Below are 57671 nucleotides of genomic sequence, written 5' to 3'. Positions count from 1 at the left end.
CGCGCCACCAGGGAGTCGATCACCACGACCGGGTTGCCCCGCTCGTCGACGCAGGCGATCCGGACCGCCTCGGCACCGGCCGGGCTGATGGTGACCCGCAGCCGGTCGGCCCCGACCCCGGACGACGACACGCCCCGCAGGGCGAACGGCATCCGGACCTGCCCGTCCTCGGGGAAGAACGCGCCGAGGCTCATCGCCTGGAACGCCGCGTCGAGCAGCGCCGGGTGGACGCCGAAGCGCGGGCTCCCGGGCTGCGGGACGGGCAGGGCCACCTCGGCGTACACCGTGTCGCCGGCCCGCCAGGCGGCCCGGACCCCCCGGAACGACGGCCCGTACTGGTAGCCCCGGTCGGCGAACCGGTCGTACAGGCCCGCCACCTCGACGGGCTCGGCCCCGGCCGGCGGCCAGGGCGCGCCCGGTTCCCCGCTCCAGGCGGCGTCGGCGTCGGCCGGCACGAGGGTGCCCTGCGCGTGCCGGGTCCACGCGGTGTCCGCGTCCGCGCCGTCGGCGCGCGAGTGGACGGTGAGCTGCCGGCGCCCCTCCGCGTCCGCCGGGCCCACCACGAGCCGCAGTTGCGCCGCCGACTCGTCGGCCACCACCAGCGGCGCGTCGAGGGTCAGCTCCTCGATCCGGCCGGCCCCGTCACGCCGCCCGGCCCACAGGGCGAGTTCGGCGTACGCGGCCCCGGGCAGGATCGCCGCGCCCAGCAGGGCGTGCTCGCCGAGCCACGGGTGGTGTCGGACGCCGAGCCGGGCCGGATACACGTGGCCGCCCCGGTCAGGCAGCTCGACCGCCCCGCCCAGCAGCGGATGGTCGGCGCCGCTGAGCCCGGCGGAGGCCACGTCCCCGCGCGCGGCCGGCGGGTGGTACCAGAAGCGCTCGCGCTGGAACGGGTACGTCGGCAGGTCGACCCGGCGCGAGTCGGTTCCGAAGAGCACACCCGCGTCGATCTCGATCCCGTGGGCGTGGGCGAGCCCGAGCGCCATGCCGAACCAGCGGGCCCCGCCCTTGCCGCGCCGCAGTGTCCCCAGCACCGTCGCGGCGACCCCGGCGTCGGCCGCGGTGCCCTGCAACGACACCGACAGCATCGGGTGCGGGCTGGGCTCCAGGAACCCCTCGTGCCCGTCCGCGAGCATCGCCCGGGTCGCCTGCTCGAACTCCACCGGGTCGCGCATGTTGCGGTACCAGTAGGCGGCGTCCATCAGCGCGGTGTCCAGCAGGCCGCCCGTGACAGTCGAGTAGAAGGGGATCTGCGAGCTGCGGGGCGACACCGGGGCAAGGGCCGCCATCAGGTGGTCCTTCAGCACCTCCACCTGCGCGGAGTGCCCGGCCGTGTCCACCCCCGGGATCGCCTTGGCGTGCACGCCCTCGGCGGTCAGCTCGTCGACCAGTTCGGCGAGCGCGTCGGGGTAGCCGCTCACCGCCGCCGTACCGGGGCTGTTGACCGCGGCGACGGACAGCCGGTCGCCGAACCGCGCCAGGCGGGCGCGGAGCACGTCGACGGGGAGCGTCACCGCCACCATCCCGCCCTGCCCGGCCAGCCGCAGCCACGCCTGGCTGCGCAGGGCGACGATGCGCGCCGCGTCGTCCAGCGAGAGGCCGCCCGCCACGTGGGCCGCCGCGATCTCACCCTGCGAGTGGCCGACCACAGCGGACGGGTGCACGCCCAGCGCCCGCCAGGCCGCCGCCAGCGACACCATCATCGTGAACAGCACCGGCTGGACCACGTCGACCCGGCTCAGCGCAGGCGCGTCCGGCACGCGACGCAGCACGTCCAGCACGGACCAGTCGAGGTACGCCCGCAGCGCCTCGTCGCACGCCGACGCGCTCGCCCGGAAGGCCGGGGAGCGGTCGAGCAGGCCGTCGGCCATCTCGGCCCACTGCGAGCCCTGGCCGGGAAAAACGAACGCGACCCGGTCGCTCGCGCCGGCCCGCCCCCGCAGCAGCGACGGGTGCTCCTCGCCCCGGGCGAGCGCCGCGAGCGCGTCGCCGACCTCCGCGCGGCTCTCCCCGATCACCACGGCCCGGTGCTCGAAGCGGGCCCGGGTGGCCGCCAGCGTGTAGCCGACCTCGGCGATGTCCAGGTCGGGTTCCTCGATCAACCGGGCCCGCAGCCGTGCCGCCTGGGCGCAGAGCGCGGCGCTCCCCCGGGCCGACAGGAACAGCGGGACGGTGACCTCGTCCGCCTCGTGGTCGATCGGTTCCCGCACCACCGGCGGCGCCTGCTCGACGATCACGTGGGCGTTGGTGCCGCTGATCCCGAACGAGGACACCGCCGCCCGGCGGGGTTCGTCACCCGGCGGCCACGGCACCGGCTCGGTCAGCAACGACACCGCCCCGGAAGCCCAGTCCACCCGGGGCGTCGGCCGGTCCACGTGCAGCGTGCGCGGCAGCGTGTCGTGCCGCAGCGCCAGGATCACCTTCATCACCCCGGCGATGCCGGCGGCGGCCTGGGTGTGACCGATGTTGGACTTCAGCGAGCCGAGCCACAGTGGCCGGTCAGCCGGCCGGTCCCGGCCGTACGTGGCGAGCAGCGCCTGCGCCTCGATGGGGTCGCCCAGGGCGGTGCCGGTGCCGTGCGCCTCGACCGCGTCCACCTGGTCCGGCCGCAGGCCGGCGTCGGCCAGCGCCTGCCGGATGACCCGTTCCTGGGAGGGCCCGTTCGGGGCGGTGAGGCCGTTGCTGGCCCCGTCCTGGTTGACGGCCGAGCCCTTGACCACGGCCAGGATCTCGTGCCCGGCGGCCTCCGCGTCGGCCAGCCGCTGCACCACCATCATGGCGGCGCCCTCGCTGAGCGCCACCCCGTCGGCGGCGGCGGCGAACGCCTTCGACCGGCCGTCCGGCGACATCGCCCGCTGCCGGGAGAACTCCACCAGCATGTCCGGCGTCGACATCACCGTGGCCCCGCCGACCAGGGCCAGCGTGCACTCGCCCCGGCGCAGCGCCTGCACCGCGAGGTGCAGCGCCACGAGGGAGGCGGAGCAGGCCGTGTCCACGGTCACCGCCGGGCCCTCCAGGCCGAAGACGTAGGAGAGCCGGCCGGACATGACGCTGGCCGAGTTGCCGGTGCCGAGGTAGCCGTCGAAGTCGTCCGCGCCGTCTCGCAGCAGCGGCATGTAGTGCTGGCCGTTGGTCCCCACGAACACCCCGGTCGGGGTGCCGCGCAACGCGGTCGGGTCCAACCCGGCCCGTTCCAGGGACTCCCACGTGGTCTCCAGCAGCAGGCGCTGCTGGGGATCCATGGCGAGGGCCTCGCGGGGCGAGATCCCGAAGAACGCGGCGTCGAAGTCGGGCGCGTCGTGCAGGAAGCCGCCCTCGCGGACGTAGGTGCGGCCGGGCGCCTCCGGGTCCGGGTCGTACAGGCCGTCGACGTCCCAGCCCCGGTTCGTGGGGAACCTGGAGATGGCGTCGCGGCCCTTCGCCAGCAGGTCCCACAGGTCGTCGGGGGCGTCGACCCCGCCCGGGAACCGACAGGCCATCCCGATCACCGCGATCGGCTCGTCGTCGCCCGCCCCGGCCGGCGCGGACGGCGGGGCGACGGCCTCCGCCGTGTCCTCGTCGGCCTCCGGCCCGAGCATCTCGGCACGCAGGTACGCGGCCAGCACCCGGGCGCTGGGATGGTCGAAGACGACGGACGCCGGCAGGTTCAGCCCGGTGGCCGCGTTCAGCCGGTTCCGCAGGTCCACCGCCGTCACCGAGGTGAAGCCGAGTTCCCGGAACGCCCGGTCCGGATCGGCCGCCTCGGCCTCGTCGTGCCCCAGGACGGCCGCGACGTGCGCACGGACCAGCCGCAGCAGCGTCCGGTGCTGATCGGCCGCGGGCCGGCCGCCGAGGGCACGGACCAGCTCGCCGCCGGCCGACGAGTCCTCGACCGGGGTGTGCTCCGCCTCCCGGGCCGCCCGCAGCTCGGGCAGTTCGTCGAAGAGCGTGGTGGGCCGGGCCGCGGTGTACGAGGCGACGAACCGCGCCCAGTCGACGTCGGCCACGGTCACCAGGCCCTCGCCCCGCGCCACCGCCCCGCGCAGCACGTCCAGCGCGGCCCCCGGGTCCAACGGGGTGAGGCCACCCCGGCGCAGCAGTTCGCGGTCGGGGCCCCCGGCCCTCGTGTCGGGCTCGTGTCCGCCGGCGCTGGCATCGGGTGCCCGCCCGCCGGCGGCTGTGGTCGCGTCGGCCCACGGCGTCCACGCGATCGCCGTGGCGGGCAGGCCACGGGCCCGCCTCTCCTCGACCAGCGCGTCCAGCCGGGCGGTGCCCGCCGCGTAGCCGCCGTGCCCCGCGCCGCCCCAGGTGCCGGAGACCGAGGAGAAGACGACGAACGCGTCGAGCTCCAGTTCCGCCTCCGCCGCAAGGGCGTCGAGGTGCACCGCCGTCGTCGTCTTCGCGGCGACGGCGGCGACGAAGTCCTCCGGCGTGGTCTCGGCGAGGGCGGTGAGCGCGACGGCGGGCGGAGCCACCACGATCGTCGTGGGCCGGTACGCGCCGAGCAGCCCGGCGAGCGCGTCCCGGTCGCTCGGGTCGCAGTCGACCAGGGCCACCCGGTCGGCCCCGCCGGTGAGCCCGACGGTGGACGCGGCGGCCGGGCCGGCGAGCACCACGTGCGCCGCCCCGTCGCCGAGGAGGCGGCCGGCCAGGAGCGCGGCGATCGGGCCGGTGTCCCCGACGACGAGGATGGTGCCCCGGGCCGGCCAGTCGCCGGACGTGACGGTGGCGCGGGAACGCACGAGGCGTCGACCGTAGACGCCGGAGGCCCGTACGGCGACCTGGTCCTCGCCGTTCGAGCCGCCCACGACGTCGGCGAGCTGCGCGAAGGCACGCTCCCCGGCGAGCGCCGGCAGGTCCACCAGCCCGCCCCATCGGTCCGGCAGTTCGAGGGCCGCGACCCGGCCGAGCCCCCACACCTGGGCCTGCCCGGCGTCCGGTACCTCGCCGGAGGACACGGCGACGGCCCCCCGGGTGACCGCCCAGAGGCGGGCCTGCGTCCCCGCGTCCGCCAACGCCTGGATCAGGGCGAGCGAGGCGGTCAGGCCGAGCGGTACGGCCGGGTGGCGCGCGTCCGCGCCCTCGGCGAGCGCCAGCAGGGAGACCACGCCGGCCGGGCCGGCCGCCTCCGGGTCGCCGGGGGCGGCGGAGGTCAGGAGCGCGGCAAGGCCGGCCCGGTCGGCGACGCCGACGGTCAGCAGTTCGACGGAGGCGCCACGCGCGGCCAGCGCCTGCCGTACGCCCGCCACCACCCCGTCACCGGCCAGCGCCTCGGGCACCAGCAGCAGCCAGCGGTTGGTGAGGGGTCGGGGGTCGTCGGTCGGCAGCGGTTTCCAGGTGATCCGATACCGCAGACCACCCACCGGGTCGGCGGTGGTGGTGTCGCCCGCGGCGGGGCTGGCGGCGGGGTTGGTGGGCGTCGGTGCCCAGTAGTGGCGTCGTTGGAACGGATACGTCGGCAAATCCACCAACCGTGCCCCCGCCCCCGCGAACACACCCTTCCAATCCACACTCATCCCACCAACAAACGCCTCACCCACAGACGTCAAAAACCGGCCCCACCCACCATCACCACGCCGCAACGACCCCACCACCACCGGCCGCACACCCGCATCCACCACCCCCACCGACTCCAACACCCCACCCACCAACACCGGATGCCCCGAACACTCCACAAACCCCGAAAACCCATCCCCGACAAGCCGCCCCACCACATCCGAAAACAACACCCGCTCACGCAAATTCCGATACCAATACCCACCATCCAAACCCACCCCATCCACCACACCACCCACCACCGACGAATAAAACGGCACCACCCCCCGCCCCGGACACAAACCATCCAACAACCCCGACAGCGTCCCCTCCACCGCCTCCACATGCGCCGAATGCGACGCATAATCCACCGCCACCCGCCGCACCCACACCCCATCCCGCTCACACTCACCAACAAACCCCACAGCAGCATCCACATCCCCCGACACCACCGTCAACGACGGACCATTCACCGCCGCCACACCCAACCGACCACCCCACCCCGACAGTCGCTCCAGCACAACCGCCACCGGCAACCCCACCGACACCATCGCACCACCACCAGCCAACACCTCACCAATCACCCGCGACCGAACCGCCACCACCCGCGCACCATCGGCCACACTCAACACACCCGCCACCACCGCCGCAGCAACCTCACCCTGCGAATGACCCACCACCGCATCCGGCACCACACCCACCGACATCCACAACCGCGCCAAAGACACCATCACCGCCCACGACACCGGCTGCACCACATCAACCCGACCCCACACCCCCTCACCCATCCCACCGCGGACCACCTCCAACAAATCCCAATCCACAAACCCCGACAAAGCCCGCCCACACTCCACCATCGACTCCGCGAAGACCTCCGACTCATCCAACAGAGCGGCCCCCATACCCACCCACTGCCAACCCTGACCCGGAAACACAAACACCACCCGACCACCACCAGCCGCAACACCCGACGCCACCGAACCCACCACCACCGAACCCGAACTCACCGCCCCAGAAACCACCCCATCCAAACCCGCCACCACCTCCGCGACACCCCCACCCAACACCACCGCCCGATGCTCAAACACCGACCGCGACGACACCAACGACCAACCCACATCCACCAAACCCACACCATCGGAAAGACCCACACACATTTCACGCAACCGACCCGCATAAGCCCGCAACGCCCCCACCGAACGAGCCGACACCACCACCGGAACCACCGACAAGCTCCTGCCGACACCACCCCCGCCGCCATCAACGACACCGGAATCGGAATCGGCAGGATCGTCGAACTCCGGGGCCTGCTCCAAAATCAGATGCGCATTCGTCCCCGACACCCCAAACGCCGACACACCCGCACGACGCACCCGACCCACCACAGGCCAACCCCGCACCTGCGTCACCAACTCCACCCCACCCGACGACCAATCCACCAACGGCGACGGCACATCCACATGCAACGTCGCCGGCACCACCCCCGCCCGCAACGCCATCACCATCTTGATCACACCCGCCACACCCGCAGCCGCCTGCGTATGACCAATATTCGACTTCACCGAACCCAACAACAACGCCCCACCCACACGACCCCGCCCATACGACCCCAACAACGCCTCAGCCTCAATCGGATCACCCAACCGAGTCCCCGTCCCATGCCCCTCCACCACATCCACATCCGACACACCCAAACCCGCCGCCACCAACGCCGCACCAATCACCCGACGCTGCGCCACCCCCGACGGCGCCGTCAAACCATTCGACCCACCATCCTGATTCACCGCAGAACCCCGCACCACCGCCAACACCCGATGACCACGCTCCCGCGCCACCGACAACCGCTCCAACACCACCACCCCCGCACCCTCCGCCCACCCCGTCCCATCCGCACCACCCGCAAACGCCCGACACCGCCCATCACCCGACAACCCACCCTGCCGAGAAAACTCCACAAACAACCCCGGCGCCGCAATCACCGTCACCCCACCCGCCAACGCCACATCACACTCACCCAACCGCAACCCCTGACACGCCAAATGCAACGCCACCAACGACGACGAACACGCCGTATCAACCGAAATCGACGGACCCTCCAACCCCAACACATACGAAACACGACCCGACACCACACTCGGCGACGTCCCCGTCAACAAATAACCCTCAAACCCACCACCCGACTCCACCAACCGCGGCCCATACTCCTGACCCATCACCCCCACATACACACCCGTCCGCGAACCCCGCAACCCCAACGGATCAATCCCCGCACGCTCCAACGCCTCCCACGACACCTCCAAAAACAACCGCTGCTGCGGATCCATCGCCACCGCCTCACGCGGCGACACACCAAAGAACTCCGCATCAAACATCCCCGCGTCATACACAAACCCCCCCTCCCGCACATACGACTTCCCCACCACACCCCGCACCGGATCAAACAACCCCTCCACATCCCAACCCCGATCCACCGGAAACCCCGACACCGCATCCCCACCCCCCAACACCAAATCCCACAAACCCTCCGCAGACACCACCCCACCCGGAAAACGACAACCCATCCCCACCACCACCACCGGATCATCCACAGCAGCGGCGGACTCGTACTGCCGCAGCCGCTCGCGGGACTCATGGAGATCCGCCATGGCACGACGCAGATACTCGCGAAGCTTGTCTTCGTTGTTGACAGACACGGCGCTCCCCCTGTGATCCGAGTGTCTTTCCGGGTCGGTCGATTCGAGCGGGCAGTGCTCCGGCCGGCGCTACGCCAGTCGGAAATCGCTGTCGAGCAGGTCGAACAGTTCCTCGTCGGAGGCGGTCCGGAGGCGGTCGCCGACCTCGCCGCCGGAGCCGCCGTCGGTGTCGCGGGGCGGACCCGGGACGGGCCTGCCGACCTCGGCGAGCAGGACACGCAACAGGTCGGCTGCGCGGGTCCGGTCGGCGTCGTCCCTGACGACCGTCGCGATTCCGTCCCGCAGGCGGTCGAGCATGGCCAGAACGCCGGCGGCGTCCGTCGGGAACTGTTGCCCGGTGGGCGACCGGCGGTCCAGTTCGGTCCGCAGATAGGCAGCCAGGGCCGCCGGAGTCGGGTGGTCGAAGACGACGGCGGCCGGCAGGCTGAGGCCCGTGGCCGCGCCGAGCCGGTTGCGGAGGTCCACGGCGGTGAGCGAGTCGAAGCCGGCGTCGCGGAAGGCCCGCTGCGTGCTCAGCATCGCCGCCTCACCATGCCCGAGAACGGTGGCGGCCTCCGTCCGCACCAGGTCGGTCAGGATCGCCGTACGCTCGGCCGCCGACCTGCCGGTCAGCAGCGCGGCGAGGGCGGCTTCGGCAGGCTTCCCCGGCGTACCGCCCCTCGGGCGCGCACGGCTCGGACCGAGCAGGACGGCGGGCACCACGCTGACGGCGGCGTGGGACCGCAGCACCGCCGGATCGAGGCGGACGGGGTGGTACGCCGCCGCCGGTCGGGAGCAGGCGGCGTCGAAGAGGACGAGCGCGTCGTCCACGCCGAGCGGCACGAGCCCGGACCGGCGCAGCCGTGCCACGTCCGCAGTGCCGAGGCCGGCGGCCATCCCGCCGTCCAACGGCCCCCACGCCAGGGCGGTGGCGGGCAGCCCCTGGCCCTGCCGCCAGCTCGCGAACGCGTCGAGGAAGGCGTTCGCGGCGGCGTACCCGGCCTGCCCGGCGCTGCCGATCGTCCCCGCGACCGACGAGAACAGCACGAAGGCGGTGAGGTCGAGATGCCGGGTGAGTTCGTGCAGGTTGACCGCCGCGTCCGCCTTGGCGCGGAGCACCGCCGCGACCCGCTCGCCGGTCTGTGCGGTCAGCACGCCGTCGTCGGGCACGCCGGCCGAGTGCACCACCGCGGTGAGCGGATGCACGGCGGGAACCCCGGCCAACAGGCGCGTCACCGCGTCACGGTCGGCGACGTCGCAGGCGGCGACGCGGACGGACGCCCCCAGCTCCTCCAGTTCCCGGGTCAGGGCCGCCGCGCCGGGTGCGTCCGGCCCGCGCCGGCCGACCAGCAGCAGGCGGCGGACCCCGTGCCGGCGGACCAGGTGCCGGGCCACCGCGCCGCCGAGCATGCCGGTGCCCCCGGTGACGAGGACGGTGCCGGCGGCGGTCCACGGCGGGGCGGCACCGGTGCCGGCCGGCGCCCGCACCAGGCCCGGAACGCTGGCCGAGCCGGCCCGCAGTGCCAGCTGCGGCTCGCCCGCAGCGATCGCCCCGGGGAGGGCACGCAGCGAATCCGGGTGGTCGTCGGTGTCCACGAGGACGAACCGGTCCGGATGCTCGGTCTGGGCGACCCGCAGCAGGCCCCACACCCCGGCGGCGGCCGGATCGGTGACGGCTGTTCCGGCGTCCACGGCTCCGCTGGTGAGCACGACCAGCCGTGAGCCGGTGAAACGGTCGTCGGCGAGCCACTCCTGGACGACGGCCAGCGCCCGTAGGGTCCGTGCACCCACGTCACCGGGCCGCCGCTCTGCCGGGCCGTCGGCGCGGCGGCGGAAGTCGACGAGCACGTGGCCCGGTGCCCGGTCGGTGGCCAGCGCACCGGCCAGCGCGCCCAGGTCCGGGTACGCCTGGACGGGCACCCCGGCCCCCAGTGCACCGGACGGCAGCGGGGCGTCCCCGCCGACGACGGCGAACCGCGCCCCGGCGGCCACCGGGGCGGGCTGCACGGCGGACCACTCCAACCGGTACAGCGGTGCCTGGCCGGTGACGGCCGCCGCGATCCGGTCGGCGGCGACCCGGCGCAACGCCAGGGTGGCTGCGGCGAGGACCGGCTTCCCGTCGCCGTCGGCGACGGTGACGCAGACCGAGTCGACACCGGCGGGCGCGATGCGCACCCGGAGCCGGTCGGTGCCGGAGGTGAACACCCGCACGTCGGTGAAGGCGAACGGCAGCATCCCGTGTGCCCCACCGGGAAACTGGTCACCGAGGACGATCGCGTGCAGGGCCGCGTCCAGCAGCGCCGGATGGACGGCGTAGTCGCCCGCCTCGGCGGCGTACTCCTCGGGGAGCCGGACCTCGGCGAACGTCTCGTTCCCGCGACGCCACGCGGCGCGCAGCCCTCGGAAGGCGGGGCCGTATCCGATGCCGTTGTCGGCGAAGCGCTCGTACTCGCTCTCGACGCCCACCGGCTCCGCCCCCTCGGGCGGCCAGTTGCTGCCAGGGCCGGCGTCCCACGCGGGTGGGCCGGCGGCCGGCCCCGGCGCGGCGCTGTCGACCCGGCCCGAGGCGTGCCGGGTCCAGTGGGGAGGCTCGGGCCCCACCGGTGCGGAGTGGATCCGGACCTGGCGGGCCCCGTCGGCGTCTGGTCCGTCGACGACGACCCGCACGCGGACGCCCCCGTCGTCGGCCAGCACCATCGGCGCCTCGAAGGTCAGTTCCGCGACCCGGGTGCAGCCCACCTCGGCGCGCACCCGGTGCATGATCTCCAGCAGCGCGGTCCCCGGCACCACCGTGCGCCCCCACACGCTGTGGTCGGCGAGCCACGGATGCGTCCGCACGCAGAGCTGACCGCTCCAGACCGTGCCGGCGCCGTCCGGCAGGTCCACGGCGACGGCGAGCAGCGGGTGCCCGGCGACGTCGAGGCCCACGGCGGTCAGGTCGCGTGCCCCGGGGCGCGGGTCGAGCCAGTAGCGGGACCGCTGGAACGGGTAGGTGGGCAGGTCGGTGGCGAGCGGGCCGTCGCCGAGCGGCGCGACCGGGTCGACGGGAAGCCCGTGCACGTGGACGGCTGCCAGGGCCTCCCGCACGGCCACTGCGTCGTCGCGGTCCCGGCGCAGGGTGGGCAGGAACAGCAGGGAGCGGTCGGGCTCCGCGGCCCCGGCGGGCTCGGCGGCGTCCGCGACATCCACCGGGTCGGCGGGATCCGCCAGGCAGTCGCGCGCCATCGCCGTGAGCACTCCGTCCGGGCCGAGTTCCACGAACGTGTCGACGCCCTCGGCCCGCAGCGCACGCATGCCGTCGAGGAAACGCACCGGCTCGCGGGCGTGCCGGATCCAGTACCCGGCCGTACGGAGGTCGGTGCCGGACGCGATCGCCCCCGTGACGTTGGCGACCACGGGGATCGACGGCTCGCCGGCCCGGAGATCGCCCATCGCCTTCTCGAACTCGGCGAGCATCCCGTCCATCCGTGCGGAGTGGAAGGCGTGGCCGACCCGCAGTCGCCTGGCCCGGCGACCCCGGTCACGCCACAGCGCGACCTGCTCCTCGACGGCCGCCTCGTCGCCCGCGATCACGGTTGCCTGCGGCCCGTTGACCGCTGCGATCGACAGTTCGCCCTCCCGCCCCGCCAACAGGGGGCCTACCTCGCTCTCGGCGGCCTGGAGCGCGGCCATCGCACCGCCGGCCGGCAGGCCCGCCATGAGTCGACCGCGCACCGCCACCAGCCGGGCGGCGTCCGGCAGGGTGAGGACGCCCGCGACGTACGCCGCGGTGATCTCCCCGACCGAGTGGCCCAGCAGGGCGTCGGGCCGCAGCCCCCAGCTCGTGACCAGCCGGAACAGCGCCACCTCCAGCGCGAACAGGGCGGGCTGGGTGTACGCGGTGTCGTCCAGCAGCGCCGCCGCCCCGGTGCCCGGCTCGGCGAGCATGACGGCGCGCAGCGGCCGGTCCAGGTGCCGGTCGAGTTCCGCGAGGACGCCGTCCAGGGCCTGCGCGAAGGCGGGATGCCGGGCGTACAGTTCCCGGCCCGCGCCCGGTCGCTGGCTGCCCTGCCCGGTGAAGAGGAGGGCCACGCGCCGCTCCGGCACGGCCCGCCCGGTGACGAGCCCCGCGGCGCTGCGGCCCGCCGCGAGCGCGTGGAGGCCGTCGAGCCGCGCGGTGTCGTCCCGGCCCAGCACGGCGGCCCGGTACGCGAACGCGGTGCGGGAGCGCGCCAACGCGCGGGCCACGGCGTCGGCGGGCTCGGGCCGCGTCCGGGATGTCAGGTGGGCGTGTAGCCGCCGGGCCTGCTCGCGCAGGGCCGCCTCGGTCCGGCCGGACAGGACCCAGACGGGGTCGTCGCCGGCCGTCCCCGCCGGTTCGTGGGCAGTGGGCACCGTCGCCGCCGGGGCCGGGGCCGGGGCCGGGGCCGGATGGTGGGCGACGGATGCCGGCGGGGCCGCGAGGTCCGTCGCCCCGGTCGCCCCCGCCGCTGCACCGGGGGCGCTCTCCAGGATGACGTGCGCGTTGGTGCCGCTCGCGCCGAACGAGGAGACCCCGGCCCGGCGGGGCCGGTCGCCGTGCTCGGGCCAGGGCCGCCCCTCGGTCAGCAGCCGCACCGCGCCCGACGACCAGTCCACCCGGGTCGAGGGGCGATCGACGTGCAGGGTCCGGGGCAGCCGCGCGTGACGCAGCGCCAGCACGGTCTTGATCACCCCGGCGACCCCTGCGGCGGCCTGGGTGTGGCCGATGTTGGACTTCAGGGATCCCAGCAGGAGCGGCCGGTCCGCCGGCCGGCCCTGGCCGTACGTCGCCAGCAGCGCCTGCGCCTCGATCGGATCGCCCAGCCGGGTGCCGGTGCCGTGTGCCTCCACCGCGTCCACCTCGTCCGCGGCCAGCCCCGCGTTGGTCAACGCCTGCCGGATGACCAGTTGCTGGGCCGTACCGTTCGGGGCGGTCAGGCCGTTGCTCGCCCCGTCCTGGTTGACCGCGCTGCCCCGCACGACGGCCAGCACCTGGCGACGGTTGCGGACCGCGTCCGAGAGCCGTTCCAACAGCAGCATCCCCACGCCCTCGCCGAACCCGGTCCCGTCGGCGGCGTCCGCGAACGCCTTGCAACGGCCGTCCTCGGCGAGACCGCGCTGCCGGGCGAAGTCGACGAACATCGTCGGCGTGGCGAGCACCGTCGCCCCGCCCGCCAGGGCCAGCTCACACTCACCCGACCGCAGCGCCTGCACGGCCAGGTGCAACGCGACCAGCGACGACGAGCAGGCCGTGTCGACCGTCACCGCCGGCCCCTGCAACCCCAGGGTGTACGCGATCCGGCCCGACGCGACACTGCCCGCGCTGCCGTTGACCAGGTAGCCCTCCAGGTCCTTCGGCACCTCCGACAGCCGGCTGCCGTAGTCGTCGTACATCACCCCGACGTAGACCCCGGTGCGGGTGCCGCGGGCCGAGTCGGGGGCGATCCCCGCCCGTTCGAAGGTCTCCCAGGCGGCCTCCAGCAGCAGCCGCTGCTGCGGGTCCATGGCCAGCGCCTCGCGGGGCGAGACGGTGAAGAACTCCGGGTCGAACTCGGCGCAGTCGTAGAGGAAGCCGCCCTCGCGCACGTAGCTCGTGCCAGTCGAGTCCGGATCCGGGTCGTAGAGCCTCCCGACGTCCCAGCCCCGGTCGTCGGGGAAGCCGGAGATCGCGTCGGCACCAGCCTCGACCAGCCGCCACAGGTCCTCGGGCGTGCTCACCCCGCCCGGCAACCGGCAGCTCATGCCCACGATGGCGATGGGCTCACGCGCGCTGTCCTCCAGCTCGCGCAGGCGTCGCCGCGTCCCGGCCAGCTCGGCGGTGACCCGCTTGAGGTACTCACGCATCCGGTCCTCGTTCGCGGTCACCTGCCGGCCCTCTCCTCGGTCGGGGTTCACAGCTGCTCCTCGATCAGGGCGAAGAGTTCGTCGTCGGACGCCGAGTCCAGTCGCTCGGCGACCGTGGCATCCACCAGCCCGTCACCTCCCGGCCCGGACCGTGGCCCGCCGACCAGGGCGAGCATCTCCTCCAGCCGCCTGCGGACGATGTCCCGGCGAACGTCGTCCGTCCGCATCCCGCCGAGCGCCGCGGCCACTGCGTCGAGTCCGGTCAGTGCCGCCGCGCCCTCGTCAGCCGCCCCCTCGGCGGCGAGGCGGTCCACGAGGTGCTCGGCCACGGCCGACGGGGTCGGATGGTCGAACACCAGGCTCGGCGCCAACCGCAGGCCGGTCGCCGAGCCCAGCCGGTTGCGCAGTTCGACTGCGGTCAACGAGTCGAATCCGACCTCGCGGAACGGTCTGCCCGGGTCCACGTCCGCCGCTTCCCGCAGGGCGAGCACCCCGGCGACATGGGCGCGTACCAGATCCAGCAGTTGCCGGACCTGGGCCTGCGCGTCCTTCCCGGCCAGTTGCCCGCGCAGCTCGTCCGCCTCCTGCGGCGCGGCGACGGCGGGCACGGGCGCACCGCCGGCGGCGCCCGACGAGGCCGCGCGACGGAGCGGGGCCGCCGGCACCAGACCCCGCAGCAGGACCGGGACGGCGCCCGGTCCGTTGGCGGCCCACTCCCGGCGCAGCGCCGCCGGGTCCAGCCGGGCCGGTACGAGCACCGGTTCGTCCCGGGCCAGGCCGAGCGCTAGGTCGAACAGCGCGAGGCCCTCCTCGCCGGTCATCGGGGCGATGCCGGAGCGCCGCATCCGCCGCAGGTCCTGCTCGCCCAGGTGGCCCGTCATGTCGCTGGCCAGTCCCCAAAGACCCCAGGCGAGGGAGACGCCGGGCAGGCCCCGGGCCCGCCGCTGCTGCGCCAGGGCGTCCAGGAAGGTGTTCGCCGCCGCGTAGTTGGCCTGGCCGGGCCGGCCCAGGATCCCCGCCGCCCCGGAGAACAGCACGAACGCGGCCAGCGGCAGCCCCGCGGTCAGTTCGTGCAGGTGCAGTGCCGCGTCCACCTTCGGCCGGAGCACCGCGTCGACCCGCTCGGGGGTGAGCGCCTGCACCGCCCCGTCGTCGAGTACGCCGGCCACGTGCACCACGGCGGTCAGCGGATGCTCGGCGGGGATGCCGCCCAGGACGCCGGCCAGCGCGGCGCGATCCGTGGTGTCGCAGGCGGCCAGCGTCACGTGGGCGCCGAGCCCGGTCAGCTCCTCGGTCAGCCGGCCGGCATCGGGGGCGTCCGGACCGCTGCGACTGACCAGCAGCAGCCGGCGCACACCACGGGTGGTCACCAGGTGCCGGGCGAGCAGCCCGCCGAGCGTGCCGGTCGCGCCGGTGAGCAGGACCGTGCCGTCGGGGTCCAGGACGGCCCCCGGTTCGGGTTCCGCCTGCTCCGGCTCGGGTACTGGCCGCACCGGCTCGATCTCGGGCAGCAGGACCTGACCGGCCCGCACCGCCAGTTGGGGCGCGTCCATGGCGAGGGCCGACGGCAGCGCCGCGAGCGAGCTGTCGTCCGCGTCGACGTCCACCAGCACGAAGCGGTCCGGGTGCTCCGACTGGGCCGACCGCAGCAGTCCCCACAGTCCCGCGTGGACGAGGCCCGGCACGTCCTCGTCCGGCCCGGCGGCCACGGCCCGTTCGGTGACCACCACGAGCCTGGCCGCGATGAACCGCTCGTCGGCCAGCCAGCGTTGCAGCAGATCCAGCCCGGCCCGGGTCGCCGCCCGGACGGCCCCGGCCCGGGCGTCGCCCACCGCGCCGTCGCCCACCGCGCCGTCGTCGGGCGACGGGCCGGCGGCCAGCGAACTGTCGGCGCTCCAGCCGGCAGTCCTGCGGAAGTCGGCGAGGACGACGGCGGGCAGTTCCTCGCCCGCGTCCAGGGCCGCCCGCAGCGAGTCCACGTCGGTGTGCACGTCGACGGTGGCGACCGGCCAGCGGTGCGGCCCGGCGGCCCCGTCCGCCTCGGCACCGTTCGGGGCCACGACCGCCCACCGCCGGTCGGCTGCCCCGGCAACGGCGGCCTGCCGTCGCCAGCCGACCCGGTACAACGCCCCGGCTCCGGCATCGGCGGGCGGCCCGAGGCGTTCCCGGACGAGCGGGCGCAGGGCCAGGGCGTCCAACGAGAGGACCGGAGCACCGGCCGGGTCCACCGCGTGCAGGCAGACGGCCGAGTCACCGGACCGGCCGATGCGAACCCGCAGAGTGTCGGCGCCGGTGGCGTGGAGCACGACGCCCTGCCAGGCGAAGGGCAGCAGCACACTGCCCTCGGGGACGCCGACGAGGTCGCCCGCCAACCACCCCTGCAAGGCGGCGTCGAGCAGTGCGGGATGCAGCCCGAAGCGAATGGCCTCCGCGCTGACCCGGTCGGGCAGCCGCACCTCGGCGAACACCTCGCCGTCCCCCCGCCAGACCCCCTGGAGCCCGGCGAACGCCTCCCCGTACTCGTAGCCCAGCGCCGCGAACCGCTCATACAGGTCGGCCACGTCGACCGGCTCCGTGCCCGAAGGTGGCCAGGCGTCGGTGTGCCAGGGCGCAGCCGGTGCGGGCCGCGACCGCGCGGCCAGGACGCCCACCGCGTGCCGCGTCCAGGCGGACTCCGCCGGCGCCGCATCGTCCCGGGAGAACACGCTCACCGCGCGGCGGTCGGATCCGTCGCCGGGGTCGTCCACGAGCACCTGGAGCCGCACCCCGCCCCTGGCCTGCACCACCAGGGGAGCCTCCAGCCGCAGCTCCTCGACCTCCGGACAGCCAGCCGCAGCGGCGGCGTGCAGGGCGAGTTCCACGAAGGCCGTACCGGGCAGCAGCACGGTGCCGGACACGGCATGGTCGGTCAGCCAGGCGTGCGAGGCGAGCGACAGATGCCCGGCCAGAAGCAGGCTCCTGGAGCCGCCGACCGACAGCGCACCCCCGAGCAGGGGATGGTCCTCCCACTCCATGCCGAACCGGGCCGCCGCGGCCGTCCCGACGCCAGCGGGCGAGGTCTGGGCCCAGTAGTGGCGTCGTTGGAACGGATACGTCGGCAAATCCACCAACCGTGCCCCCGCCCCCGCGAACACACCCTTCCAATCCACACTCATCCCACCAACAAACGCCTCACCCACAGACGTCAAAAACCGGCCCCACCCACCATCACCACGCCGCAACGACCCCACCACCACCGGCCGCACACCCGCATCCACCACCCCCACCGACTCCAACACCCCACCCACCAACACCGGATGCCCCGAACACTCCACAAACCCCGAAAACCCATCCCCGACAAGCCGCCCCACCACATCCGAAAACAACACCCGCTCACGCAAATTCCGATACCAATACCCACCATCCAAACCCACCCCATCCACCACACCACCCACCACCGACGAATAAAACGGCACCACCCCCCGCCCCGGACACAAACCATCCAACAACCCCGACAGCGTCCCCTCCACCGCCTCCACATGCGCCGAATGCGACGCATAATCCACCGCCACCCGCCGCACCCACACCCCATCCCGCTCACACTCACCAACAAACCCCACAGCAGCATCCACATCCCCCGACACCACCGTCAACGACGGACCATTCACCGCCGCCACACCCAACCGACCACCCCACCCCGACAGTCGCTCCAGCACAACCGCCACCGGCAACCCCACCGACACCATCGCACCACCACCAGCCAACACCTCACCAATCACCCGCGACCGAACCGCCACCACCCGCGCACCATCGGCCACACTCAACACACCCGCCACCACCGCCGCAGCAACCTCACCCTGCGAATGACCCACCACCGCATCCGGCACCACACCCACCGACATCCACAACCGCGCCAAAGACACCATCACCGCCCACGACACCGGCTGCACCACATCAACCCGACCCCACACCCCCTCACCCATCCCACCGCGGACCACCTCCAACAAATCCCAATCCACAAACCCCGACAAAGCCCGCCCACACTCCACCATCGACTCCGCGAAGACCTCCGACTCATCCAACAGAGCGGCCCCCATACCCACCCACTGCCAACCCTGACCCGGAAACACAAACACCACCCGACCACCACCAGCCGCAACACCCGACGCCACCGAACCCACCACCACCGAACCCGAACTCACCGCCCCAGAAACCACCCCATCCAAACCCGCCACCACCTCCGCGACACCCCCACCCAACACCACCGCCCGATGCTCAAACACCGACCGCGACGACACCAACGACCAACCCACATCCACCAAACCCACACCATCGGAAAGACCCACACACATTTCACGCAACCGACCCGCATAAGCCCGCAACGCCCCCACCGAACGAGCCGACACCACCACCGGAACCACCGACAAGCTCCTGCCGACACCACCCCCGCCGCCATCAACGACACCGGAATCGGAATCGGCAGGATCGTCGAACTCCGGGGCCTGCTCCAAAATCAGATGCGCATTCGTCCCCGACACCCCAAACGCCGACACACCCGCACGACGCACCCGACCCACCACAGGCCAACCCCGCACCTGCGTCACCAACTCCACCCCACCCGACGACCAATCCACCAACGGCGACGGCACATCCACATGCAACGTCGCCGGCACCACCCCCGCCCGCAACGCCATCACCATCTTGATCACACCCGCCACACCCGCAGCCGCCTGCGTATGACCAATATTCGACTTCACCGAACCCAACAACAACGCCCCACCCACACGACCCCGCCCATACGACCCCAACAACGCCTCAGCCTCAATCGGATCACCCAACCGAGTCCCCGTCCCATGCCCCTCCACCACATCCACATCCGACACACCCAAACCCGCCGCCACCAACGCCGCACCAATCACCCGACGCTGCGCCACCCCCGACGGCGCCGTCAAACCATTCGACCCACCATCCTGATTCACCGCAGAACCCCGCACCACCGCCAACACCCGATGACCACGCTCCCGCGCCACCGACAACCGCTCCAACACCACCACCCCCGCACCCTCCGCCCACCCCGTCCCATCCGCACCACCCGCAAACGCCCGACACCGCCCATCACCCGACAACCCACCCTGCCGAGAAAACTCCACAAACAACCCCGGCGCCGCAATCACCGTCACCCCACCCGCCAACGCCACATCACACTCACCCAACCGCAACCCCTGACACGCCAAATGCAACGCCACCAACGACGACGAACACGCCGTATCAACCGAAATCGACGGACCCTCCAACCCCAACACATACGAAACACGACCCGACGCGACGCTCACCGACTTGCCGGTGAGCAGATAGCCCTCGAGTTCCTGCGGAGCCTCGTGCAGACGGGCGGCATACTCCTGGTGGGTCAGGCCGGAGTACACGCCGGTCCGGCTACCCCGCAGACCCGCTGGATCGATTCCCGCACGCTCCAACGCCTCCCATGACGTCTCCAACAAGAGGCGCTGCTGCGGATCCATCGCCATCGCCTCACGCGGCGACACACCAAAGAACTCCGCATCGAACATCCCCGCGTCATACACAAACCCCCCCTCCCGTGCGTACGACTTCCCCGCGGCTCCCGGCACCGGATCAAAGAAGGAGTCCACGTCCCAGCCCCGGTCGTCGGGGGCCGGGCCGATGACGTCAGCACCGGCCAGCAGGAGGTCCCAGAGCTTCTCGGGAGTGTCGGCTCCGCCGGGGTAGCGGCAGGCCATGCCGACGATGGCAATAGGCTCGTCGACGGGCACGGCTGCGGCAGTCACCGGGACTTCCTCGGCAGAAGCGCCGACGAGGACGCCCTCCAGGAACTTCGCCAACGTGGACGGAGTGGGGTGGTCGAAGACCACCGTCGGAGGCAGACTCAGACCGGTCGTGCTGTTGAGGTGGTTGCGCAGTTCGAGCGCCGTGAGCGAGTCGAAGCCGGCGTCCTTGAAGGCCCGGGTGGGCGCGACCGCATCCACCGTCTCGTGCCTCAGGACCGCGGCCGCCGCCGCCCGCACCGTTTCGAGGAGGACCCGCTGCCGTTCCGCGTCGGGCATCCCCGCCACCCGCTGCGCAAGGCCGGCGCTCGGCGACTCGGTGTCCACCTTCCGGGCATCGAGCGCGCTCCTGGCCTCGGGCACCCCATCGAAGAGCCGCCCCAAGCGCAGGTCTGCGAGACGCGGAGCGAAAGCCGCCCAGTCGACGTCGGCGACGGTGACAGACACGTCATCGCGGTCGAGGGCCTGCTGCAGAGCGGCGATGCCGCGTTCCGGGTCCAAGGCCGTGATGCCACGGCGGTTCAGGTTCTGCTCGCCGATCCCCTCCGCCATGCCACCACCGCCCCACAATCCCCAAGCTATGGAGGTGGCGGGAAGACCTGCGGCACGACGCTGCTCCGCCAGCGCGTCCAGCGACGCGTTCGCCGCCGCGTACGCCGCCTGGCCGCCGTTGCCCCAGACTCCGGTAACCGATGAGAAGAGGACGAAGGCGTCCAGCTCCTGGTGCTGGGTGAGTTCGTCGAGCAGCAGCGCGGCAGCGGTCTTCGGACGGAAGACCTCGTCGATGTGTTCGGCGGCGAGCGTGTCGATCACACCGTCGTGCAGGACTCCGGCGGCGTGGAAGACCGCAGTGGGCGGATGCGCCGCCAGGACGTCGGTCAACGCAGCCCGGTCCGCCACATCGCAGGCGGCCATGGTCACCTCGACACCGAGCGCGCGAAGATCAGCTTCCAGCTCGGCCGCCCCCGGGGCGTCGGCACCCCGACGACTGGTGAGAACGAGGTGTTCGGCACCGTTGCGAGCGAGCCACCGGGCCACCCGGCCACCCAGACTCCCCGTACCTCCGGTCACCAGGATGTTCCCGCGAGGGCGCCATTCCCGGCGCACAGTGCCCGCCGCGCGCGTCACCCGACGCCCGTAGATCCCCGAACCGCGTACCGCGATCTGGTCCTCGCCGTCCGCTCCGGCGAGGGCGTTGGCGAGCTGGTCCAGCATCCGGGCATTCGGTACGGACGGAAGGTCGACCAGGCCGCCCCAGCGGTCCGGCAGTTCCAGGGCGGCCACCCGCCCGAACGCCCACACCTGCGCACCGAACATGTCCGGCGCCTCCTGGGGCACCACAGCCACCGCCCCCTGCGTGACGCTCCACAAAGGAGTTTCGGCTCCCGCGTCACCGATGGCCTGCACCAGCGCCAGCGACGAGACCACGCCCATCCCGATGGAGGGGTGTTGGGGATGCGCGTCGTGCACAAGCCCGAGAAGAGACACGACGCCCGACAGCGGCGTAGACCCAGCCGTCGTGGTGGCGAGCAGTTCGGCGATCCGGGCGCGGCCCGCGAGCGGGTCCACGGCCAGCAACTCGACCTCGGCACCCCTGCGAACGAGCGCCGCTGTGATGTCTGCGGCAAGCTCCGAATCGGCGGTCCCCGGGTCGGCGATGAGTAGCCAGCGGTTGGTGAGGGGTCGGGGGTCGTCGGTCGGCAGCGGTTTCCAGGTGATCCGATACCGCAGACCACCCACCGGGTCGGCGGTGGTGGTGTCGCCCGCGGCGGGGCTGGCGGCGGGGTTGGTGGGCGTCGGTGCCCAGTAGTGGCGTCGTTGGAACGGATACGTCGGCAAATCCACCAACCGTGCCCCCGCCCCCGCGAACACACCCTTCCAATCCACACTCATCCCACCAACAAACGCCTCACCCACAGACGTCAAAAACCGGCCCCACCCACCATCACCACGCCGCAACGACCCCACCACCACCGGCCGCGCACCCGCATCCACCACCCCCACCGACTCCAACACCCCACCCACCAACACCGGATGCCCCGAACACTCCACAAACCCCGAAAACCCATCCCCGACAAGCCGCCCCACCACATCCGAAAACAACACCCGCTCACGCAAATTCCGATACCAATACCCACCATCCAAACCCACCCCATCCACCACACCACCCACCACCGACGAATAAAACGGCACCACCCCCCGCCCCGGACACAAACCATCCAACAACCCCGACAGCGTCCCCTCCACCGCCTCCACATGCGCCGAATGCGACGCATAATCCACCGCCACCCGCCGCACCCACACCCCATCCCGCTCACACTCACCAACAAACCCCACAGCAGCATCCACATCCCCCGACACCACCGTCAACGACGGACCATTCACCGCCGCCACACCCAACCGACCACCCCACCCCGACAGTCGCTCCAGCACAACCGCCACCGGCAACCCCACCGACACCATCGCACCACCACCAGCCAACACCTCACCAATCACCCGCGACCGAACCGCCACCACCCGCGCACCATCGGCCACACTCAACACACCCGCCACCACCGCCGCAGCAACCTCACCCTGCGAATGACCCACCACCGCATCCGGCACCACACCCACCGACATCCACAACCGCGCCAAAGACACCATCACCGCCCACGACACCGGCTGCACCACATCAACCCGACCCCACACCCCCTCACCCATCCCACCGCGGACCACCTCCAACAAATCCCAATCCACAAACCCCGACAAAGCCCGCCCACACTCCACCATCGACTCCGCGAAGACCTCCGACTCATCCAACAGAGCGGCCCCCATACCCACCCACTGCCAACCCTGACCCGGAAACACAAACACCACCCGACCACCACCAGCCGCAACACCCGACGCCACCGAACCCACCACCACCGAACCCGAACTCACCGCCCCAGAAACCACCCCATCCAAACCCGCCACCACCTCCGCGACACCCCCACCCAACACCACCGCCCGATGCTCAAACACCGACCGCGACGACACCAACGACCAACCCACATCCACCAGACCCACACCATCGGAGCCACCATCGTCAGACAACCCCACACACACCTCACGCAACCGACCCGCATAAGCCCGCAACGCCCCCACCGAACGAGCCGACACCACCACCGGAACCACCGACAAGCTCCTGCCCACACCACCCCCGCCGCCATCAACGACACCGGCGCCAGCACCGGAATCGGCATCGGCATCGGCATCGGCATCGGCATCGGCATCAACTGGATCGTCGAACTCCGGGGCCTGCTCCAAAATCAGATGCGCATTCGTCCCCGACACCCCAAACGCCGACACACCCGCACGACGCACCCGACCCACCACAGGCCAACCCCGCACCTGCGTCACCAACTCCACCCCACCCGACGACCAATCCACCAACGGCGACGGCACATCCACATGCAACGTCGCCGGCACCACCCCCGCCCGCAACGCCATCACCATCTTGATCACACCCGCCACACCCGCAGCCGCCTGCGTATGACCAATATTCGACTTCACCGAACCCAACAACAACGCCCCACCCACACGACCCCGCCCATACGACCCCAACAACGCCTCAGCCTCAATCGGATCACCCAACCGAGTCCCCGTCCCATGCCCCTCCACCACATCCACATCCGACACACCCAAACCCGCCGCCACCAACGCCGCACCAATCACCCGACGCTGCGCCACCCCCGACGGCGCCGTCAAACCATTCGACCCACCATCCTGATTCACCGCAGAACCCCGCACCACCGCCAACACCCGATGACCACGCTCCCGCGCCACCGACAACCGCTCCAACACCACCACCCCCGCACCCTCCGCCCACCCCGTCCCATCCGCACCACCCGCAAACGCCCGACACCGCCCATCACCCGACAACCCACCCTGCCGAGAAAACTCCACAAACAACCCCGGCGCCGCAATCACCGTCACCCCACCCGCCAACGCCACATCACACTCACCCAACCGCAACCCCTGACACGCCAAATGCAACGCCACCAACGACGACGAACACGCCGTATCAACCGAAATCGACGGACCCTCCAACCCCAACACATACGAAACACGACCCGACACCACACTCGGCGACGTCCCCGTCAACAAATAACCCTCAAACCCACCACCCGACTCCACCAACCGCGGCCCATACTCCTGACCCATCACCCCCACATACACACCCGTCCGCGAACCCCGCAACCCCAACGGATCAATCCCCGCACGCTCCAACGCCTCCCACGACACCTCCAAAAACAACCGCTGCTGCGGATCCATCGCCACCGCCTCACGCGGCGACACACCAAAGAACTCCGCATCAAACATCCCCGCGTCATACACAAACCCCCCCTCCCGCACATACGACTTCCCCACCACACCCCGCACCGGATCAAACAACCCCTCCACATCCCAACCCCGATCCACCGGAAACCCCGACACCGCATCCCCACCCCCCAACACCAAATCCCACAAACCCTCCGCAGACACCACCCCACCCGGAAAACGACAACCCATCCCCACCACCACCACCGGATCATCCACAGCAGCAATGGAGGTGACCTGCCGGACGTTCTCCGGTTGCCGGCCCTGAATTTCTTCCTGCAGTTTCCGGGCAGCGGCCATCGGGGTGGGATGGTTGTATACAAGCGAGGCGGGAACCCGCAGCCCAGTGCCGCGTTGCAGGTGGTTACAGAGCTCGACGGCCGTGACCGATTCGAATCCATGCTCCTTGAACGTGCGCTCCGGATCGACCGCCTGCGCCGAGTCGAGGCCCAGAACGACGGCGGTGCTGGCGCGAACGGTCGCCAGGAGTCGGTTCAGTTGCTCGGGCTCGGCCAACGTCAGAAGCTCGGCCCGAATCCCTGGCTCGGATTCGGCTGGTTCGTTCTCCGCCTCCGCGTGATCATCGAGGACCGGAGCTGGCGCGCCGTCAGTGTTCGGTGCCCAGTAGTGGCGTCGTTGGAACGGATACGTCGGCAAATCCACCAACCGTGCCCCCGCCCCCGCGAACACACCCTTCCAATCCACGCTCATCCCACCAACAAACGCCTCACCCACAGACGTCAAAAACCGGCCCCACCCACCATCACCACGCCGCAACGACCCCACCACCACCGGCCGCGCACCCGCATCCACCACCCCCACCGACTCCAACACCCCACCCACCAACACCGGATGCCCCGAACACTCCACAAACCCCGAAAACCCATCCCCGACAAGCCGCCCCACCACATCCGAAAACAACACCCGCTCACGCAAATTCCGATACCAATACCCACCATCCAAACCCACCCCATCCACCACACCACCCACCACCGACGAATAAAACGGCACCACCCCCCGCCCCGGACACAAACCATCCAACAACCCCGACAGCGTCCCCTCCACCGCCTCCACATGCGCCGAATGCGACGCATAATCCACCGCCACCCGCCGCACCCACACCCCATCCCGCTCACACTCACCAACAAACCCCACAGCAGCATCCACATCCCCCGACACCACCGTCAACGACGGACCATTCACCGCCGCCACACCCAACCGACCACCCCACCCCGACAGTCGCTCCAGCACAACCGCCACCGGCAACCCCACCGACACCATCGCACCACCACCAGCCAACACCTCACCAATCACCCGCGACCGAACCGCCACCACCCGCGCACCATCGGCCACACTCAACACACCCGCCACCACCGCCGCAGCAACCTCACCCTGCGAATGACCCACCACCGCATCCGGCACCACACCCACCGACATCCACAACCGCGCCAAAGACACCATCACCGCCCACGACACCGGCTGCACCACATCAACCCGACCCCACACCCCCTCACCCATCCCACCGCGGACCACCTCCAACAAATCCCAATCCACAAACCCCGACAAAGCCCGCCCACACTCCACCATCGACTCCGCGAAGACCTCCGACTCATCCAACAGAGCGGCCCCCATACCCACCCACTGCCAACCCTGACCCGGAAACACAAACACCACCCGACCACCACCAGCCGCAACACCCGACGCCACCGAACCCACCACCACCGAACCCGAACTCACCGCCCCAGAAACCACCCCATCCAAACCCGCCACCACCTCCTCCACACCCCCACCCAACACCACCGCCCGATGCTCAAACACCGACCGCGACGACACCAACGACCAACCCACATCCACCAAACCCACACCATCGGAGCCACCATCGTCAGACAACCCCACACACACCTCACGCAACCGACCCGCATAAGCCCGCAACGCCCCCACCGAACGAGCCGACACCACCACCGGAACCACCCGAACCGAACCGACGCCGGAATCGGTAACAGTCGTTTCCTCAGCCGCCACCGGAGCCTGCTCGAGAATCAGATGCGCATTCGTGCCGCCCATGCCGAAGGAACTCACTCCGGCGACACGCGGGCGGCCCGTCCCGTCACCCGGCCACGGCTGCAGTTCCGTCTGAACCCGGAGGTTCAGCTCGTCGAGGTGGATGTCCGGGTTCGGCGTACGGAAGTTGAGGCTCGGCGCCAGCACCCCCTCACGTACGCACAGCACCGCCTTCAGCAGGCCCGTGATGCCGGCCGCCCCCTCCAGGTGGCCGACGTTGGTCTTGACCGATCCGACCGCGAGTGGGTTGTCGCAGCCGCGGGCGGCACCCAGCACCGCCCCGAGGGCCGCCGCCTCGACGGGGTCGCCGGCCTTCGTCCCGGTGCCGTGCAGCTCGACGTAGTCGACGTGTTCGGGGGCCACCCCCGCCCGCTCGTACGCCCGGCGCAGCAGTGCCTCCTGCGCCTCCCGGTCGGGATGGGTGAGGCTGGGGCCACCGCCGTCGTTGTTGACGGCACAGCCCCGGATGACGCAATGCACCTGGTCGCCGTCCTCGACCGCGCGGATCAGCGGCTTGAGGACCATGGCCACGCCACCCTCGCCACGGACGTAGCCGTTGGCCCGGGCGTCGAAGGTGAAGCAACGCCCGTCAGGGGAGAGTGCCCCCATGCGCGCCATGGCGGCGGTGCTCTCCTCGGCCAGGATGAGGCTCACCCCGCCGACGACGGCGACCGCGCTCTCGCCCCGCAGCAGGCTTTCGCACGCCAGGTGGACGGCGACCAGGGACGACGACTGCGCGGAGTCCACGGTGAAGCTGGGGCCGCGCAGACCCAGCAGGTACGAGAGGCGGTTGGCCGCGAGGCTGCGATTCAGGCCTGTCGCGGTGTGTCCGCTGATGGCCGTGCCGGAGCGGCGCAGCAGGGTGGCGTAGTCGTCGGCGGTGAGCCCCACGAAGACGCCAGTGTCGGAGCCCTTCAGGTCGGCGGGCCGGATGCGGGCGTTCTCCAGTGCCTCCCAGCCGAGTTCGAGCATCAGGCGCTGTTGCGGGTCGATCGCGGCGGCCTGGCGCGGGGACATGCCGAAGAACGCGGCGTCGGATTCTCCCTTCCCATCGATCACCGCCCGCCAACCGCCGTCGGGCTGGCGGTCGACCGCGCTCCGCCCGCTGCACAGCAGGTCCCAGAATTCCTCGATGCTCGGCGCGCCGGGAAGCCGGCAGGACATCCCGATGACGGCGATATCGCGGTGGCGCAACACGTCACTCTGCACGGTCATGAGGTCTCCTGGGTCGAAGAACGATGCTGGGAAAGCCCATCCGCGGTCCGGCGGGGACGGCTGCGCTGCGCTGCACGCGTCTGCGCCCACAACTCGCATCGTCCCGGCGGGCGCTTGCAGCGACGGCGGCCGGTGGTTTTCGACTTCACCAGGCCATGTCAGCTCCGGGCCGGCCGAGCCAATGAACTGCTGATCCGTTCGTCACCTGATCCGGCGCCCAGGCCGGGTCACCACGTCACCGGAAGGGACACGAGGCTGCGTACCATCATTCCCTTGTTCCATTCAAGTTCGTTTTCCTCGACGGCCAGGCGGAGACCGGGAAGCCGCCTGGCCAAGGCGCCGATGGCGGCCTGTATTTCCAGCCTGGCCAGTGACGCCCCGATGCAGTAATGGGGCCCGTGCCCGAAGGCGATGTGCGGATTCGGGTCGCGGTCGAGCACGACGTCGGCGGCATTCGCGAAGACGTCGTCGTCCTGATTGGCGGACGCCAGCGAGAAGACGACGGCGTCGCCGGCCCGGATGGTCGTCCCGTTGAGTTCCAGGTCCTCGGTGGCGATGCGGGTGGGGCCGACCGAGGCCCAGAGCGGGGCCACCCGCAGCAGTTCCTCGACTGCCGTGGGGATCAGCTCCGGACGGGCATGGAGTTGCTCGTACCTGGTCCGGTCGCGCAGCAGGAGGAAGATCTGCGAGGCGATCTGGCTGGCGGTCGTCTCGTGGCCGCCGACGAGCAGGCCGCCGGTGAGCATGACGAGTTCGTCCTCGGTCAGCCGATCGCCGTCGTCCCGCGCCTCGACCAGGGCGCCGAGGAGGTCGTCGGTGCGGTGGGCACGACGCTGCGCGAGGAGGCCGCCGAGGTACTCGACGAAGTCCTCTACCGCGCGGTCGACCTGGTCGGCCGTGTATCGGGTGGAGGACATCAGGGCATCGCTGAAGGCACGGAACAGGTGCTGCTCGTCGTACCCGATGCCCATCATCTCGCAGATGATCATCACCGGCAGGGGAAGCGCGAGCTGCTGCACGAGGTCGGCCGGCGGCCCGGTCTCGACCACGTCGTCGAGAAGCTTGTCGGCGAGCTGGACGACGCGCGGGGCGATGTCCCGTACGCGCTTCGGCGTGAACGCCGTGGCGACGAGCCTGCGCAGTCGGGCGTGCGCGTCGGGGGGAAGACCCATCAGACCGTCGGGTTCCTGGAGACGGGGGGAGGCGCGCGGCACGTCCCGCCCGGCTCCGGCCGCAATGCTGAGTCGGGGGTCAGAGAGGGCCTTCTTGGCGTCGGCGTGCCGGGTGACCAGCCAGGCGTCCCCGCCGTAGGGCATGCGGACGCGGGCGACCGGCTCTTTCGAGCGCAGTTCGCCGTACGTGGGATCGATATTCAGGTCGGTACGGTCACTGAAGGGGTAGAACCTGCAGGACCCGGCCGTTACTGGGTGCTCCATGGCAGCTCTCTTCCAGGCAGGGTGCGGTTCCGCATTGATCAGGGATGCGGTTTTGCATTGATCTTGGCAACGCCCCCCTCGAACAGCACGCCCCTTTCGTCGATTCAGCCAACACCGATCGATGATCATTGTCACGAATCCGTAGAAGACTATGTCAAGTCTCGATATAGAACCGCCCCGACCGTCGACAAAAATGACCGCAATCAACTGATAAAACGGGTGCTCCGAGCGTTGCAGACAGCACTATGTCAGGTCCGGCCTTGCGGCCGTCACGATTCGGACCGAAGATTACGACGCCCCGGAGAAGCGCAGGGCCCGCCCTGCCCGCCGCCACAGCGCTGACTCGCCGCCCAGCACAACCGTCAATGCCGGCGAGGCGACCGAGCTGGCCACAGGTGACAGCGCCAGCCCGGAAGATCCCTTCCCCGACCGGACGCCCTCGCGAACCAAGGTTCTCTTTCCCTTCGGCCCGACGGCCGAGACCACCGAGGAGATGAGCACACCATGACGCAGACCCCGAACGCCCCGGCGGGACCGATCGACCTGCCGAAGGGCGCCGACGCCCAGGGGCTGCTGGACTGGTTCGCGTACATGCGGAAGAACTGGCCCGTCTCCTGGGACGAGACCCGTCAGGCCTGGCACGTGTTCTCCTACCGGGACTACCAGACCGTGACCACCAACCCGCTGATCTTCTCGTCGGACTTCACCTCGGTCTTTCCCGTACCGTCGGAGCTGGCCCTGCTGATGGGCCCCGGCACCATCGGCGGCATCGACCCGCCGCGGCACGCGCCGCTGCGCAAGCTGGTGAGCCAGGCGTTCACCCCCCGCCGGATCGCCCAGCTCGAGCTGCGGATCGGGGAGATCACCGCCGACGTGCTCGACCAGGTACGCGACCAGGACCGGATCGACATCGCCAGCGACCTCGCGTACCCGCTGCCGGTGACGGTCATCGCCGAGCTGCTCGGCATTCCCACCAAGGACCACGAGAAGTTCCGCGAGTGGGTGGACATCATCCTCAGCAACGAAGGGCTGGAGTATCCCAACCTCCCGGACGACTTCACCGAGACGGTGGGCCCCGCCATCGAGGAGTGGTCCGAATTCCTGTACGCCCAGATCGCCCAGAAGCGCGCCGAACCGAAGGACGACCTGATCAGCGGCCTCTGTGCGGCGGAGGTCGACGGGCGCAAGCTGACCGACGAGGAAGTCGTCAACATCGTCGCGCTGCTGCTCACCGCCGGGCACATCTCCAGCGCCACGCTGCTCAGCAACCTGTTCCTGGTGCTGGAGGAGCACCCGCAGGCACAGGCCGCGGTCCGCGCCGACCGCAGCCTCGTGCCGGGCGTGATCGAGGAGACGCTGCGCTACCGGTCCCCGTTCAACTGCATCTTCCGGATCCTGAACGAGGACACCGACATCTTCGGCCACCCCATGCGCAAGGGCCAGATGGTGATCGCCTGGATCGCCTCCGCGAACCGCGACACCGAGGTGTTCACGGACCCGGACGCCTTCGACATCCGACGCGAGTCGAACAAGCACCTGGCGTTCGGCCACGGCATCCACCACTGCCTGGGCGCGTTCCTGGCCAGGCTGGAGGCGAAGGTCTTCCTCAACCAGACGCTCGACCAGTTCACCGAGTTCCGGATCGACCACGCCGGGGTCGAGTTCTACGACGCCGACCAGCTCACCGCGCGACGCCTCCCCGTCCAGGTGGTACGCGACGGACGGCACCCGAAGTGAGACGTCGCGCTGGGTGACCGCCGCCGTGCGCGACATCATGGCCGTCGTCGGCGCGGGGGTGGGGACCGACACCGGAACGTCGAGCAGTCCGAGGAGCGCAGATCACCATGTCCCCGTCCGCCGATCCGTCCGAGCTGTGGCTACGCCGCTACCGGCCCGTCGACGACCCTGCCGTCCGGCTGTTCTGCTTCCCGCACGCCGGGGGCGCGGCCAGCGCGTACCTGCCGTTCGCCCGCCGGCTCGCCGCCGACGTGGACGTGCTGGCGGTCCAGTACCCGGGCCGGCAGGACCGCCGCGGCGAACCCATGACCGAGTCCGTCGACGCCCTGGTGGACGGGCTCCTGCCCGCCCTGCTCGCCTGGGCGGACCGACCGGTGGCCTTCTTCGGTCACAGCATGGGCGCCACGGTGGCCTTCGAGGCCGCCCGCCGGCTCCCACCCGCCGCCGCCGATCGGCTCGTGCACCTCTTCGCCTCCGGCCGCCGTAGCCCGTCCGCCGGGCGACGGGACCGGTTCTACCGGTTCGACGACGAGCTGATCGACGAGATCCGCCGGCTCGAGGGCACCGATTCCAGCCTCCTGGACGACAGAGAACTGCTGGACATGCTCCTCCCCGCCATCCGCAACGACTACCGGGCCGCCGCCGCCTACGAATACCGGCCAGGGCCCAGGCTGCGTTGCCCGGTCACCGTACTCGTCGGGGCCGCCGACCCCCACGTCACCGCCGACGAGGCCGCGGCGTGGGCGGAGGTGACCGCAGCGGCCACGGTGGTCCGCACCTTCCCGGGTGGGCACTTCTACCTCAACCATCAGCTCGACGCTGTGTGCGCCGAGGTCACGACCACCCTCACAGCGGTGTCCACGACCACCCTCACGGCGGTGCCGGGTGCCGAACCCGGCTGAGACCCCCACCGTCCCGGGCCCGCCACGGCACCCCGGGCGGCTCGTCAGGCCCGGCTCGCCCCGGTGGCCACGCCCCGGTGCAGTTCCAGCCGAGCCCCGGTGAAGGTGCTCCGCATCCGCCGGTCGTGCGTCACCACGACCAGCGCTCCGGCGTAGCCCTCCAGCGCCTGTTCCAGCTCCTCCACGAGCAGGGGCGCGAAGTGGTTGGTGGGCTCGTCCAACAGCAGCAGATCGGCCGGGCGGGCGACCAGCCGGGCCAGGTCGATCCGGCGGCGCTGCCCGACGGAGAGCGTCCCGACCGGCATGCGCAGGTCCTCGGGCCGGAACAGACCGCGGGCCAGCAACTCCTCCGCGTACTCCTCGGGGCGCCCCGGCCGACCCGACGCGTACGTCTCCAGCAGAGAGCGCCCGGGCTGCCCGACCGTCACGTCCTGACGCAGGTGGCCGATCCGAGCCGGCAGCCGCACCGTTCCGCCGTCGGGCACGAGTTCCCCGGCGAGCACCCGCATCAGGGTGCTCTTACCCGCGCCGTTGGGTCCGGTCACCAGCAACCGTTCGGCGGGGCCGATGGTCAGCTCGGGCACGTGCAGGCGGCGGCCCACCCGGACGTCGGTCAACTCGACGCGACGGGTATCGGCGTCCGTGGCATCCGGGGCGACCGACGCGGTGAAGCGCAACGGGTCGGCGGGTCGCGGTACCGGATTCTCCCGCAGCCGGCGAAGCCGCTCGTTGGCGTTGCGGGCCTTGCGTGACGTCGCCGTCGACGATGACCGGGAGCGGTGGGCACCGGCCCCGCTGAACGCCGCCGGTCCCTTGCGGGAAATCGACCGGAGCATCGTCCCGGCCCGCTCCGCGAGTTGGGACTGCCGCTCGACCTCGGCCACCCATTCCGCGTACGCGCGCTCCCGGCTCTCCCGGAGGGCGGCCTTGGCCCGCAGGTAGCTGGCATAGCCGTCGCCGTACCGGTGCACGGCCCGGGTGTCGGTGTCGACCTCGAGGATGGTGGGCGTGACCGACTCCAGGAACACCCGGTCGTGAGTGACCACCACGACGGTGCCCCGGTGCGACCGCAGGTGATCCTCCAGCCACTCCACGGCCTCGGTGTCGAGGTCGTTGGTGGGCTCGTCGAGCAGCAGCAGTTCCGGCGCGGCGGCCAGGGTCGCGGCGAGCGCGAGCCGGGACCGTTCCCCGCCGGAGAGCGTGTCGACGTCGCGGTCGCGGTCGAGCTCGGCCAGGCCGAGGCCGTGCAGGGCGGCGTCCACCCGGGCGTCGGCCTGGTAGCCGCCGCGGGCCTCGAACTCGGTGAGCAGCGTGCCGTAGGCGTCCAACTGCTCGGGCGTGGCGGTGGCCAGGTCCGCCTCGGCGGCGCGCAACCGCGCCTCCAGGTCTCGCAGGTCGGCGAGCGTGTGGTCCACCACATCCCGTACGGTGCTGCCGCCGGCCGGCAGCCGAAGCCGCTGGGCGAGATAGCCGATGCCCCCGGGTGCCGAGACGGTCAACTCGCCGTTGTCCGGCGTCTCCAGCCCCGCGACGAGCCGCAGCAGGGTCGACTTCCCGGACCCGTTCTCGCCGATGACGCCGACCCGCTCCCCCGGCTTGACGGTGAGCGAAACGCGGTCCAGGACGACCCGCTCGGCGTAGTGCTTGGTGACCTCGCTCAGGACGAGCTGCGAATGGGCTGGCGGCGGGCTGTTCCGCAAGGGGGCCTCCTGTGTCGGAACTGGCACGTCCGAACGGTCGCGGACTCTCGGAGGGGAGCCATCTTAGGGAGCTCCCCGCATCAATGTCCGATTTCCACCCCAGTCAACCATGTGGTCGGCATACCCACCTGGCTGACCGGCTCGACGCCACCGACCTCCGGCCTGGGTCAGTCAGACGCGGAGAAGAACCACCTACCCGGTCCGTCTGCTCTGCCGGCTCCTCGGCGTCGGCCACAGCGCCTTCTACGACTGGCTGCGCCAGGGACGCCGTCGTGCCCACGAGCGGAACGCCACGACCGGCAGCGCGTCGAGATCACCCAGCAAGCATGGCCAGAGCACCGTGGCATCCACGGAGCCCGACGGCTCGCGGCCGAGCTGCACGAACGCGGGAACCGGTGGAGCCGCAAGTCGGTAGCAAGGCTGATGCGGCTGGCCGGCATCGAAGGCACCCACCGTCGGCGGCGCGGTAAGGGCCGCCGCAAGGCCGCGTCCACCGCGACCGCGCCGGACCTGGTCCAGCGGCAGTTCACCGCGACCGGACCCAACGGCTGCCGAGCACCCACCGAGCACCAGACCCTCGGCACGGAAACGAGAAAGGCCCCGACCCGGGGTGGAACCCCAGGTCAGAGCCTTACTGCTGGTGCGCCGCCAGGGACTCGAACCCCGAACCCGCGGATTAAGAGATTGATCTTGGTCGAGTCGTTTGGTCCAACCGAGGCGCGTGAGTCCATCTGTTCGCGGTCAGCCCCCAGTTTCAGCGGGACGGCGTCCGAATCAGTCCACCATACGCTGGCCCCGTCCATCGCGCCGGAGCACCTACGGAGCACCCCACGAGACGCCACAGGGATGATGACCCGCCAGCCGGCCATCGGGTCACGGTCTGCCCCGTTGCGCAGGGCCGAGCACCCCTGAGGGTCTTGCCGTCGATTGCGATCACGGTGCGGAAACGGCGTGGATCTAACTATATGGTTGCCGTATTGAGTGCTCGTAGGAATGTCAGCTGACGGAGAGTTGTCCCCGTGCCGCCACGGCGGCGACACACTCTGGCCAATCCACCTCGAGCGTTCGCGTGAACGCCTCGTGTACCGCTTCGCGTTCTTGATCCGTCAGCACTTCGCTGAAACCATCGGCGTATGTCACCCGAAAGCACTTGGCCGTGTTGATCAAATGGTGGTAGGCCCGACCACTAATGGTCAGGTACAGTCCCAGGAAGGGCAGATGGAGCAACTCCCCCAGCGCGGACTCCCAGTCCACACCGAGCGTGCTCCAACTGCGACCCTTTTCCCACTCCAGCCACCGCGTCACGTCGCTGAACCAGACAACGCGCTGTTTCGGATGCTCACTTGCATAGAGGTCCACGAATCCGAGCAGGTCAGCTGCATCCCGGGACAGACCATCCCGAAGCTTGGGGGGAATCGTCGGAGGCGCAAGCACGTAGGCCGCCTCTGCCATGTTGACGTTCGGATCCGTGGTCGGCCATGGTAGCCCGAACATCAGCCAGTAGCGGGGGTGGGCAAAGAACCGCTGGGCCTCAGACTCCAACTTGTCCCTCCAAATGTCGACGGTAGGCAAGACCTTACTCTTTCACGTAGCCACGATCTTCACCCCCCTTAGTCTCCACAGCCGGAGATGACCATCAACCTGCACTTCTGACGGCGGGCACGTCAGCATGACCTTGATCGATTCTGGTTCTGAACTCGTCGCCGGGCATCCCATCTGTAGCTGGCGGTACTGCGTACGTGGCCAGGCAGCAACGGCGAGGTTGTCGTACGGCGGCCACCGTACGGTGCCTGGCCAGCTGATTGATGCCACATTCCGCCGCATGTCGCTGCTTGTGGACCGCGGCGTCGGAGGCTGGCGGCCGGCCACCTCGGGAGCCCAACTCGCAGCGGTTCGCAACTCGGTCGGCCTTGATTGGGGTCGTGGCCGAGATACTTCGCCTCTCATGGCTCCTCGCGCGACACTGATCTGATCGGGGGGCAAGTCCCTTTGCCCGTAATTCGCGCCAATGCGGTCGGAAGGGTCAGGGCGTGGAGTCATGGCCCGCTGTGGATGAACGGGGCCCAAAGGTCGGGACGGTCTAGGTTCGTCGTGCGTAGGTGGCGGGTCACCTCGTGTAGGACCATTGCGGCACTGTCTGCGGCGGGTGAGTCGGGAAGCCCACGGTAGAAGGCCCGGGCGGCCTTGAGGGCTGTGCTGTCGTCGAGTGGCCAAAGGCATGCCACCACGTGCCGGAAGCCGGCGAGTTGGAAGGCGGATGCCGGGTGCAGCACCTCGTCGGCGTATCGGATGCCGTGATTGGCGGTGGAGCAGGCAGAGAGGTAGGCCAGTTCCGCTTCGGGTAGCTGCAGGTCGCCGATCTCGGGCAGCCGCAGTGTCCGGTCGAATAGGCGCAGGCCGCTGTCGGTCTGGGAGATTGGATCGAGCACGTTGTGGCAGGCGAAGTGTGTCCATGTGGCGGCCTTGATAGCTTGCACCACTCGGTCCGCGGTTGCCTGTTCGCCGGAGAGTACGGTGCCGCCCAGTGCGGCGGCCTCACGGGCGGCTGCAGGCAGGTAGGGGAGACCGGGTGTGTGCGGTAGCGCCACGGTGAGGCGTACGCGCCGGGTGGTGGGCGGCCGAGTGCGGGCTGTTTGTAGGGCGCGCAGTGAGGTTGTGTATGAGGAGATGAGCAGGTCGGGGGCGGCGCCGGCCGCGTGTAGCGGCAGTAGGCCGAGCGGACCGGTGGGTAGCCACCACACCCGGCACGGTGTAGCCGTGGTGGCGGGCAGCGCGGCGGTAACCGGTCCGACGATGACCTCGGCCAGCCAGTCCAGGATCTCGCGAACCACTCCGATGCGGCGCTGTGTGGTGGCCGGCGACGGTTGGCTTTCGAACGCGTCGAGGAGTTCCGATACGTGAGTGCTGACGTCGGACAGTCGCAAGGCGGGCAGTTCGACGAGCGACGGCGGGGCGTCAGGCTGGATGATGACCGCATCGCTGCGGTGCCGGCTCGTGTTGACCAGTACCGCGCGGCCACCCGTCAGGGCTGGCTGCAGGTCGGTGAGACACGGCGCGGCCAAGAATCTACTCAAACCGGGCAGTTGCCGGATTTCGGCGAGCAGCGCGTCGTAGTCGGTCCACCACCGCCGCCGTTCGTCGGCGGGGAAGTCCGGCGTGTTGAGCCTTTCACACACCCAACCGAAACGGTCCGCGAGGCGCGGGTTGTGTTCGGCCAACTCCATCAGGTCGACGCGAATGTTCGCCTGGCTCGCGAGGAGCACGCCTCGACCGAGTTCGGCGACCTCGACCGCCCCGGTGGGGTCGCCGGCCGCGCAGTGCGCGGCTACGGCGTCGCCGACGAGGCCGGCCGGCTGGCCGAGCCGGTGCTGCTGGTCGGCCCATCCGGCTTCCCGCGGCGCCACGGACGGCAGCAGCGCGACCGCCTGGTCGAGCAGCTTGACGGCCAGCGGCGCGTCGCCGGCCGCGAGCGCGAGTGACCCGGCGGCGTGGTGGGCGGTTGTACGGTCGAGTGGGGCCGCGCCCAGCGTCATGACGACCTTGGCGGCGAGGTCGCGGAGCCCGTCCGGGGTCAGTCCGGCGGCCCCCCGTTCGAGGTGAGCGGCGCAGTTGGTGGCAAGGAACCGCGCCCGGCCGGGATGGCTGGCCTGAACGTTCGCCAATGCCCATTCGCTCAAGTCGATCGCGGCGTCCGCGTCGTCGGCCGCGCCGCCGAGACGGTATCGGTCGAGGTGCATCTCGGCGAGCAGTGATTGCCGGCCGGGCAGCTGCGCGTGGTCGGCGGGCGTACCGGACAGGGCTCGTGCAGCCAGCTCGACCGCCCGGTTCAGATCGCCCTCGCTGTTCGCACCGCGGTGGCGGCGCCAATAGGCGGTCGCGAGTCGCATCTGCCGCCCGGCCAATGCGACATCGGTGCCAGCCATCGCCTGCTCGCCGATCGTGATCGCCCGGTCGAGGTCGGTGATGTCGCCGGTGACGAGGTAATGCTTCTGGTATGCCTCGCACAGGGTGGATAGCCACGGCGGTGGCCCGCCGCCTGCTAGCACCGTCTCGGCCAGGTCGATGGCGTGGGCCAGGTCGGCGAGCACGCCGGTGTGCGCATGCCGGGTGAGGTAGACAGCCGCCAGGTCGATGGCCACGGCGGCCCGGTCAGGGTGGCCGGGCGGGATCGCCGCGAGCACCCAGCCAGCCAGCGTCACGGCCCTATCCAGGTCGGCTCCGTCACCGGTGCTGAGGTGCCGCTGATGAAGCGCTCCAGCGAGGCCCCGCAGGAGCGACGGGCGAACGTTGTCGTCGTCGGGCAGCGTCGCCAGCGCCTGCTCGTACAGGTCGACGGCGCGGCGAATGTCCTCCAGCGAGCGGCTCCGCTCGTGTCGTTTTAGCAGGACGGACGCCGCAGCCGCCAGGTGAGCGCCGCGGTCGCGGTCGTCCTGGGTCAGCGCGGAGAGAGCCCGTTCGCTGAGGTCGGCCGCGCGCCGCAAGTCGGACCGGGCACCGGTGCGCTCGTACCGGCGCAGCAGCGCGCCGGTGAGGTTCACCAACAGCGCGGAACTCACCTGATCCCCGGCGCGTGTGACCGCCTGGTCGGTCAGCGCTACGGCTCGATCGATGTGGGCTGGGTCTCCGGTCTGCTCGTACCACTGCAGATATGCCTCGCCCAACTCGGCCAGCACGGCTATGTCGGCACCGATGACCGCTAGCTTCCGCTGAAGCAGGCTGACGGCACGCCGTAGGTCGCCAGCCCTGCCGCGAAGACGGTGGCGGCATCGGTAAGCGGCGGCCAGATGCGTCCACACCACCGGGCCCGTCTCGCCGAGCCCGTCGGCGATCTCGGCCGCTTCCTCGCCGGCAGAAACTGCGGCGTCGAGGTCGGCTTCTACGCCGTCCCGCTCGTACCGGCGTCGCAGGGCGAGACAGAGGTATGAGAGCCGTACGACGCGGCGATGGTCGCGCCACGGCGTCGCCTTCGCCGCAGGGGTCATCAGCAGAATCGCCGCGTCGAGCAGGGCCGGGTCGGGCAACCGCGCCGAGGCCGCCAGCATCGCCTGCGCCGCCTCTGCCTGGGCATCCGCGTTGGTGAATCGGCCGACCAGCGGTTGCAGCCTGGACGGCACGGCATAGTAGTCGTCCGCAACAGCGTCCAGACACAGCAACGCCCTCGCCAACTCGGCGTGGCCCTTATCGCCGGCCGACTCCCCGTGCCGAAGGTAGTGCAGCCAGCCTAGCGCCTGGCACGCCGCGAGGAACAGTGCCTCCAGCGACGCCGAGGAGGAGTCCAGGTCGACGCCGCGCACCGCCCGCCACAGCACGGCCGCGTCCTGATCGGCGATGGCATCGAGAATCGCGGCCGGATCACCGGAACGGTGATAATCCTCGACCCAGGCGCACACCCGTGCGACGAGTTCATCCATCCTCACCGGCCGCTACCAGTATGGGCTCAACCGCAGAAGACGGGCCGGCGTGTCGCCCTCCCGCCCGGTCGCCAGCAGCAGGGCGCCGTCCGGCTGGGCCACCATGTCGACCGGCACACGCCAACCCTCGGCCGTATGGTTCAACTCGGCTAGCACAGCACCCGATTCCGTGTCCCAGACCAATGTTCGCCGGCCACCGGTCGCGGCAACGGCCACACGCAGGTCGGGCAGCACCGCCAGCGCGACGGATCCGTCACCCGACGACCCGGGCGCGGCGAACGTCCGTACCACCTCGCCGGTATGGCCGTCCCATACCCGCACCACGCCGCCAGCGGCGGCCGCGACCCGCAACGACCGGTCGGCGAGCGTCGCGACCGCCACATGCGGCGTCCGTAACCCCGGATCGGCGTACTCAAACACGAACTCGTGCGCGAGGGTGCCGGCGGTCGCGTCCCAGACATACACGGTGGAGGAGGTGCTGCCTCCGTCGATGCCCGCGACGACGCAGACATGTCCGTCAGACCTAACGGCGGCGGCCACCGACCACACGAGGTCGATGCTGGGCGTGCCGACCTCGAACACGGCCCGGGTCTCCCGGGTTACCGGGTTCCATACCCGTACGGTCGCGTCGTCGCTGCCCGTGACCAGCCACGGTACGTTGCCGGGTGGGGCGGCCCAGGCGACGGAGTTGACCGGCCCGCGGTGCCCAGAAAGCTCGGCTACCGGCTCGACTCCCCTGGTGGTCCAGACGCGGGCCTCGTGGTCCTGCCCGCCGGTGGCCAGCACCATCTCACCGTCGGCAAGCACAGTGAGCCCGACGGACAGGACCCGTTCGGCATGCCCGGCCACCGTGCAGAGCCGACGCCCATCCCTGGTCCCCAGGACATGGGTCGCGGCATCGTCGGCCAAGCCGAGCAGATACCGCCCGTCGGGCAGGGCGGCCAGGGCCAAGTCGTTGGGCGGTGGGTCGGTCACGTCCCGCCATGCCTGCGGGGTGACGTCTTGGACGTTCACCTCCTTCGGCCCCCAGTTTCTCGGCCGGGCCGTCATACCGCACACCGGACGCGGCCTGCCGGCCGCCGCAGGCGTCCGCGGCCAGTTCTTGCGCGGCGGCAGCAACCCCAGGTATTCCAGATCCTCGGTCTCGCCGATCTCCCCGGATGGTGAGACACTCAGGCCCTTTGGCGGCCTCGATCGGCGGCTGACCCGCACGTCGATGATGTCGCTCGATTGGTAGGGCAGCACCGGATCGGTGTTGTCCCGTACCTCCTGCTCATACTGTGCGTCGGCCGTACCGCGCTCGCGATAGTCGACCACCCGCCAGTCCGCGCCCGCCTCGACGGCTGTGGAGACTGCGAACCGCTGAGTCCCGTCGACCGGGTCGCGATACTCAATCAGCTCGATGGTGCCTCCGAGTAGCGCATGCGTCTTGGTGCTCCGTAGCGTTTCGCCCGCGTTCAGCGCGGCCAGGTAGGCGTCCCAACGCTCGTCCTGGCGCGTGCCCCAGCAGGCGTGGAGGGTCTCGTCGTCGTGGGTGTCGTAGAGGACCCGCGAGCCATCCGGGCGGCACAACACGCGGAATGGTTCGGAGTCGACATCGGCACGTTCCCAGGGGGCATCGTGCTGCCCCATCAGCCTGCGAACCGCCTGCCAGGCGGCCGTCTTGTCGGCGAAGCGCCGGTCACCGAACCCCTGGTGACGCACATACCAGCCCCCGTCGACGGTGCCGACCTGGATCCGAACCACCATGTCCACGGGGCCATGCTCGCGCAGTTCCCACTGCGCGACGGGCTCGTGCGCCTCGTGTTCGAGATCGATCACCGTGCCCTGGTCCATCTCCACGGCCGCATCCTAGCCAACCGACGCGACTGGCGTTCCCCGCGAACGTACCGATAGCATTTCCGCTGTGCGACGGGGCGAGGGTGTGGGTTCCGCCGAGCACACCAGGTGCTGAGCGCCTCCTAAGGGAGCAATGTCATGAGCAACAGTTTCCCGGCTGCCAACGCCCCGGTAGGCGAGGAAGATCATTGGCCGACGTTCGACATCACGCCGAAGGCCTATGAGGAAGCAGTGGCGGCAATCGTTACGTCGATGCACCTTGAACTGCTCGATTGGGAGGTCAAGCACCTCGACCCGCTCAAAGGGCTGGACGGAACCTACATCGTGGACGTCACAGCGCGTTTCCAATTGGCCGGGATGGACTTTCTGATCCTGTTCGAATGCAAACGCCACAAGGACCCGGTCAAACGGTCCGACGTTCAGGTGCTGCTCGCCAAACTCCAGTCCATAGGCGCGCAAAAGGGCGTCGTGGTGGCCGCCACCGGCTTCCAACGCGGTGCCCTGGAGCTGGCAAAAGCCCACGGCATCGCCTGCGTCCGCCTAGTCGACAACGCGTGGACGTACGTTACCCGCCACACTACGGCCGCTCCACCACTTGTCTCCACCGGAGTATACTCTGGATACGCGATCACACCCGATGGTTACGGCGACTACGAGTTCACCCTACTCAACGAGAGCCCCGGCACTGCACGATCGACCTTGATCACCCCGATTCAACAGGAAGCCGGGGAGCCAGGTGCCGTGCGCTGACGCTTGGAGAACTGATGACGCCGGGTCGGTCGACTGCGGTGCGCGCCAAAGCCGACCCTCAGCGGAAGAAGACCTCCCCTGCAGCGAGAGTGACGACGCCGGGAAAGCCCGGATCACGCCTGCTGTCCCACATACACGGCACCGGTGGCACCGACGGGTGATAGAGGTTCCCCTGCCGCGAACCCGCCGATGTCTCCCCTCGTCAGCAGCGTAAACGCCAACGACCGACTCCGAACCACTCACTGGCCGACAAGGTCTTCCCCGCCGTGAACGCCCCACCAACTCGGCGCGTGTCTGTGCAGCCTTCCGGAGAAGCGGGTCAGCAGCAGCCAGTCGGCGTCGAGGATCAGCGCGGCGTCCTCCGCCCGCTCGCCCAGTACCCGGGCCACAGACGCCAGCATCTCCCGCGTCGCCCGGTCGGAGGATTCGCCCTTACCCAGTCGGAAGCCGATGGTGACGTACCGCTCCGGTTCCCACTCCCACACCGAGCCGTCACCATCCTCGGCCTCAAAGTAGCCGTGGGAACCGGCGTAGATGCTCACCGTGTAACCACACCGATCACTGAGGTCCGCACTCAACACCCGGGGCCTGCCATCTACCGCCGACTCCTCGACACCCTCCGGAGCGACGACGCCGGCCAGCACATCGAGAGGAACGTCGCCGGCCAGCGTCAAGCGGTACTCGGTCGCCATGGATAGCCCTTCAGTCTCGTCGCAGGATCTGGATTATCGCCCCGCTGCGCGTCACCGCCACCAGTTCCTTCAACCCTGCGATCGGCCAGTCGTCGAACTGCTTCTGCAACGCCGCGAGATCGCCGCGCCAGTCGTGGAGGTTGACCACCACCCGTTGGGTCTGCTCACTGGCGATCTTGTCGTCAACCCCGCTCCACACGCCTCGCACGCTCTTCGCCGGCGTCGGGGAGTAGCAGTCGAAGACGTGTCCCTCGATCAGGTAGTCGGGATCCTTGCCCGGTTTACCGGAATCACCGGTACCGAGCCGGGCGTCAGCGACCTCCTGCCTGGTCGGGTTCTGGTGGAGCAGGTATCCCTCAGCAGCGACGGTATCGGCGCATTCGTTCTCCAGTTCCAGGGAGCGCCGCACGCGTTCGTCCTCCTTCGGAGGAATCCGGGTACGTCGACCGGTAGGCGAGCCGCCGCGCTCTCCGGTGGGCCTGCGCGTCCACGACGTCGTCACACCCGCGCCGACCGACGGTGTGGAAACCGAGGAAGGGCTGGCCGGTACGGCACCGCCAGCCCCGCTCAATTTCCCGACGACCCCAACTGTCGCGCCTCGGCGATCGCCACGTCAACCACCTGGCGGGTGGTAGCGGTGCGCTGGACCAGCACGACAAGCACCTGTTTGACGCTCTCCAGCGCCTGGAGGAGCGGCCCTGGCTGCCCACCCTGCAAAACCGCGACGACAAGCTGCTGCGCCTCACTGACGTGCGTGATCGTGGCGGCCGTCTGGTCGCGGATGCCGTCGACCGCACTCTGCACCGGAGCCAGCCCGTTGATTGTCTCCCCTGGACTGCCCTGCCGAGGGACACCAGCGGTCGCCTTCGTGGCATCACCGACGGCACCGGCGAGACCGCCCAGTCCGCCCCGGACAGTGGCGATGGCCCCGCGAATCCGCGCCACACCCGCAGCGACCGCAGCGAACCCGGCACCCGCAGCCCGCAGCCCGATCTCCTGCGCCTGCTGGTCAGCAGCGGCAGCCAGACTCTGCGCGCGTTCGACCCCGGCGGCCAGCGTACGCAGCTCTGCAGTGATCTTCTCGACGTGCGACACGCTGCCGGATTCCTCCACCTGACGACGAGAGCCCCTCAGGAAGTTGAACCTACCGGCACGGCACCGACGTCACCAGACGCCGCACAGCAGTAGGCGATCCCGGCGACGCCAACCGGTCCAACGGCTACGAGCACCCACCGAGCACCGGCTCGCAGTTCACGCGACCACTGCGGGCGCGACGGGGCCTCCCGGCCGACGTGGGCGTCGAGCGCTTGGCGGGCCGGTGTGGAGGGCCCAGGCGGTGCGGGTGGCCTGCAGATGCAGCGGGTGGGTCGCGGCGGTCCTATCGGTCGGTGCGGGTGGTCTCGTCGGCGATCCAGCCGAGGTGCCGGGCCGTGTTGGTCAGGATCTCGGCGAGTTGCGCGTCGATGCCGAACCGCTCGAAGCTCTTCGGCATGCTGTCGGCGAGGTCGCTGCCGCGCCGTTCGGACGCGGCTCGCCAGTCGGCCAGCATCTCGATCAGGTCCACGAGGGTCATCCCGTTGATGCCACGGTCGTGGTGTTCCGGGTGATGCGCGTTGTGCGCGTAGTGGTGAGCGAGGCCGTCGCCCATCGCCGCAAGACAGGCTCGGTACTCGTCGCTGCCGTACACGGCCGCCTGAAGCTTCGGCACGTACTCGTCGTACGTCTCCACCTCGGGCGGCTCAATCTTGGACAGGTCGTGCTGGGTGGACCGGGCGATCAGTTCCTTGATCGGGGCGCCCATGAGGGTGCCGACGCGGAGGCTGTGGATAAGGGTGTCGGGGCGGCTGTCGTAGGTCACGGTGTCCTCCGGGGTCGGGTGGTGCGGATAAGGTTGATCTTGCTTGAATCGTCTGGTCCAACGGGGTGACGTGAGTGCATCTGTTCACGGTCAGGCCCCAGCTTCACGGGACGGCGTCCGGCCCAGTCCATCGCGCGCCGACCCCGCCCCATAACGCGCGAGCACCCACGGAGACACCGCATGGATCATCAACAGCCAGCTGGCCACGGACTCACGGTAGGCCCTGGCCATGCTCGCGCAGAATCACTCACACGGACCGGGCCACTCTCACTCGCCGATCCGGGGGGCACGCGTACCTGAACGTCCTACAACGACGGTCGGTCGAGCCATGTCTGATCGCATAGATGGCACCTAGAGTGTTGCGGTGCTGACCCTCGGCGTCGACCTCGCAGCGGCGGACAAACGTACGGCGATGGCGACCATCGAATGGCTGTCGGACCGCGCAGTGGTGCGAAACCTGGTCCTCGACGTCGGTGACGCCCAGATCGTCAAGGCCAGCCAGGACGCGGACAAGGTCGGGCTGGACTGCCCACTCGGCTGGCCGGAACCCTTCGTCGCGCTCCTCGCGGCCCACTGGTCCGGCCACGTCTCCGTCGATGACGGCGATGCCGCACGGTGGCGGCGTCGTCTGGCCTACCGGTTGACCGACGAGGTGGTACGCGAGACGACCGGCATCATTCCGCTCAGCGTCGCTGCGGACCGGATCGCCCATGCCGCTTTCCGGTGCGCCGGGCTGTTGGCGATGCTGGCCGCCGACGGCCAGGACGTCGACCGGTGCGGCGACGGCAAACTCGTCGAGGTGTACCCGGCTGCGGCCCTGTGCCGCTGGGGACTGACGTACCGCGGTTACAAGGGACGGGGCCAGAAGACGCAGCATGCCGACCTCGTGACCGCGCTCTGCGCGGCCGCACCCTGGCTCGAGCTGGGCGCTTCCGAGGCGCTGTGTCGCCACAGCCACGACGCCTTAGGCCGTGTTTCGTAGTGATCGACGGCGTGGCGGTGGTCGCTAATCGAGGAGGTCTCCGGTAGTTGGTTCAGCGACCAAGCTAGAACTTCACACCGGAGACCTCGTGCCGAGCGTAGCGGCAGCGAGGCGACATGACCTGACCGACGTGCAGTGGGCGGTACTCGAGCCGTTGCTGCCTGCGGGAACGGGTCATGCTCGGCCGCGCAGATGGACCATGAGACTGATCATCGACGGGATCCGGTGGCGGGTCCGGACCGGGTCACCGTGGCGGGACGTGCCCGCGCACTACCCGCCCTGGCAGACCCTGTACCGGTGGTTTCGGCGCTGGCAGCGTGACGGCGTCTGGGCCCGGATTCTCACCTTGTTGCAGACCGCAGCGGACGCGGCGGGGTTGATCGGCTGGACGGTGAGCGTGGACTCGACCATCAGCCGCGCCCATCACCACGCCGCTGGGGCCCGCCGCGACGGTCAGGCGCAGAAAGAGCCCCCCGGTGGTGTGCAGACCGAACCGGCAGATCACGGGCTCGGCCGGTCGAGGGGCGGCTGGACCACCAAGACCCATCTGGCCTGCGAACAAGGCCGCAAACTGATGGCCGTGGTGGTGACCGCCGGACAACGCGGCGACAGCCCACAGTTCATCCCCGTGCTGGCCAGGCTCCGCGTCCCCCGCGCCGGTGGCGGCCGGCCACGCACCCGCCCCGACATGGTGCTGGCCGACAAGGCATACACGTCCAAGGCCAACCGCTCCCACCTGCGATCCCGCAGCATCCGCGCGTGCATCCCGAGCAAGACCGACCAGGACGCGCACCGCAAGGCCAAAGGCTCCAAAGGCGGACGTCCGCCCGCGTTCGACCCCGACCTCTACCGCCTGCGTCACGCCGTGGAGTGCGGCATCAACCAGCTCAAACAACACCGCGCCATGGCCACCAGGTACGACAAACTCGCCGTGCGCTACGAAGCCACCCTCACCATCGCCGCCATCAACCAATGGCTCCGCGCCCTACGAAACACGGCCTAGACGCGGTCGTCGCGGCCCTCAACGCACGTGCCGCCGCAACAGGCAGGGCGACCCGGCCCGACGACGAGCAGCGGCAGGTCGCAGGGGTCGAGGGCTGGATCGCCCTGCCCACGGGGCCGCTCAGCGACCTTGTCGACGGCACCGGAGCAGGCGAGAGGCGCTCATGACCTCGGGGCTGAGTTGGCTGGACACTTCTCGCGAGGATCAGCAACGTATGCGCGAGTTGCTCAAGCTCTTCAGCGACACGGAGAGCCGGGACGAGTTGGGCATCGGCCAGGTCCGCGACGCTTTCAGCGACCTGCTGTTCCCCGGCACGTCGGTCCTGCAGAACCGGGCACGGTACCTGTTGATCGTGCCCTGGTGCTACCAGGAGGCGCAGCGGCGTGGGCTACGTGGTGACCGTCTCGCCGCGCGGGTCGACCGCAACGAGCGGAAGGTGATCGCCGCGCTGCTGCGCGGCAGCGACACGGAGGGCATGATCGGCAGGCGTGCCGGAGTCGGGGTCCGCACCCTGCCCTCGAACATCTACGCCGTTGCTCTCCAGGAGTACGGCATCCGCAGCGGTGAGGATGACACGGCACCGGACCGACGGCTGGTATCCCGGCTGGCCGAGGCTGATGAGCTGACCGAGCGGTCGCGCGGTAGCTGGCATCCGACCCTGCCCGGGGCGCCGGCGAACTTTCCGCAGGAGGTCGAGGGTGGGCTGAGGTTACTCCCGGACGAGGCTCGTTGGCTGCGCGAGCGGATCATCGACGCGGTGCCTGGCACCCTGCTGGCGTACTTGCTCGATCCCGCGCATCGCCCTGGGTCGGAGGGTGATGCGCCGTGGGACGAGCCGGTGGCGCTGGCCGCGCCGGAGCCGATCGGTTCCCTGGTTCGGGATGCGCAGCGTTTCTCGCTGGCGATGCATGGTGCGGCGTTGTTGTACAACCTGCTCGTCGCCGAGCGGTACGAGCAGGCGAGCCTGTCCGAGCACGAACAGCCGGCCGCCCGATACCGCGACAGGCTGTCGAAGTGGAGCGGTCGGGTGTCGGCGGAGCCGGGCCTGAAAGGCTGGGATCGGTCGGGGATGTGGACGCTGCTGATCGAGAGGAATCCCCGGATCAGCACGAACGTCAAGGCCCGGCAGTTCATCGAGCGGTGGCTCGACGCGGTGACCAGTGGGGCTGCTGGCGACGCCGCCGTCGACTCGACCTTGCGGGGCCTCGTCAGTGAGCGGGAGCGTTCGGTGAAGAAGGGCCAGTCGCGCTTGGTCAACGACAAGTTGTTGCGTACGTGGAGTGGCGCGTCGGGCAGTCGTCGGCTGGTGTTCCGTTGGCCGCAGGTTCGCCGGATCCTCGCCGACATCCACGACGGTTGCGCTGCGGGTTCTTCGGAGGCTGCCGGTGCTCGCGCCTGACTCCCGCGCGCTGTTGCTCGACGCGTTGCGCCCACCGCCGGGGGCGCGGTTGTGCCGGGCGGTGGCGTTGACGTTCACCCTGGATCTGGAGAGTCTGCTGGTCGCACCGTTGGCGTTCGCCGCGCATGGCCTGCGGGAGTCGGCGGACCCGATCGCGGTCATGGAGGGTGTGCGGCGCTGCGCGGACCGTATCGATGTGTTCTGTCAGGCGGGGCAGATCGTGGTGCCGTCAGGGGCGTCGGCGCTGTTGGCGTTCGTCGAGCCGATGGTGCACCAGGTGCACCGCCCCAAGCCGGGTCACCTGTTCCACCCCAAGCTGTGGGCGCTGCGGTTCCTCGACGACACGACGGGAGAGGTGTCGCTGCGGCTGCTGGTGCTCAGCCGCAATCTGACCAAGGATCGCAGCTGGGACGTGTGCCTTCGGTTGGATGGCGTGCCCGGCACCCGCATGAGGAAGGACAACCGGCCTCTGGTCGACCTTCTGCGGCATGCGGTGCGGCTGGCGGTCACGCCGCTACCGGCCGCCCGGCACGCGGCGATCGAGGCGCTGTGCGAGGACCTGCGTCGCGCCGATTGGGATCCACCCGAGGACGCACAGGGGATCGTCTTTCACGCCCTGGGGGTGCCTGGTAGCCGCCCGCCAGACTTCGCGGGGACGCGTCACCTGGTCATCTCGCCGTTCTGCACGCCGGGTGGCCTGAACCGGTGCGCGCCCAGCGGGGCGTTGTCGGTGGTGAGCCGGCAGGAGGCGCTCGACCGTCTGCCCGAGGAGTGCCTGACCGGTGCCGAGGCGTTCGTGGTCAGCGCCTTGGCCGGTCTGCCCGCCGAGGAGGCGCCGCCGGGCCAGGAGGTGCTGCACGGGCTGCACGCAAAGGTGTACGTGGTGGAGAAGGGCCACCATGCGCGGGTCCTGCTCGGCTCGGCGAACGCCACCGACGCGGCGTTCGGCGGCAACGTCGAGTTGCTGGTGGAACTGGGCGGCAGCCGGAACCGGTGGGGGATCAACGCCCTCCTCGGTCCCGACGCCGGTTTCCGGGAGATCCTCGAACGGCACGAACGCCAAGAAGTCACTGAGCCGGAACCCGACACCGGTTTCCTGCGTGATCTCATCCGGGACATCGCCGCCATACCCATGTCAGCCACCGTCACGACCTCAGCCGACGGCTACGAGATCCGGCTCGACTCGCAGGAAGCCGTTCCTGAGGTGACGGGTGTACGGATCACCGCGCAGTTGCACACCCGCCGTGGGGAAGCTGTGCCGCTGGTTCCGGGCCACCGGGTGTCCGCAGTGTTCGCCGAGCTCGCGTTGGCCGACATCACCCCGTTTGTCCTGGTGGTCGCCGAAGACCGTACGGGCCGGGAGCAGACCGTCGTCCTCGCCGCCCTGATCGGTGACCCGGCCCATCGGCTCGACCACGTCCTCGCCCAGCAGATCGACACGCCGGAGAAGTTCCTGCGGTTCCTGCTGTTGATGCTCGGCCTCGGCACCGAAGCTGCCGCCGCCGTGAGCGGCGACGCCGACGGGCAGGGCATCTGACGTACCGGCGGCACCGGCATCCTCGAACTGCTACTCAACGCTCTGGTGGACCGCCCGGAGCAGCTCGACGACCTGGCCCGGTTGGTCGCCCGTATCGAAGCCGACGGCGAAAGCAGGCGGCTGCTGCCGCCCGGATTCACCGAGCTGTGGCGGGTCATCGACCAGGCACGGGACGCGAGCGCAGAGGCGGTGGGCCGGTGAAGCGGTACGACGCGGGGCCGGTCATGGCCGGCCTGAAGGACTTCCAGCGCGCCACCGTCGCGCATGTCGTCGACCGGTACTTCGGTGCCGACCCAACCCGCCGGTTCCTCGTCGCCGACGAGACCGGACTCGGTAAGAGCGTCGTGGCCAGGGGCGTCATCGCCCAGACCCTGCAACGGCTGCAGGACGACGACAGCGTGGAACGGGTAGACGTCATCTACGTCTGCTCCAACCAGGACGTCGCCCGGCAGAACATCGACCGGCTGCGGGTCACCGCCGACAAGACCGTCACCCTGTCCAGCCGGCTCACCCTGCTCGCCAAGCACGCACATCGGCTCAATGCCGCGACCGCCACCACCGGCAAGCCGATCAACCTGATCGCGTTCACCCCGGGCACCTCCTTCGACCAGGGCTGGCGGACCGGCGCCGTGGAGGAGCGGGCGCTGATCTTCCTGCTCCTCGAACAGGCCCACTCGTGGGGCGGCTGGCGCTCCCGAGCAGCGCTGCGCGCGTTGCAGGCGACCGTCGCCACCCCTGAGAAGTTCGAGGATCAGTGCAACAGGCTCTGGGAGCAGCTCCAAGGAGAAGTCGACCCGACGATCGCCGAGGGATTCCTGCGTCGTGCCCGCCACGGCGGCCTGCTCGACGAGTTCGACGCGCTACTCGACGGCATCGGTCGACGCCGCGCCCTGCCCGACGCGCTGCGGGAGAAGACCCGCAAGCTCACCGGTGCCCTGCGAACGGCGCTGGCCACCGCCGGTGTCGAGGTCCTCGACCCAGACCTGGTCATCCTCGACGAGTTCCAGCGCTTCCGGGAACTCCTCGACCCGAACGGTGGCGACAGCGCCGAACTCGCCCGGCACCTGTTCGACCATCGAGCCGCCCGGGTGCTGCTGCTGTCGGCCACCCCATACAAACCGTTCACCTTCGCCGAGGAAGCCGGCGCAGGCGAGGACCACTACCGCGACTTCCGGCAGGTCCTGCGCTTCCTCACCGACGACGAGTGCTGGCACGCCGACGTGACGAAGACCTTCGAGGCGTACCGGGACGCCCTGGTCCGCGGCGAACCCTGCGGCGACCTGCGCGGCCGGCTGCGCGCCCTGTTGTTGCGGGTCATGTGCCGCACCGAACGGCCCTCGCTGGGCCAGGACGGGATGCTGAGTGAACACCTCGACCTCGCCGACGACCTCGACACCCGTGACGTGCGCGGCTACGTGGCGATGCGTCGGGTCGCCGACGCCGTCGGCGCACGGATGTCGGTCGAGTACTGGAAGTCCGCCCCCTACTTCCTGAACTTCCTCGACGGCTACCAACTCGGCGACAAGGTCCGCAAGGCGCTCGACGGCAAACCGGACCCCAACGTCACCGCGCTGCTGGCCACCGCGCAACTGCTCGACGCCGACACGATCGACCGACGAGAACCCGTCGATCTCGGCAACGGCCGGCTACGGCGACTCGCCGCGGACACCGTCGACCGGGGCTGGTGGCAACTGCTATGGCTGCCCCCATCCCTGCCCTACCACACCCTCGACGAACCATTCGCCACCGCAGCGGCCGAAGGCATCACCAAGCGGCTGCTGTTCTCCTCCTGGAACGCCACCCCCACCGCAGTGGCCGGACTACTCAGCTACGAAGCCGAACGCCAGCTCGGCGGCCAAGGAAAGGAAAGCCGGCACCTCGACTACCGCACCGAACACAACCGCCCAGCGGCCATGAGCGCCCTGGCAATCTTCTGGCCCCATCCCGCCCTGGCCACACTGTGCGACCCACTGACCCTGGCCCGGCAGCGACCGGACGAGACCACACCGCTGGCCGTGTTCGAACGAGAGGTGCGGGAAAGGCTGCTCGCTTACGCCTCCACCGATACGGCGGCCACCGAAGCGACCCCCGCCGAGCCGTGGGAACTGGTCTTCCGGTGGCCCGGCGCAGACCCCGGCTGCGACGATGCCGCTGCCGCCCTGGGTACCTCCGCCGACGACGACGCAACGGCCACCGGCCTGGACCGGCACGTGGGGCGAGCCCGGGAGCTGGCCGACAACGCCCGATACCCGGCAGCAGACCATCTCCACGGTCTGCTCGGCAGCGTCGCGGCGATCGGCATGCACGCGCCGGGCAACATCGCCTGGCGGGCACTGTCCCGACTGATCCACCCCGACGACGCAGTCACCTCCGCAGGGCACTGGCGCGCCGCAGCGGTATTGGCCAACGGGCTGCGGTCCCTGTTCAACCGGCCGGAATCCGCCCAACTGCTCGACAGCCTGTCCATGGGCCCGGTCTACTGGCAGGCGGTGCTGCGCTACTGCGCCGCCGGTGATCTACAGGCCGTCCTCGACGAGCACCTGCACACCCTACGCAGCGGCACCGCCGACACCCGCCTCGACGACAAGAACCTCTGCCAGCTCGCCGATGAGGCACGGCAGGCGATCGCCACCCGACCGTCAACCTACGAAGCCTTCAACCCACACCACCCCGACGAGCGGATCAAACTGCCCGGCCGGTTCGCGCTACGCTACGGCGGCCGCGGCGAAGAACAAACCCAAGCAGACCGCAAAGCAGTCGTACGCCGAGCCTTCAACAGCCCCTTCTGGCCATTCATCGTCGCCACCACCAGCGCCGGCCAGGAAGGCATCGACTTCCACCAGTGGTGCTCCGCCGTCGTGCACTGGAACACCCCCGCCAACCCCGTCGACTTCGAACAACGCGAAGGCCGCATCCACCGCTTCGGCGGACACGCCATACGCCGCAACATCGCCGCCGCACACCGTGCGGAGGCCCTGCGTTCCCCCGAACCGGACGTCTGGAAAGCCCTCTACGACGCGGCACGAGCAGAATCCGGAGAACTGGGCGACTTCGCCCCGTACTGGGTGTTCCCCGGGGCCGCGAAGATCGAACGACACGTCCTGCCCTACCCACTCAGCCGCGACCAGGCAAAACTCGACCGGCTCAAGTCGGACCTAGCGGTGTACCGGCTGGCGTTCGGCCAACCGCGGCAGGAAGACCTACTTAACCTGCTGCGACGGCGAGACACCGAAGGGGCAGGCGTGCCCGAGGTCCTGGATCTACGACCGGCTCCAGAGAGAACAACAGCAATGATGAACCGGCCGCAGGCCGGACTTCAGCCGAGCGGAGCCTGATTGACGAGGCCCGACGACTCGACCCGACGCGGCGCCCAGGGTCGCTCGGCCCGATCATCCAAGCAATGACCCGGGACACCACTGGCGGGCCACCGAGCCCGTGCGGGACCCACTCATCCGCGTCGGGCATGTGCCCGTTCTCGCTCGACCAGACGCGCGCCGTCGTCGCTGCCCTGATGGCGTACGGGCGGGAACATCAGGCCGAACTGGGCCGTGTTATTGACCGTGTCTTGGGGAGCGGTGGACATCCGAGATCACGTTATGAATAGCCTCGATTGCCTCAACCGCGCTGTCGATTCGAATGATCGTGTCGAGACCACCGTGCACAGCGCGGCTCCGTAGGGCGTACGCCGCTTTCAAACTCGTCGTGGCCTGAGGCGTTAGGATGCCCCGTCCGGTGGCCTCTCCGATCAGCATCGCCGGCGATGTATCCGTCGACGCGTCGAGACAACGACACAACGCCGCCTCCAGCGTCGACCAGGTCCAAGCCACGGCTACCGGCACCAGCTCAGGGCGGTCGAATGCCTGAGCCGTCAGGTCCCGAGCCGTCCGTAGGCGTTCTGCGATGTCGTCGGGTACGGCTGTGGAAACCTGCCACCTCCGCACATATCGTTGCAGCGATGGTTGGTCGGTGAATGCAGGTTGCTGCACGGCGAGCTTCGCGAGGTTCGCCTTGTGGGCGAGTCGAAGGGCAACTCGGGGCCGAAGATCGACGACATCAAGCAGCCTCAGCACGAAGCGGCGAACGGTGTCACGTTGAGCTGCCGGCAAGTTCTGGGCTTCCGTGATCAGGCCATCAATCACCTGGTCCGCGCCATCGTCCCTGAGCTGGCCTGCGATCTGCACGGCGTGCATCCCGACGTTTTCCCACTCTGGACTGTCTAGGCGTGGCGCAAGCTCCTGGGCCACTCGTGCAGCGTTGCAGACGGTACGAGCGAGATGATTGGCGGCACAAAACTCCATGAATGTCCGATGGAAGAATCCGTACGCCTCGTCGCCGTCGGAGGTACGCCCGCGATGGACGATGACTGCGGCACGCTGCTGAAGGAACTCCAATTCCAGCCTGGCCGCGTGCTCCACGCTGTCTCGATCGTGCGTCCGCTCGCTCAGGAAATCGCCTATCACCTTGAGGAGGGTCGCGCGGGAGATCGTCCAGTCTTCTGCGCCGTGGCTCAGCATCCAGAACGCCAGGTAGCCCAGTGCGGACATATCCACCGCCGTTGGATGGCGGACGACCTTGATCCCCCGGCTTACGTCCCAGTCCAGCCGGCTCTGCCAATACGCCTGGTAGAGCTCCGGTCCGGAACGGGGAAGGTGGCCCAGGCGCCGATACAAGTCACACAGAAGAGACAACTGTAAAGGGTTTGATCGAAGCTCACCGACGGAGGCGCTCTCCTCCATAAAACGACCGACCATCTGTTCGGCGTCATCGGGTGACACGTCGACGGCGCGGACGAACCACCTGTGCGCATACAACCGGATCTCGCCCTCATCAAGGTCGGCCAGGCCAAGCGCAGCAAACCGCGCTGGATCAAGTGCCTGTCGCTCGTATCCCACTGGGCGAGAGGTGACAAGGATCCTGGCGCGGGGATAGTCGTCAGCGAGTAGGTCGATGACCGACGAGATCAGGGCGCGATGGCTCGGCAGCGGGACCTCGTCGAGTCCGTCAAACAAGATCAACGCGTTGCCGGTGGCCAGCTGGCGCTCGATGAATCCTTCTGGAGGCTGGAGCTGGTACAGGGTTTCCAGGCGATGCTCGACGAACCCAACCACCGAGCGTGCCAGCGGAATCTCGGCCGCGAAGTCGCGGATGGGAACGAGAAACGGCACAGGAAGATCGTCATCGATGGCGTGGCGATGAGTAAGCATCGCGCAGAAGGCGCTCTTGCCGCCACCCGGGCCCGCCAAGAGGACAGCCCGGTTATACGGGCCATCCAGCCGCCAGGTGTCTGTGGTCGCGCTCGGGCCGGGATCGCCAGATCGGTCGATCACGAAGATCCGCTGAGGGACGTAAAGGTCGACGATGTCCGCTCGACCGTGGTGTAGCCACGGCAAGGAGGAGGCTCGATGCCGCTGTGCAGCCCGTTGGCGATACCGGACGAGGAACGCGAGGTCGTCCCGCTCGGGCGTGGTAGGCGGTGGCGACTCTGCCGTGGCGGCCGACCACAGGACGCGGAATCGGTCCTCGTCTCCTGCGAGTCGCTGCACGAGACTCGCCACGATCGGCCACGACGGGGTCCGGCGGCCCGCGAGCGCCTCCGAGACCGTGGTGTGGCTGACCGTACCGATCTGCTTCGCGAGGGCGCGGGCGCTGGGTGCGCCGGCCTGAGAGTGAAGTTCTCGGAGCGCAGACGCCAGCGTTTGCGCAGGGCCAGGCTTGGCCTCCTCGCCGCCGATCGTCATGATTCCCCTCTGTTGCGCTGCGTAGCGCCGGCTTGCTACCCTAACTGGCACATTGATCTTACAGGAGGATCTGCCGCAGCTCAAGGTGGGTCAGCTCGGATCTCATGATCACGTCGACGGTCACGGAGAGGCCACGTGTCGAGTAATGACAGCTTCACGGCGAGCGATGGGCAGGAGTACCAGATCTTGCCAGCTGACCTTGGGCACGGCGGGTTCGGCGCGGTGTCCGCCGGCCAACGTGCGGACGGCGTCGAGGTGGCGATCAAACGCGTTCTAGGCGCCGCAACTCGTGGCCGCGCGGGCGAACGTGAGCTGGACATTGCCCTGAAGATCGGTCAGGAACCAGTTGCGTTCCTGCTTGCGCCGTACGCCTGGGCCTATCAGGGGGATGACCTCCTGCTGGTCATGCCGCGGGCGCGTCGGAACCTCAGAGGGTGGTTCGGTAGCTTCCGTCCATTGTGGGTTTGGGCCGGCATGTGAATGTGAGGCGTGGTCGTAACCGGTAGGGCTCCGGCCGCGTTGGGCCGATCATGGGTGAGCGTGCGGCGTATCCGAGCGACCTGAACGATGATCAGTGGGCGGTGGTCGGGCCGTTCCTGCAGGCGTGGAAGGACCGGCACCCGTCGGTGTCGGGGCATCAGGGTCGGTACGAGTTGCGGGAGATCGTGAACGCGATCTTCTACCAGAACCGGACCGGGTGTCAGTGGGCGTACCTGCCGCACGACCTGCCGCCGAAGTCGGCCACCTACTACTACTTTGCCCTGTGGCGTGATGACGGCACCGACCAGGTGATTCATGATCTGCTGCGGTGTCAGGCGCGGGAGAAGGCCGGCCGTCGGGAGGATCCGACCGCGGTGGTGTTGGATACCCAGTCGATCCGGGCGGCGAACCACGTCCCGGCCGCGACGACCGGCAAGGACGCCGCGAAGAAGGTCCCAGGCCGGAAGCGGGGCCTCGCGGTCGACGCCCTCGGGTTGATCATCGCCGTGGTGGTCACGGCGGCGTCGGTCACCGACAACGCGATCGGCATCCGGCTGCTGGACAACGTCCTCGCGCACACCCCGACGGTGACCAAGGCGTGGGTCGACGCCGGGTTCAAGGACGACGTGCAGATCCACGGCGCGATTAACGGTATCGACGTCGAGCAGGTCCTTCGGTCCGACACGACCGCCGGGTTCGTGCCGGTGAAGCGCCGGTGGGTGGTCGAGCAGACCCACGGCACGCTGATGCTGCACCGCCGCCTGGTCCGCGAGTACGAAAGCCGACCGGCCTCGGCGGTGTCCCGCACCTGGTGGGCCTCGACGGCGAACCTGGTGCGTCGGTTGACCGGCACCGCCACCACGTCTTGGCGTTACCAACGGTGACCCAGCCGACGCTGCTGACCCTGCTCACCGAACGCGAAACCGCCGCCGTCCTTGCCGTTGAGCGGCTCCGCACCCAGATCGCCTCCCTCGACGAGCAACTCACCGCAGCCGAGACCGAGGTCGCCGAACTCGCCATCACCCGCAAGACGCTCCTGAGCCTGGGCGGCCCACTCGACACGACGGCACCTGCTGATCCGACCGTCGCCAGCCCCGCCTACCAACAGATCCTTGCCGTATTCCACGCCGGGACCGCGCCGATGCGCGCCAAGGACATCTGCCAGGCCCTCGGCACCGGCGCCACCGCCAAGGACACCGAGAATCTCCGCGCCAAGCTCAAACGCCTCGTCGCCCGCCAGATCCTCACCGAACCCGAGGCCGGACTGTTCACCCTGGCCCCGCCGACGACCTCGGCGTAACCCCACCAGCAGGGCCTCCAACGAACCGCCAAGCCCACACCAGACAAAGGCTCCCAAACCACCCTCTCAGAGAGCACCTCGCCCTGCACCCGGAAGGTCTGGGCGACGACGAGCAGTTGGCGGTGCTCCACGACGCAACCCGCGGTCTGGCCGAGCTCTCCTCGCTCGGAGTAGTCCATCGCGATTTCAAGCCCGCTAACCTCGTGCTCTACGAAGGTCACTGGTGCACCGCCGACTTCGGTATCAGCCGCGACTTGGACGTGCGGACGGCGACCGTGACGTTCCAGCACGCCGGGACCTGGCCGTACATCGCGCCGGAACGCTGGCGGGGTCAGCCCGCGACCCACAAGAGCGACCTGTACGCACTCGGCTGCGTCGCCTACGAGGTCTGCACCGGCCAGCAACTCTTCGTCGGAACCCAGGACGAGATTCAGGACCAACATCTGCGCGCCGCGATCCCGGCGTTGCCGGTCGCTCCAGCGCTGGCGCGATGGGTGCTGCGCCTACTCGACAAGGACCCGGCTCGCCGCCCACAGAGTGCCAGCGCCGCGTTGGCCGCGCTGCCGACCGGGATACGAGCGGGGGGTGGATTGGCGAACGCCGCGCTGGCCTTTCAGCAGCGTCAACATGCACAGACGGTCGCCGATGCACATCTGACCAGCCTCGCGGTCGAGCGAGCCAACGCTCGACGCCAGGGCCTCGCGGACCTGGCCGACCTGTGCGCGAGCGCCGCCGAGGATGCCCAGGCTGAGGTCCCAGACGTGCGCTGGGAGGACAACGGTCACGCACATGCCTTCGAGGTCGACGAGGTGCGTCTGGTGCTCACTCTGTGGCTGCGCGAACCACCCCTCTCCGCCGCCGAGCCGCTGATCATCGCGGGCGAAGCGCTCGCGTTCGTACATCGACAACGACGACGCCTGGGCAACATCGTGTGCGAGAGCATCGGCGACCAGCAGGTCTGGTATCTCGATTCATTTGTGCCGCACGCTCTTACCAGGCAGCAGGGGCAACCCCGAGGGTTCGCCGAGAACGTGTTCTTCGCCGAGCGCCCACAGATCGAGGCGGAAGGCATCCACACCTGGATACACCAGCGCACGCCGCTGACGGCAGATGTCATCGTTGAGCTGCTGGCCGCGACGATTATGGAGGCGGCCCGCGGATGAACAGCACTTGGCGCGCCCCAAACCAAGGCGACTGGTCGGCGCTGCTTTGGATTCGAGACCTCAGCAGCCCGCACCCCGCCTCAAGCGCCCGACTCGCGGCAGGGAACCTCCCCCCGGAGATACGCATCGCGATGCGCTTGGCGTGCAGTCCACTGTCGGCAACGACGCCAGTCACCTCCGACGTATCGCGGGCACTGCTGCGCACACTCAGTCAATCACCGATTCGCGATCTCATCTCCGACGTGACCCATGTGGATGGCCTTACGTGGCGCAGGTACCAAGGGCATGGCCGGATTTCGTTCGCCGCTGTGCTAGGCGAT

26 protein-coding genes and 1 pseudogene (2 of these 27 only partly in view) are annotated in these 57671 nt (G+C 69.8%); 14 read left to right on the top strand and 13 right to left on the bottom strand.

The genetic code is table 11. The features are described 5' to 3' along the window. The 4 genes from O7633_RS26120 to O7633_RS26105 form a co-directional block, all read right to left on the bottom strand. Window positions 1-6671 carry the 5' portion of a type I polyketide synthase gene (locus O7633_RS26120; protein ID WP_282328651.1) on the bottom strand. 2989 nt of this gene lie to the left of the window's left edge, so 6671 of the gene's 9660 nt are visible here — the first part of the coding sequence; it begins with the start codon at window positions 6669-6671; its stop codon lies off the left edge, out of view. 1605 nt (window positions 6672-8276) lie between these two features. Continuing rightward, a complete protein-coding gene (locus tag O7633_RS26115; RefSeq protein WP_282324284.1) occupies window positions 8277-14051 on the bottom strand; it encodes a type I polyketide synthase in 5775 nt (1924 codons plus the stop codon). Between the two features lie 26 nt (window positions 14052-14077). Then, on the bottom strand, window positions 14078-27424 hold the full coding sequence (locus O7633_RS26110) for a type I polyketide synthase (protein ID WP_282324283.1): 13347 nt from the start codon (window positions 27422-27424) through the stop codon (window positions 14078-14080). A gap of 227 nt (window positions 27425-27651) precedes the next feature. Next, window positions 27652-28860, bottom strand: coding sequence for a cytochrome P450 (locus O7633_RS26105; protein WP_282324282.1), 1209 nt, complete (start codon window positions 28858-28860; stop codon window positions 27652-27654). A gap of 504 nt (window positions 28861-29364) precedes the next feature. Here O7633_RS26105 and O7633_RS26100 point away from each other — a divergent pair. Both O7633_RS26100 and O7633_RS26095 read left to right on the top strand, forming a co-directional pair. Beyond that, on the top strand, window positions 29365-30597 hold the full coding sequence (locus O7633_RS26100) for a cytochrome P450 (protein ID WP_282324281.1): 1233 nt from the start codon (window positions 29365-29367) through the stop codon (window positions 30595-30597). Between the two features lie 107 nt (window positions 30598-30704). Further along, window positions 30705-31499 carry an alpha/beta fold hydrolase gene (locus O7633_RS26095; RefSeq protein ID WP_282324280.1) on the top strand — a complete coding sequence of 265 codons (795 nt, stop codon included), beginning with the start codon at window positions 30705-30707 and terminating at the stop codon, window positions 31497-31499. Window positions 31500-31543: 44 nt separating this feature from the next. On the opposite strand, the gene abc-f is transcribed toward O7633_RS26095, so the two are convergent. The 4 genes from abc-f to O7633_RS26075 form a co-directional block, all read right to left on the bottom strand. After that, window positions 31544-33199: a ribosomal protection-like ABC-F family protein gene (gene abc-f, locus O7633_RS26090; RefSeq protein ID WP_282324279.1), complete on the bottom strand. Its 1656-nt coding sequence runs from the start codon at window positions 33197-33199 to the stop codon at window positions 31544-31546. Window positions 33200-34195: 996 nt separating this feature from the next. After that, a complete protein-coding gene (locus O7633_RS26085; protein ID WP_282324278.1) occupies window positions 34196-34741 on the bottom strand; it encodes a hypothetical protein in 546 nt (181 codons plus the stop codon). A 494-nt stretch (window positions 34742-35235) separates the two neighbouring features. Then, window positions 35236-38610 (bottom strand): CHAT domain-containing protein, encoded by a 3375-nt coding sequence (locus O7633_RS26080; protein ID WP_282324277.1) that lies wholly within the window; start codon window positions 38608-38610, stop codon window positions 35236-35238. A 12-nt stretch (window positions 38611-38622) separates the two neighbouring features. Then, window positions 38623-40446, bottom strand: a complete 1824-nt coding sequence (locus O7633_RS26075) for a hypothetical protein (RefSeq protein ID WP_282328650.1) — start codon at window positions 40444-40446, stop codon at window positions 38623-38625. Window positions 40447-40587: 141 nt separating this feature from the next. Between O7633_RS26075 and O7633_RS26070 the strand changes: the two genes are divergently transcribed. Then, window positions 40588-41199 (top strand): restriction endonuclease, encoded by a 612-nt coding sequence (locus O7633_RS26070; RefSeq protein WP_282324276.1) that lies wholly within the window; start codon window positions 40588-40590, stop codon window positions 41197-41199. Window positions 41200-41438: 239 nt separating this feature from the next. On the opposite strand, the gene O7633_RS26065 is transcribed toward O7633_RS26070, so the two are convergent. The 4 genes from O7633_RS26065 to O7633_RS26050 form a co-directional block, all read right to left on the bottom strand. Beyond that, window positions 41439-41891 (bottom strand): SitI3 family protein, encoded by a 453-nt coding sequence (locus O7633_RS26065; RefSeq protein WP_282324275.1) that lies wholly within the window; start codon window positions 41889-41891, stop codon window positions 41439-41441. A gap of 10 nt (window positions 41892-41901) precedes the next feature. Further along, window positions 41902-42300, bottom strand: a complete 399-nt coding sequence (locus tag O7633_RS26060) for a hypothetical protein (RefSeq protein ID WP_278132305.1) — start codon at window positions 42298-42300, stop codon at window positions 41902-41904. Window positions 42301-42458: 158 nt separating this feature from the next. Continuing rightward, the gene (locus tag O7633_RS26055; RefSeq protein WP_282328649.1) at window positions 42459-42986 is read right to left on the bottom strand and encodes a DUF6244 family protein; all 528 of its coding nucleotides are present in this window, start codon (window positions 42984-42986) and stop codon (window positions 42459-42461) included. A gap of 283 nt (window positions 42987-43269) precedes the next feature. Further along, window positions 43270-43749, bottom strand: a complete 480-nt coding sequence (locus tag O7633_RS26050) for a DUF5662 family protein (protein WP_282324274.1) — start codon at window positions 43747-43749, stop codon at window positions 43270-43272. A gap of 364 nt (window positions 43750-44113) precedes the next feature. Between O7633_RS26050 and O7633_RS26045 the strand changes: the two genes are divergently transcribed. From O7633_RS26045 to O7633_RS26020, 6 genes are all read left to right on the top strand, one after another. After that, complete coding sequence (locus O7633_RS26045; RefSeq protein ID WP_282324273.1) at window positions 44114-44731, top strand: DUF429 domain-containing protein; 618 nt, start codon at window positions 44114-44116, stop codon at window positions 44729-44731. An 88-nt stretch (window positions 44732-44819) separates the two neighbouring features. Further along, entirely contained in the window at window positions 44820-45734 is a 915-nt protein-coding gene (locus O7633_RS26040; RefSeq protein WP_282324272.1) for an IS5 family transposase, read from the top strand. 163 nt (window positions 45735-45897) lie between these two features. Beyond that, window positions 45898-47133, top strand: a complete 1236-nt coding sequence (locus tag O7633_RS26035) for a DUF6361 family protein (RefSeq protein WP_282324271.1) — start codon at window positions 45898-45900, stop codon at window positions 47131-47133. Beyond that, window positions 47120-48670: a phospholipase D family protein gene (locus O7633_RS26030; protein ID WP_282324270.1), complete on the top strand. Its 1551-nt coding sequence runs from the start codon at window positions 47120-47122 to the stop codon at window positions 48668-48670. Before O7633_RS26035 ends, O7633_RS26030 begins: the two co-directional genes overlap by 14 nt. A 45-nt stretch (window positions 48671-48715) precedes the next feature. Continuing rightward, on the top strand, window positions 48716-48871 hold the full coding sequence (locus O7633_RS26025; protein ID WP_282324269.1) for a hypothetical protein: 156 nt from the start codon (window positions 48716-48718) through the stop codon (window positions 48869-48871). Beyond that, window positions 48868-52005, top strand: coding sequence for a helicase-related protein (locus tag O7633_RS26020; RefSeq protein WP_282324268.1), 3138 nt, complete (start codon window positions 48868-48870; stop codon window positions 52003-52005). Before O7633_RS26025 ends, O7633_RS26020 begins: the two co-directional genes overlap by 4 nt. A gap of 216 nt (window positions 52006-52221) precedes the next feature. Here O7633_RS26020 and O7633_RS26015 read toward each other — a convergent pair whose 3' ends face one another. Continuing rightward, on the bottom strand, window positions 52222-54408 hold the full coding sequence (locus O7633_RS26015) for an NACHT domain-containing protein (protein WP_282324267.1): 2187 nt from the start codon (window positions 54406-54408) through the stop codon (window positions 52222-52224). 135 nt (window positions 54409-54543) lie between these two features. Here O7633_RS26015 and O7633_RS26010 point away from each other — a divergent pair, with 135 nt between their 5' ends. The 5 genes and pseudogenes from O7633_RS26010 to O7633_RS25990 all read left to right on the top strand — a co-directional run. Further along, window positions 54544-54888, top strand: a complete 345-nt coding sequence (locus tag O7633_RS26010) for a hypothetical protein (protein WP_282324266.1) — start codon at window positions 54544-54546, stop codon at window positions 54886-54888. 50 nt (window positions 54889-54938) lie between these two features. Beyond that, entirely contained in the window at window positions 54939-55772 is an 834-nt protein-coding gene (locus O7633_RS26005; protein WP_229406985.1) for an IS5 family transposase, read from the top strand. Then, the gene (locus O7633_RS26000) at window positions 55769-56188 is read left to right on the top strand and encodes a hypothetical protein (protein WP_043960814.1); all 420 of its coding nucleotides are present in this window, start codon (window positions 55769-55771) and stop codon (window positions 56186-56188) included. The genes O7633_RS26005 and O7633_RS26000 overlap by 4 nt, the downstream gene beginning before the upstream one ends. A 71-nt stretch (window positions 56189-56259) precedes the next feature. Continuing rightward, window positions 56260-57351 (top strand): annotated as a pseudogene (locus O7633_RS25995) (protein kinase); the annotation flags it as partial. Window positions 57352-57593: 242 nt separating this feature from the next. Continuing rightward, window positions 57594-57671 carry the beginning of a hypothetical protein gene (locus O7633_RS25990; RefSeq protein WP_282324265.1) on the top strand. The gene runs 489 nt beyond the window's last position, so 78 of the gene's 567 nt are visible here — the first part of the coding sequence; the start codon lies at window positions 57594-57596; the stop codon falls past the right edge of the window.

Origin of the sequence: Micromonospora sp. WMMD712, assembly GCF_029581295.1 — a bacterium.
GTDB lineage: Bacteria > Actinomycetota > Actinomycetes > Mycobacteriales > Micromonosporaceae > Micromonospora > Micromonospora carbonacea.
The sequence above is the reverse complement of the archived record's forward strand: the minus strand, read 5'-3'. Positions and strand labels throughout refer to the sequence as shown.

What these genes read in the sequence shown, in the direction of transcription:
- O7633_RS26035 (WP_282324271.1), top strand. Translation starts at nt 45,898, where the DNA reads ATGACCTCGGGGCTGAGTTGGCTGGACACTTCTCGCGAGGATCAGCAA.
- O7633_RS26065 (WP_282324275.1), bottom strand. Translation starts at nt 41,891, where the DNA reads ATGGCGACCGAGTACCGCTTGACGCTGGCCGGCGACGTTCCTCTCGAT.
- O7633_RS26070 (WP_282324276.1), top strand. Translation starts at nt 40,588, where the DNA reads ATGAGCAACAGTTTCCCGGCTGCCAACGCCCCGGTAGGCGAGGAAGAT.
- O7633_RS26075 (WP_282328650.1), bottom strand. Translation starts at nt 40,446, where the DNA reads ATGGACCAGGGCACGGTGATCGATCTCGAACACGAGGCGCACGAGCCC.
- O7633_RS26110 (WP_282324283.1), bottom strand. Translation starts at nt 27,424, where the DNA reads ATGACCGTGCAGAGTGACGTGTTGCGCCACCGCGATATCGCCGTCATC.
- O7633_RS26015 (WP_282324267.1), bottom strand. Translation starts at nt 54,408, where the DNA reads ATGACGATCGGCGGCGAGGAGGCCAAGCCTGGCCCTGCGCAAACGCTG.
- O7633_RS26005 (WP_229406985.1), top strand. Translation starts at nt 54,939, where the DNA reads ATGGGTGAGCGTGCGGCGTATCCGAGCGACCTGAACGATGATCAGTGG.
- O7633_RS26100 (WP_282324281.1), top strand. Translation starts at nt 29,365, where the DNA reads ATGACGCAGACCCCGAACGCCCCGGCGGGACCGATCGACCTGCCGAAG.
- O7633_RS26080 (WP_282324277.1), bottom strand. Translation starts at nt 38,610, where the DNA reads ATGGATGAACTCGTCGCACGGGTGTGCGCCTGGGTCGAGGATTATCAC.
- O7633_RS26095 (WP_282324280.1), top strand. Translation starts at nt 30,705, where the DNA reads ATGTCCCCGTCCGCCGATCCGTCCGAGCTGTGGCTACGCCGCTACCGG.
- O7633_RS26105 (WP_282324282.1), bottom strand. Translation starts at nt 28,860, where the DNA reads ATGGAGCACCCAGTAACGGCCGGGTCCTGCAGGTTCTACCCCTTCAGT.